At 58.4% G+C, this 57,671-nt stretch carries 46 protein-coding genes, 1 tRNA gene and 1 pseudogene (2 of these 48 running past the window's edge); 21 read left to right on the top strand and 27 right to left on the bottom strand.

Annotated features, from left to right (window positions below):
- The 3 genes in view from AC1EJZ_RS01005 to AC1EJZ_RS00995 are tightly spaced (at most 11 nt apart) and all read left to right on the top strand, a layout consistent with a single transcriptional unit that may run on beyond the window.
- Nucleotides 1-286, top strand: the 3' portion of a protein-coding gene (locus tag AC1EJZ_RS01005; RefSeq protein ID WP_070725521.1) for a 6-phosphofructokinase. The gene continues 845 nt to the left of window position 1, outside the view; 286 of the gene's 1,131 nt are visible here — the last part of the coding sequence; its start codon lies beyond the left edge, outside the window; the stop codon is at nt 284-286.
- Nucleotides 287-297: 11 nt separating this feature from the next.
- Nucleotides 298-882: a phosphoribosyltransferase gene (locus tag AC1EJZ_RS01000; protein WP_058237520.1), complete on the top strand. Its 585-nt coding sequence runs from the start codon at nt 298-300 to the stop codon at nt 880-882.
- Complete coding sequence (locus AC1EJZ_RS00995) at nt 863-1,492, top strand: nucleoside/nucleotide kinase family protein (protein WP_480293794.1); 630 nt, start codon at nt 863-865, stop codon at nt 1,490-1,492. The genes AC1EJZ_RS01000 and AC1EJZ_RS00995 overlap by 20 nt, the downstream gene beginning before the upstream one ends.
- Here AC1EJZ_RS00995 and AC1EJZ_RS00990 read toward each other — a convergent pair.
- Nucleotides 1,476-2,618 (bottom strand): ROK family protein, encoded by a 1,143-nt coding sequence (locus tag AC1EJZ_RS00990; RefSeq protein ID WP_480293793.1) that lies wholly within the window; start codon nt 2,616-2,618, stop codon nt 1,476-1,478. The two genes, AC1EJZ_RS00995 and AC1EJZ_RS00990, sit on opposite strands and share 17 nt — an antisense overlap.
- A 129-nt stretch (nt 2,619-2,747) precedes the next feature.
- Between AC1EJZ_RS00990 and AC1EJZ_RS00985 the strand changes: the two genes are divergently transcribed.
- From AC1EJZ_RS00985 to AC1EJZ_RS00970, 4 genes are all read left to right on the top strand, one after another.
- On the top strand, nt 2,748-4,883 hold the full coding sequence (locus AC1EJZ_RS00985) for an alpha-galactosidase (protein ID WP_480293792.1): 2,136 nt from the start codon (nt 2,748-2,750) through the stop codon (nt 4,881-4,883).
- Nucleotides 4,884-5,257: 374 nt separating this feature from the next.
- Nucleotides 5,258-6,544, top strand: coding sequence for an ABC transporter substrate-binding protein (locus AC1EJZ_RS00980; protein WP_074026222.1), 1,287 nt, complete (start codon nt 5,258-5,260; stop codon nt 6,542-6,544).
- 85 nt (nt 6,545-6,629) lie between these two features.
- Complete coding sequence (locus AC1EJZ_RS00975) at nt 6,630-7,535, top strand: carbohydrate ABC transporter permease (RefSeq protein ID WP_285015941.1); 906 nt, start codon at nt 6,630-6,632, stop codon at nt 7,533-7,535.
- Entirely contained in the window at nt 7,532-8,353 is an 822-nt protein-coding gene (locus AC1EJZ_RS00970) for a carbohydrate ABC transporter permease (protein ID WP_058237525.1), read from the top strand. Before AC1EJZ_RS00975 ends, AC1EJZ_RS00970 begins: the two co-directional genes overlap by 4 nt.
- A 42-nt stretch (nt 8,354-8,395) precedes the next feature.
- On the opposite strand, the gene AC1EJZ_RS00965 is transcribed toward AC1EJZ_RS00970, so the two are convergent.
- The 4 genes from AC1EJZ_RS00965 to AC1EJZ_RS00950 form a co-directional block, all read right to left on the bottom strand.
- On the bottom strand, nt 8,396-8,521 hold the full coding sequence (locus AC1EJZ_RS00965; RefSeq protein ID WP_480293791.1) for a hypothetical protein: 126 nt from the start codon (nt 8,519-8,521) through the stop codon (nt 8,396-8,398).
- 18 nt (nt 8,522-8,539) lie between these two features.
- Nucleotides 8,540-9,385, bottom strand: coding sequence for a carbohydrate ABC transporter permease (locus tag AC1EJZ_RS00960; RefSeq protein ID WP_092648950.1), 846 nt, complete (start codon nt 9,383-9,385; stop codon nt 8,540-8,542).
- On the bottom strand, nt 9,382-10,344 hold the full coding sequence (locus AC1EJZ_RS00955) for a carbohydrate ABC transporter permease (protein ID WP_092648951.1): 963 nt from the start codon (nt 10,342-10,344) through the stop codon (nt 9,382-9,384). Before AC1EJZ_RS00955 ends, AC1EJZ_RS00960 begins: the two co-directional genes overlap by 4 nt.
- 100 nt (nt 10,345-10,444) lie before the next feature.
- Nucleotides 10,445-11,752, bottom strand: a complete 1,308-nt coding sequence (locus AC1EJZ_RS00950; protein WP_092648952.1) for an ABC transporter substrate-binding protein — start codon at nt 11,750-11,752, stop codon at nt 10,445-10,447.
- Between the two features lie 289 nt (nt 11,753-12,041).
- On the opposite strand from AC1EJZ_RS00950, the gene AC1EJZ_RS00945 reads away from it, so the two are divergent.
- A complete protein-coding gene (locus tag AC1EJZ_RS00945) occupies nt 12,042-13,238 on the top strand; it encodes a glycoside hydrolase 5 family protein (RefSeq protein WP_058237528.1) in 1,197 nt (398 codons plus the stop codon).
- On the opposite strand, the gene AC1EJZ_RS00940 is transcribed toward AC1EJZ_RS00945, so the two are convergent.
- From AC1EJZ_RS00940 to mtnN, 3 genes are read right to left on the bottom strand one after another with little or no spacing between them, the layout of a single operon-like run.
- Nucleotides 13,214-14,113 (bottom strand): hemagglutinin, encoded by a 900-nt coding sequence (locus AC1EJZ_RS00940; RefSeq protein ID WP_480293790.1) that lies wholly within the window; start codon nt 14,111-14,113, stop codon nt 13,214-13,216. The genes AC1EJZ_RS00945 and AC1EJZ_RS00940 overlap by 25 nt on opposite strands.
- Nucleotides 14,097-14,573, bottom strand: coding sequence for a low molecular weight protein-tyrosine-phosphatase (locus AC1EJZ_RS00935; protein ID WP_480293789.1), 477 nt, complete (start codon nt 14,571-14,573; stop codon nt 14,097-14,099). The genes AC1EJZ_RS00940 and AC1EJZ_RS00935 overlap by 17 nt, the downstream gene beginning before the upstream one ends.
- A gap of 4 nt (nt 14,574-14,577) precedes the next feature.
- The gene (gene mtnN / locus AC1EJZ_RS00930; RefSeq protein WP_480293941.1) at nt 14,578-15,300 is read right to left on the bottom strand and encodes a 5'-methylthioadenosine/S-adenosylhomocysteine nucleosidase; all 723 of its coding nucleotides are present in this window, start codon (nt 15,298-15,300) and stop codon (nt 14,578-14,580) included.
- A gap of 121 nt (nt 15,301-15,421) precedes the next feature.
- Here mtnN and AC1EJZ_RS00925 point away from each other — a divergent pair, with 121 nt between their 5' ends.
- Entirely contained in the window at nt 15,422-16,894 is a 1,473-nt protein-coding gene (locus AC1EJZ_RS00925; RefSeq protein ID WP_480293788.1) for a mannitol dehydrogenase family protein, read from the top strand.
- Between the two features lie 3 nt (nt 16,895-16,897).
- On the opposite strand, the gene ppgK is transcribed toward AC1EJZ_RS00925, so the two are convergent.
- The 7 genes from ppgK to AC1EJZ_RS00890 all read right to left on the bottom strand — a co-directional run bounded on the left by ppgK (nt 16,898) and on the right by AC1EJZ_RS00890 (nt 24,836).
- Nucleotides 16,898-17,650, bottom strand: coding sequence for a polyphosphate--glucose phosphotransferase (gene ppgK / locus AC1EJZ_RS00920; RefSeq protein ID WP_058237923.1), 753 nt, complete (start codon nt 17,648-17,650; stop codon nt 16,898-16,900).
- 150 nt (nt 17,651-17,800) lie between these two features.
- Nucleotides 17,801-19,078: a CehA/McbA family metallohydrolase gene (locus tag AC1EJZ_RS00915; protein ID WP_083314350.1), complete on the bottom strand. Its 1,278-nt coding sequence runs from the start codon at nt 19,076-19,078 to the stop codon at nt 17,801-17,803.
- Nucleotides 19,078-20,187 (bottom strand): ABC transporter ATP-binding protein, encoded by a 1,110-nt coding sequence (locus AC1EJZ_RS00910; protein WP_285015950.1) that lies wholly within the window; start codon nt 20,185-20,187, stop codon nt 19,078-19,080. Before AC1EJZ_RS00910 ends, AC1EJZ_RS00915 begins: the two co-directional genes overlap by 1 nt.
- Entirely contained in the window at nt 20,184-21,026 is an 843-nt protein-coding gene (locus tag AC1EJZ_RS00905; RefSeq protein WP_092648957.1) for a carbohydrate ABC transporter permease, read from the bottom strand. The genes AC1EJZ_RS00910 and AC1EJZ_RS00905 overlap by 4 nt, the downstream gene beginning before the upstream one ends.
- Nucleotides 21,023-21,919: a carbohydrate ABC transporter permease gene (locus AC1EJZ_RS00900; RefSeq protein WP_480293787.1), complete on the bottom strand. Its 897-nt coding sequence runs from the start codon at nt 21,917-21,919 to the stop codon at nt 21,023-21,025. Before AC1EJZ_RS00900 ends, AC1EJZ_RS00905 begins: the two co-directional genes overlap by 4 nt.
- 4 nt (nt 21,920-21,923) lie before the next feature.
- Nucleotides 21,924-23,360 (bottom strand): extracellular solute-binding protein, encoded by a 1,437-nt coding sequence (locus AC1EJZ_RS00895; protein ID WP_480293786.1) that lies wholly within the window; start codon nt 23,358-23,360, stop codon nt 21,924-21,926.
- A gap of 237 nt (nt 23,361-23,597) precedes the next feature.
- Entirely contained in the window at nt 23,598-24,836 is a 1,239-nt protein-coding gene (locus AC1EJZ_RS00890; RefSeq protein ID WP_480293785.1) for an ROK family transcriptional regulator, read from the bottom strand.
- 110 nt (nt 24,837-24,946) lie between these two features.
- Between AC1EJZ_RS00890 and AC1EJZ_RS00885 the strand changes: the two genes are divergently transcribed.
- Genes AC1EJZ_RS00885 through gluQRS form a run of 3 tightly spaced genes read left to right on the top strand, consistent with a single transcriptional unit; the run spans nt 24,947 to nt 28,473 of the window.
- On the top strand, nt 24,947-26,593 hold the full coding sequence (locus AC1EJZ_RS00885; protein ID WP_480293784.1) for an L-serine ammonia-lyase: 1,647 nt from the start codon (nt 24,947-24,949) through the stop codon (nt 26,591-26,593).
- Between the two features lie 16 nt (nt 26,594-26,609).
- Nucleotides 26,610-27,434, top strand: a complete 825-nt coding sequence (locus AC1EJZ_RS00880) for a hypothetical protein (protein ID WP_480293783.1) — start codon at nt 26,610-26,612, stop codon at nt 27,432-27,434.
- A 28-nt stretch (nt 27,435-27,462) separates the two neighbouring features.
- The gene (gluQRS, locus tag AC1EJZ_RS00875; protein ID WP_480293782.1) at nt 27,463-28,473 is read left to right on the top strand and encodes a tRNA glutamyl-Q(34) synthetase GluQRS; all 1,011 of its coding nucleotides are present in this window, start codon (nt 27,463-27,465) and stop codon (nt 28,471-28,473) included.
- Here the strand turns inward: gluQRS and AC1EJZ_RS00870 are convergent.
- Nucleotides 28,439-28,511 (bottom strand) — tRNA-Arg (locus AC1EJZ_RS00870). The genes gluQRS and AC1EJZ_RS00870 overlap by 35 nt on opposite strands.
- Nucleotides 28,512-28,644: 133 nt before the next feature.
- Between AC1EJZ_RS00870 and AC1EJZ_RS00865 the strand changes: the two genes are divergently transcribed.
- Nucleotides 28,645-29,634, top strand: coding sequence for a diaminopimelate dehydrogenase (locus AC1EJZ_RS00865; protein ID WP_480293781.1), 990 nt, complete (start codon nt 28,645-28,647; stop codon nt 29,632-29,634).
- Between the two features lie 29 nt (nt 29,635-29,663).
- Here AC1EJZ_RS00865 and AC1EJZ_RS00860 read toward each other — a convergent pair whose 3' ends face one another.
- Together AC1EJZ_RS00860 and mgrA are read right to left on the bottom strand one after the other, a co-directional pair.
- Entirely contained in the window at nt 29,664-30,647 is a 984-nt protein-coding gene (locus AC1EJZ_RS00860) for a PfkB family carbohydrate kinase (RefSeq protein WP_480293780.1), read from the bottom strand.
- 13 nt (nt 30,648-30,660) lie between these two features.
- Complete coding sequence (gene mgrA / locus AC1EJZ_RS00855) at nt 30,661-31,731, bottom strand: L-glyceraldehyde 3-phosphate reductase (protein ID WP_083314349.1); 1,071 nt, start codon at nt 31,729-31,731, stop codon at nt 30,661-30,663.
- A gap of 230 nt (nt 31,732-31,961) precedes the next feature.
- Here mgrA and AC1EJZ_RS00850 point away from each other — a divergent pair, with 230 nt between their 5' ends.
- Both AC1EJZ_RS00850 and AC1EJZ_RS00845 read left to right on the top strand, forming a co-directional pair.
- On the top strand, nt 31,962-33,623 hold the full coding sequence (locus AC1EJZ_RS00850) for a xylulokinase (protein ID WP_480289080.1): 1,662 nt from the start codon (nt 31,962-31,964) through the stop codon (nt 33,621-33,623).
- On the top strand, nt 33,616-35,088 hold the full coding sequence (locus tag AC1EJZ_RS00845; protein ID WP_058237536.1) for an arylsulfatase: 1,473 nt from the start codon (nt 33,616-33,618) through the stop codon (nt 35,086-35,088). Before AC1EJZ_RS00850 ends, AC1EJZ_RS00845 begins: the two co-directional genes overlap by 8 nt.
- 93 nt (nt 35,089-35,181) lie before the next feature.
- On the opposite strand, the pseudogene AC1EJZ_RS00840 reads toward AC1EJZ_RS00845, so the two are convergent.
- The 5 genes and pseudogenes from AC1EJZ_RS00840 to AC1EJZ_RS00820 all read right to left on the bottom strand — a co-directional run.
- Nucleotides 35,182-35,499 (bottom strand): annotated as a pseudogene (locus tag AC1EJZ_RS00840) (acetylxylan esterase); the annotation flags it as partial.
- A gap of 139 nt (nt 35,500-35,638) precedes the next feature.
- Complete coding sequence (locus AC1EJZ_RS00835) at nt 35,639-37,372, bottom strand: dipeptide ABC transporter ATP-binding protein (RefSeq protein WP_058237928.1); 1,734 nt, start codon at nt 37,370-37,372, stop codon at nt 35,639-35,641.
- Nucleotides 37,373-37,563: 191 nt separating this feature from the next.
- Nucleotides 37,564-38,538 (bottom strand): ABC transporter permease, encoded by a 975-nt coding sequence (locus tag AC1EJZ_RS00830; protein ID WP_058237537.1) that lies wholly within the window; start codon nt 38,536-38,538, stop codon nt 37,564-37,566.
- Nucleotides 38,531-39,457: an ABC transporter permease gene (locus AC1EJZ_RS00825; protein WP_058237538.1), complete on the bottom strand. Its 927-nt coding sequence runs from the start codon at nt 39,455-39,457 to the stop codon at nt 38,531-38,533. The genes AC1EJZ_RS00830 and AC1EJZ_RS00825 overlap by 8 nt, the downstream gene beginning before the upstream one ends.
- A 394-nt stretch (nt 39,458-39,851) precedes the next feature.
- Complete coding sequence (locus tag AC1EJZ_RS00820) at nt 39,852-41,468, bottom strand: peptide ABC transporter substrate-binding protein (protein ID WP_058237539.1); 1,617 nt, start codon at nt 41,466-41,468, stop codon at nt 39,852-39,854.
- 334 nt (nt 41,469-41,802) lie between these two features.
- Here AC1EJZ_RS00820 and coaE point away from each other — a divergent pair, with 334 nt between their 5' ends.
- Nucleotides 41,803-42,495 (top strand): dephospho-CoA kinase, encoded by a 693-nt coding sequence (gene coaE, locus AC1EJZ_RS00815; RefSeq protein WP_082628622.1) that lies wholly within the window; start codon nt 41,803-41,805, stop codon nt 42,493-42,495.
- 57 nt (nt 42,496-42,552) lie between these two features.
- On the opposite strand, the gene AC1EJZ_RS00810 is transcribed toward coaE, so the two are convergent.
- The 3 genes from AC1EJZ_RS00810 to AC1EJZ_RS00800 form a co-directional block, all read right to left on the bottom strand.
- Nucleotides 42,553-47,001, bottom strand: a complete 4,449-nt coding sequence (locus AC1EJZ_RS00810; RefSeq protein ID WP_480293779.1) for a lamin tail domain-containing protein — start codon at nt 46,999-47,001, stop codon at nt 42,553-42,555.
- 122 nt (nt 47,002-47,123) lie between these two features.
- Nucleotides 47,124-48,518: a family 4 glycosyl hydrolase gene (locus tag AC1EJZ_RS00805; protein ID WP_480293778.1), complete on the bottom strand. Its 1,395-nt coding sequence runs from the start codon at nt 48,516-48,518 to the stop codon at nt 47,124-47,126.
- Nucleotides 48,515-49,309, bottom strand: a complete 795-nt coding sequence (locus tag AC1EJZ_RS00800) for a DeoR/GlpR family DNA-binding transcription regulator (RefSeq protein ID WP_058237542.1) — start codon at nt 49,307-49,309, stop codon at nt 48,515-48,517. Before AC1EJZ_RS00800 ends, AC1EJZ_RS00805 begins: the two co-directional genes overlap by 4 nt.
- Before the next feature lie 131 nt (nt 49,310-49,440).
- Between AC1EJZ_RS00800 and AC1EJZ_RS00795 the strand changes: the two genes are divergently transcribed.
- The 5 genes from AC1EJZ_RS00795 to AC1EJZ_RS00775 all read left to right on the top strand — a co-directional run bounded on the left by AC1EJZ_RS00795 (nt 49,441) and on the right by AC1EJZ_RS00775 (nt 56,936).
- Nucleotides 49,441-50,418 carry a carbohydrate kinase family protein gene (locus AC1EJZ_RS00795; RefSeq protein WP_480293777.1) on the top strand — a complete coding sequence of 326 codons (978 nt, stop codon included), beginning with the start codon at nt 49,441-49,443 and terminating at the stop codon, nt 50,416-50,418.
- A gap of 27 nt (nt 50,419-50,445) precedes the next feature.
- Complete coding sequence (locus tag AC1EJZ_RS00790; protein WP_193599957.1) at nt 50,446-51,825, top strand: ABC transporter substrate-binding protein; 1,380 nt, start codon at nt 50,446-50,448, stop codon at nt 51,823-51,825.
- 92 nt (nt 51,826-51,917) lie between these two features.
- A complete protein-coding gene (locus AC1EJZ_RS00785; protein ID WP_058237930.1) occupies nt 51,918-52,859 on the top strand; it encodes a carbohydrate ABC transporter permease in 942 nt (313 codons plus the stop codon).
- Entirely contained in the window at nt 52,856-53,665 is an 810-nt protein-coding gene (locus AC1EJZ_RS00780) for a carbohydrate ABC transporter permease (protein ID WP_070725436.1), read from the top strand. The genes AC1EJZ_RS00785 and AC1EJZ_RS00780 overlap by 4 nt, the downstream gene beginning before the upstream one ends.
- A gap of 40 nt (nt 53,666-53,705) precedes the next feature.
- A complete protein-coding gene (locus AC1EJZ_RS00775) occupies nt 53,706-56,936 on the top strand; it encodes a PIG-L family deacetylase (protein ID WP_480293776.1) in 3,231 nt (1,076 codons plus the stop codon).
- Here the strand turns inward: AC1EJZ_RS00775 and AC1EJZ_RS00770 are convergent.
- Nucleotides 56,933-57,671, bottom strand: the final stretch of a protein-coding gene (locus AC1EJZ_RS00770) for a phosphatase domain-containing protein (RefSeq protein WP_480293775.1). Its footprint extends 773 nt past the window's final position; 739 of the gene's 1,512 nt are visible here — the last part of the coding sequence; the start codon falls outside the window, past its right edge; it ends in the stop codon at nt 56,933-56,935. The two genes, AC1EJZ_RS00775 and AC1EJZ_RS00770, sit on opposite strands and share 4 nt — an antisense overlap.

Genomic DNA, 57,671 nt, shown 5'->3' with positions numbered 1-57,671 from the left:
CGAAGAACTTGAAGCGGCCACCGGCCTGGAGTCCCGCGTGACGGTGCTGGGTTACGTGCAGCGCGGCGGCACGCCGAATGCTGAAGACCGCATGCTTGGCACGTTGCTCGGCGGGGCTGGCGCAGATCTCGTGGCCAAGAAAAAATACGGCATCACCGTGGCAGCACAGGGACAGGCGGCTGTGCCGGTGCCGTTGAAGGACGTGGCCGGCACGCTCAAGACTGTTCCTCTGGATCACCCGTGGATCACTGCTGCACGCCACGTCGGAACCGGAATGGGCGACTAGAAGGATTATTCGTGACACTTCCTTTCGATGACGGAGCCACCACTACCGACGGACGACCAGCTGACCTGCAGCCAGATCGCGAAACCCTCACGTGGCAGGGGTTCGGTGACGCCTCGCGCGCACTCACCCAGAGCATTGTGGATTCAGGCTGGATGCCGGAGCTGATTGTCGCGATTGCACGCGGAGGACTGCTGCCCGCCGGTGCGATTTCCTACGCCATCGGCGTCAAGGCGATGGGCACGATGAATGTCGAGTTCTACACCGGGGTGGGTCAGACTCTGACTGAACCGCAATTGTTGCCCCCCTTGATGGATGTTTCGGCGATGGACGGCAAACGCGTCCTGGTGGTCGACGATGTTGCCGATTCCGGCAGCACCCTGAAGATGGTGATGGACATGATCAACGCTCACGGTCTGTCACTGGATGGTCATACCACTGTCAAGGCAGAGGCCCGCAGCGCGGTGATCTATAAGAAGCCTCGCTCCGTGATCGAACCGGACTACATGTGGCGTGAGACTGATAAGTGGATCAATTTCCCCTGGTCAACATTGCCGGTGATCCAGCGCAGTCAGGACAATGACACCAAGCGCGTCTGAATCAGTTGCTCGCCAGATCGTTGACCGCATCGCCGCTCACCCCCACCTGCGCCTGCTGGGAATAACCGGCCCGCCCGGCACTGGTAAGTCCACGGTGTGTGCCCTGGTGGCACGAGGGTTGGATGAGCGCGGCATCGAGGTCGCGGGAATTGTTCCGATGGATGGTTTCCACCTGTCGAATGCAGTGCTGCACGCGTTGGGCCGGGCTGACCGCAAGGGCGCTCCCGACACTTTTGATGTTGATGGGTATTGTGAAATCCTGCGCCGCGTTCGGCGTGCCGAAGGAACCGTTTTCGCCCCCGAGTACCGCCGCGACATGCATGAGCCGATTGCTGCGAGCGCCGCAATCGCACCTCGGGGAATCGTGTTGACGGAGGGGAACTATCTGGGCGTGGATCTGCCGGGATGGCGTGACGTGCGAGGCCTGCTCGATCAGCTTATTTTCATTGACACTGATCGCACCGAGCTGGTGCGACGCCTGGTGGCGCGGCATAAGCAGCACGGACGCCGTACCGACGAGGCGGCCCACTGGGTGCGAACGGTGGACAGCGACAATATTGACCTGGTGCGTGCGGCTGCGGGCCGCGCAGATTTTACTGTGCGAGCGTAGAGTCAACCAGCCACTGCACGATCGCTGCGGTGGCAGCGCCCTGCGCCCAACGGTCAAAACTGCCGGAGCGCTGATGGACGCGGATGTGCGGGTCATCGGGCCGGGAAAATGACGTCAGTTCACGCTGGAAATTGTCCGCCCACGGCGTTTCCAGCAGACACACGCCTTCCCCATCCAAAACGACATCACGCACGAGGGCGGCTGATGCCACTGTCTGCACGTAGACCGCAAGGTTCGTGGCAAATTCCCTGATGGCACGCTGGCTGGCCTGGTCACCGTCTTGAGCCAAAGCGATGAGTTCGTCAGCCGAGGCGGGACGGCCGTCATCGTCGACAATGGTGCGACCCGAGCGCGCCCGCGATATCACTGCGGGAACCGTCAAGGCGCCGTTGGCGCACCCGATATGACCGTACTGACATACTCCATGCGCTCCGGCCAAGGGAATATGGGCTGTCATGCCCAGGCCGCGCAGCGGCGAGCGCACGGCTCGCAGACCGTGCACCATGCCGTGTCCGATTCCGGCGCCGACCGTGATGATGAGGAAGTCCTCGCAGTTCCGTCCCAGTCCGAACCACAGTTCCAGCATGGTCAGGCCTGAAACATCGTTGATGACTGTCAGTGGAATCGTCAGGTCGAGCTCACGGGCCAGGTCAATATTGTCCCATCCGAGGAATCGGCTGGACCGCACAACCGTTCCGTCCACTCGCCCACCCAGTGAAATCGCTGCTGCAGTTGCACCGGGGGCCACAGTGTTGATCAGGTGGCGAATTTCAGCAGCACACTCGGACACATCGGTCGAGGGAATCGGCTGAGTCAGAGCATCCAGGATCTCGGCATGGGTGTTGGTGTGCACAACGTGGATGTCGGAACCAGTCAGGTTGATTCCGACGAAGGAGTGTTCATCTGCGGGAACTTCAAGCAGTTGGGTGGGGCGACCCATACCGGTAGGTGACATGCCCGATGAGGTTTCGTGCACCAGTGAACGCGAGACGAGGGGGCGCACCAGCCGCGTCAGCGTTGCCGGCGACAGTTCAAGGCTGCGCGCAATATCGGCACGCGCAACAGGGCCTTTCGTCAGGATATGCGCAGCGGTTGCCAGCGATGAGTCGTCGAATAAACGAGCCACTGTGACAGCCTCCTCGAAATATATGCGTCATTGTCTTGTATTCACTGTACATTCACGCTACTATTTTTCACATCGAAAGTTAGTGGGCGATGCCGCCCAACTTCACACTAACTCGATGGAGGGATTCACGTGACGCACCTACCGTCAACACTTCACCTCATCAACGGGGGAACATCAGTCTTTATTCGCACATCAGACAAGGCACTTCCTCAAGTCCTTTACTGGGGAGCTACCCTACCCGCTCTCTCCAGCGAGAGCGCTGCCGACTTCTCTGACTCTCAGTACTCTGCTGTCGTGTCAGGAATGGCCGACACTCCACCACTCTTTTCTTTAATTCCACAACAAAGTGACGGCTGGCTCGGAACACCCGGCTTGGTTGGATCACGAAACGGGCTATCCCAATTTTCTTCTTTTGTGACCCACACGATTGACCAAACACCTTCGTCAATGATCGCCTATGCACACGATGACGAGGCAAACATCGATTTGAGTATCGAACTCGAAATTACCGATGAAGGCCTACTCCGAACGCGTGCGATTCTAACGAATGCTGGCGAGGACGGTTATAACCTAGACTCTCTCCTTCTTGCACTCCCCACTCCGGCTACGGAAACGTATGTTATCGATCAAAGTGGCCATCACTTGCGCGAGCGTGATACCGACATACACGAATTCACTATCGGTTCACATCAGCGCGAGATTCGTGTGGCACGAGCGCACACAGTTTCCAGCATTCACGGGACGTGCCAGAAAGCCACTTCTTGGCAACGCGGACTCGTCCACTATATCCACGTCGCATGGTCCGGAAACACACGGACGATCGCTGAGCGCGATACGCAAGGTTATCAAGGACTCATGGGGGGCGAGTTACTTTACCCAGGCGAAGTTAGCTTGGCACATGGGGAAAGTTACACTACTCCTTGGCTCTTCGGCACCTGGGGTGAAGGCCTCGATCAAGCAGCATCTCGTTTCCATGAATTTGTCCGAGACCGCTCCGCACATCCGACTACGCCGCGCCCTGTTACGCTCAACGCGTGGGAAGCCGTGTACTTCAATCAAAACTTGCCACACCTACTTGAATTGGTCGCAGAAGCAGCAAAAGTTGGAGCTGAACGTTTCGTCCTCGACGACGGGTGGTTTTCTGGCAGGCGCGATGACACGACCAGCCTCGGTGACTGGACCGTTTCCGAGGAGGTGTGGCCTGACGGTTTGGCACCGCTGGCAGACGCGGTCCACGATGCTGGCATGCAATTCGGACTGTGGTTCGAGCCTGAAATGATCAGCCCTGACTCCGACGTAGCACGTGCTCATCCGGACTGGATCCTTTCGCCGCGCACTCACCAGCCAAGAGAAGCCCGCCAGCAGCAGGTCATCGATCTGACAAATCCGGAAGCTTACGAATATGTAAAGTCACAGATACTTGCCGTACTCGATTCAACAACGATCGACTACATTAAGTGGGACTTTAACCGTGACGTCTACGAGGCTGTTTCACCTCGCACCGGCAAACCCGCTTACCATGAACGGACACTGGCTACCTACCGCTTGATGGACGAGTTGACCAAGATCCATCCCACGCTCGAAATTGAATCCTGTGCAGGAGGCGGCGGACGTATAGATCTAGGTGTATTGGAACACACCGTTCGGATTTGGGGATCAGACTGCACGGATCCAATCGAACGCTTGCAAATCGAGGCCGGCACTTCCTTACTATTGCCGCCAGAATTGGTTGGCTCACATGTTGCATCGACCGTTTCGCACCAAACCGGTCGAACGCTCAACCTGCCTCTGCGCGCATCGAACGCCATGTTCTCTCACATGGGAATTGAATGGGATCTACCGAACGCCGACCCGACCGAACTTGAGGAGCTGGCAAAGTGGGTGACGTTGCACAAGCAGCTTCGACCATTACTGCATTCGGGTCGGGTTGTCCATGCCGATCATCCTGACTCAGGCTACTGGGTTCACGGCGTAGTTGCTCAGGACGGCGCTGACGCAGTCTTTGCTTTAACCCGAGTACGGACTTCAGCGCAGCGGCCCACACCTCCGCTGCGCTTGCCTGGCCTTGTCGAAGACGTGACCTACGCATTGCGAGAACTCCTGCCTGAAGGCATCGGCTCAGCTATTGGAGATGGCCACGGGTCAGTGCCGTGGTGGGAACGAGGATTAATGTTACCCGGCGCGGTTCTTACTCACGCTGGCATTCGCTTCCCCGATTTGAACCCTATGCAGACGGTTCTACTCAGAGTTCAGAGCGCTCAGTAGAAGCCACTTTAAATGCGTACCAAAACCGAATGTCTCGATTACGATTCCTTGCGGCTTTCGATTCGTGATTGGAATGAAGAAGCAAGCATCTTAGACCTGCCTGGAAATTCTCTACGATGCAGCAGATCAAAATACCATTCTCGTACGTTCTGCCAACTAATCTCTCGAGGCGTTTCCTAACCAAGAAAGGATGAACATAAAGGAATCGAAACTTCTTAAACCTTGGATCAATATTCTTCCCTGAAGAATTAAAGGCGTCTAACTCAAAGAGTGGGAATCTCTGCACCTAACGTCCTCAGGGTACGGTCGATCTACCGAAAAAATCACCATGTTCTTGGATTGATAATTCGAGAATGCTTAACAAAGGAAATACAATGAGACATCGAAGTCTACTATTAGCTTCTACATTAGGCACTTGCCTTGCGCTTACAGCGTGTACCGGTGGAGGAAATGGCGGTGGAGGGCAAAGCTCCGAAAGTGGTTCAACAGGCGCAACGCCTGAGGGGACAATTGAATTCCAAACGAATCTCGGCCTGAACGTTCCCATTCTCGAAGTCTTACAGGAGATCACCGACGAGTACGAGGCTTCTCACGAAGGCGTATCAATTGAGCTCGTGCCAACGACGAGTAGCTATGAGGCTGACCTTAAGGTACGGCTAGCGAGCAATGATCCACCAGACATCTGGTCGACCCACGGCTGGTCTCTGCAGAGATATAGCGATTTCCTCGTACCACTTGACGATCAGCCTTGGGCAGCCAATTTCAATCCAGCACTTGATGACGCCATGCGCGATTCAGAGGGACATTTCTATGCGCTGCCGGCAAATACCGACGTTGCGGGCATTGTCTACAATAAGGATGTCCTGGATAAGGCAGGAATTGATCCTAAGTCAATCGAAACATGGGAGCAGTTCGACGCGGCTCTCGCTGCAATTAAGGATCTGGGTGTAATCCCGATTTCAGCATCCGGAAAAGATGACTACTTCGCAGGCAATATTGCAGACTTCATGGCGTCTGGATTTTACAGTGAAGAAAACCGCGAAGCACTCAAGAGCGGGGAATTCCCCTCAGAGCCCTATACAGTGCTGCTCGAGCACATAAAGAAGTGGGCTGACGCTGGCTATTTCAATCCAGACTATTCATCAGCACCGATGGACGACATTGCTCGAGCTCTCGGACAAGGTGAGACAGCGTTCGTGTTCGTTCAGAACAACGTTGTTGGAACTGCACTTACATACAATCCTGAGGCCCATCTCGGATATATGCCGGTGCCAAATGACAACGGTTCAAAGTACCTCCTCGGTGGTGAAGCCTACGCATATGGCGTTTCCAAGACATCGCCGCACAAGGATCAGGCACTTGACTACCTCGCTTTCATCGCAGAACCGGAGAATGCTGCAAAGCTCGCATCGGCGATTGGCGGCATTCCTGGTCTGACGAACGCCAAGTCAGATCTCGGCCCGCTACAGGAAAGCTACGAGACCTTCGTAGAGCCGAACAAGATCCCTCTCGAACCGTATTTCGATCGTGTTTATCTGCCGAACGGCATGTGGGACACCATGGTTTCGACTGCTGATTCCATCATCTCTCTCCAAGGTGATGTACCGTCAGCTGTCAAACAAATGGAGTCGCAATTCAAGACGCTCTACGGTCAGAACTAAGTTCCGATTGCCGGTGTATTAGTCACTTCGACTAATACACCGGCCAATTCTTTCATTACTTATCGATCTCAAAGAGGAGGATGAGTTGAAACATAAGAAACAGACTTCAAATGTTCCGAGCGTCTTCTCGAAACGTCGAGTCAACCTTCTTTACGTTCCAGCGGTTCTTTTGTTTCTCGTATTCACTATTTACCCCTTAATCAACGGTTTTGCTTTATCTTTCACCGACTGGAATGGGTACAGTGCTGGATATAACAATGTTGGGGCAAAGAACTACCTTAGGCTCTTTACAGACGAGATCTTTCTAAGTGCACTGGTCAATACACTGATCTACGGTTTCGGATCGACGCTGATACAACAGATTTTGGGACTATCACTAGCACTTGCTCTCGACAGGAAATTCCGTGGCCGAACTGTAATGCGGGCTATCGTCTACCTACCAGTCTTAATCTCACCTGTAGTGATGGGCACAATGTACTATCTGCTGTTCGCCTATAACTACGGCGGTCTCAATGACATCATGATCGCTTTCGGACTCGATAGAGTTGCATGGCTGTCGAACCCTCACTTAGCGATTGTCATCATTGTTCTTGTTAACTCAATTCAATTCGTTGGCATATCAATGGTCATCTATCTGGCCGGTCTACAGTCGATCCCTCAGATGTATCTTGAGGCTGCGGCAGTCGACGGCGCTGTGGGTTGGACTCGTTTCCGCTCAATCACCATGCCTCTTCTTCAGCCTGCTTTTGCTACTTCGATCGTCCTTAACCTAATTGGTGGTCTCAAGTTGTTTGACGTTATTCAAGTTCTGACCGGCGGTGGTCCTGGATACTCGACGCATTCAATCTCGACGCTTATTTCTAAGACTTACTTTGACAGTCAGACTGCAGGCTACGCCTCTGCTATGGGAATTGTGCTCTTCATAACGATCGCAGCATTCACTTTCGTTCTTAATTCTTGGTTCAACAACCATCAAGTGGAAGGTGCATGATGAAGAAACGGTGGTCTAACGTTCTCGCGTTCCTAGCGCTTTGCCTGATGTGCATCATCCAGATGGTGCCGCTCTATATTGCTTTCACCACGGCATTCAAGCCTAAGACAGATATGTCTTCTCAATGGATGCCTCCTTCGATGCTATACTTCGAGAATTTTCGTGTAGCTATCGAGCGAGGCCGCATATTAGAGGCTATTTTTTCGAGCTTTATTGTCACATTCGTTTCGACAGTACTGATTTGCCTAATTGGAGCTCTAGCAGCGTATCCACTTGCTAGACGACAGACTACGTTCAACAAGCTGATCTTGAGTGCAATTATCGGCCTAATTATGATCCCGCCACTATCGATTCTTGTTCCTCTGTACTCATTCTTGACTCAAATTGGAGGGACAAATACCTATTGGGGCGCGATTCTCGTCATGGTGACAACACAGATGCCTCTCGCAATCTTCCTATACTCATCTTTCATCCGTGGCCTTCCGATCTCAATTGAAGAAGCGGCGATGATGGACGGTGCAGGACTCATCTCTACTCTAGTTCGAGTTGTTTTCCCCATGCTGAAGCCAGTCACTGCAACTGTCATAATCTTGGTGTCGGTTAATGTGTGGAACGAGTACGCTTTAAGCGTTTACCTCTTGCGCGATCCGTCTGTCCGAACAATTGCTCCCGCAATCTCTGCGTTCTTCGCAAGTTCTGGAGCAGATTTGGGGCCGGCTGCCGCAGCAGCTCTCATTTCAGTTATTCCTGTTGTCATCGCTTACGCGGTACTACAACAGTATTTCATCAAGGGAATGGTGGCCGGTGCAGTGAAGTGAATTCCAATCGTTTCTTCGGCTTATCAGATAACTTCACGACCTTCAAAGATAGCTCTCGGTCAACACGCTGATGAGTTCGAACAGAGACGACGAATAACACGATTCGCCGTCACGCAAGTCGCCCTCGTTCATGATGAGCGAGGGCGACTTGCTGTCTGGGCCACTCATCACGCTATGAGCGTGTTCCTAACCTTTCACTCCGCCAACTTCCACTCCGCGGAAGAAGAACTTCTGAGTCGCTGCAAACAGGACGATAATTGGCAAGAGGGCGATAATCGTTCCGGCAGCCACGACCCTCGGATCAGATCCCAGCGTCTGGTTCGAGGCCAGGTACTGCATTCCAACTGTGAGGGTGTACTTTTCCGGGTCTGACAACACCACGAGTGGCCACAGAAAATCATCCCAGGCGCCAATAAAGCTCATCAGGGCAACGACCGCTGTCATGCCTCGGGCATTGGGCCACACAATGTGGCGTATGCGCTGGACTGTTGTAGCACCGTCGATGGCAGCAGCATCCAGAATATCCTGTGGAATAGCTCGACAGGCCGTGGCCATCAACAAAACGTTGATCGCACCGATCGCTCCGGGCAGGATTACTCCAACAAGTGAATTGGCCGCCCCCAGCGCTTTCACCGTCAAATACTGACTGGTAAATGTTACTTCGCCAGGCAGCAGCAAGGTGGACAAAATGATTGCCATGACAACCGCCTTGCCTTTGAACTTCATGCACGCCAACGCATACCCTGCGAGCAACGAGAAAAAGCAGTTCAGGACAACGACCGACACCGCAACGATCAAAGAGTGCCACGCGTATGAAAACACGGGAATGGTGCGCATGACTTCTCCGTAGTTGCTCAGAGTGAAGTCATGCGGAATCAGACTGGGAGGGAACGAATACAGATCTTCATTCTTCCCCTTGAGAGACGTCGTAAGCTGCCACAGAAACGGGAAAACAGAAATGACGAAGATGACGATCAGGAGGATATAGCGAATCGTCAGTCCTGAGATCTGGCGCGTTTTCTTTGATGTCATTGTGACACCTTCTCTTTTTCGGACCTCTTATCGCCGCGTTCAATGGAACGGCGCACTTTTCGCGAGAGCCTGTGGATTCTGATCGCTTCGCGGATCTCCTGTCCCTGATTCATCCACCCAACCATTACCAACGGCACAATGGTGAGCAGGAACAAGATCACAGACAATGCCGATGCATAGCCGAGGTTCCCTGCCAGCCCCGAACCGGTCTGTTTGATATGTCCCACCATGGTTTGTGCTTCACCGCCGGGGCCGCCTCCGGAGCCAACAATCGTATAAATCTCCGTGAAAACTCGCATCGCCGACACTGTAATAAGGGCGGATATCAGGAGCATTGCGCCGCGAACACCGGGCACCGTGACAGACCAGAATTTGCGCCACGCTCCTGCACCATCGATCTCTGCAGCTTCGTATAGATCCGGATTGACATTCGACAGTGCAACCAGATAGATCACCATGTAATATCCCAGCCCCTTCCACACCGTCAGAGTGATGGCGACGAAGATGATCCACCATCGGTGAATCAAGAAGTCGACGGTACTGAGCCCGAGAGCATCAAGTGTGGCGTTCACGATTCCGCGAGATTCGAAGAGCCATGCCCAGATAATTGCCACCACAACAGCAGACGCAATGACGGGGAAATAGAAGGTTGTGCGAAAAAAGCCTATTCCCGGAATGTTCCTGTGAACCAACATGGCCAGAAGCAAAGGCAGGAATGTCAGCAGCGGAACGCAGACCAAGGCATAGACAAGGACGTTACCGATGGCGAAGTGAAAGATCTCATCGTTCAGGAGGCGCCTGTATTGATCGAATGCCACGAACGTTGCTGGCTGTAGGGGCTTGGCGTTCGTAAAAGACAGGATGACAGTATTGAGGAAGGGCAACAGTGAGAAGACCAGAACCCAGATAACAGCTGGGGCCAAAAGAATGTACGGCGTGTACCACTTATGCATGCGCATAGAGAGCCACCTTTTTGATTAACGTGATTAGCAGACCGAAGTTCCGGCCCAAAAGCGCGGCGGGCTTTCTGGCCGGAACATTCGGAAAAGATCTCATCGATCAGTTGTTGAGCTCAGCGTTGGCGTTATCCTCTGCTTTCTTCAGTGCTTCCTCAGCAGATATGTCACCACGAACAGCCAGAGCGATCTGCTGGTTGTAGTAGTTACTGATCTTCTCAGTGAGCTGGAATTGCTCAGGTTGGGTCTTGCCGGAAATAGATACAGTCGCCATCTCGGTGGCTTCCTTTTGCAGCGGGTTCTCAATCACAGAGGTAAAGGACTCCGGATTCTCGTTGCCTTCTTTCGTGCCAGGGAAGAAGCCTTGGGCGATCTTCAAGAACTCAACCTGGTTCTCATTGCTGGTCACGTATTGCGCGAATTTCAGTGCCAGCGGCTTGGCCTTCGAGTTGGCTGACACGGACAGTGCCTGGCTGAACAGAGGTGGAATACCGAAACGTGGCGTTGTCTTCGTAGCTTCAAGGATGGAGGGAGCTTCTTTTTCCAGCTCCGACGCAAATCCTCCTGAACCGGTTGTCCAGGCGACTTTGCCTTCCTTGTAGGAAGCAGAGTTGCCTACCCACTCACCGGACAGCGCTTCAGCCGGCATGGCTCCCGCCTTAAATGCTTCGGCGTATTTTTCGACAATCTCCCTCGCCCGATCAGTGGCAAACGTGAACTTCCCATCTTTCATAATCTCAACACCCTCCGAGGCGAGCGTCGCCAAGGCAGGCAGATCGGAAACTACTTTCACTTCACCGTTGGTCTTCTTCGCCGCGTCGATCGCCATGTCAAGCATGTCATCGAGTGTTTCAGGCAACGTGCTGACATCAACACCTGCTTTTTCAAGCATGGCGGTATTCCACCAGTTCACGTCGGTTCCCAGGTACCACCCATATCCGTATGAGCCGCCTCCTGCATCGTCAAATGTGTACGCTTTCGTCACGCCGTCGACATAAGCGTTGAGGGCTTCAGGATCCGCCTTCGCTAAATCTTCCAACTGTCCAGCCTTGGCCAACTGATAGGCATACTGGGGTGGAAGGTTAATGACGTCGGGTAACTCACCGGAGTTTGCCTGTTGAAGAACCTTGTCTTCGTAGCCGTCACCGGGCTGATCCATCCACTTGATCTTCGTTCCTGGGTTCTCTTTTTCGAAGTCTGCAATGAGCTTTTCGAAATACGGTGTGAATCGGTCATTCTTCAGCGACCATGTCTGAAAAGTGATCTCCCCTTCGACTGGTCCACTCTGAAGCGCATCGTCTCCGGATTCGTTCGTCGTAGTGACCGGACCACCACCAGTGCAGGACGTCAGCCCCATCAGCATTGCCGTACCTGCCAGCATGGCAAGACCGGCTTTATTCCAAGCCTTCATCTGTGTTTTCTCCCTCGAAAATATGATGACATGTGCATTGCGCACAGCAACCAGTATGACATTAGTAGCACGTATCAGGTACATCAGATTAGATCTTCCGTACATTCCGTCAGGCTCACTGATTTCTATATAATTTCTCTAGAGCACAAGGGCTTCGGTACCTGGCGCTGGCCGTTCCTGCTGCACAACAGCAATTGAAGTGAGAGCTAGGATGGTTCGTTCTCCTGTTCTTCAGGTGAGCACACCGCCATTCCCGCATTGTCATACTCCACGCGAGAAAGAGGCTGTCATGAGCAGTATTCGACAGATTGCCTTCGGCGTAAATTACACGCCCCGGGCAGGCTGGTTTCATTCATGGCTCGACTTCGATGCCGATCAGACAGCACGCGACCTCGATGCGATCGCCGCTTTAGGAATGGATCACATCCGCATCTTCCCGCTGTGGCCATTGCTCCAACCCAATCGCACACTGATTCGCCAATCAGCAATCGACGACGTGCGCCGCCTCGTGCAGTTGGCACACGAACGTGGAATGAGCACATGGGTCGATGTCCTGCAGGGACACCTGTCATCTTTTGATTTTCTTCCTTCGTGGACGGTGACCTGGCATCATGATGATCTCTTCACGTCCGAGCGTATTCGCAGCGGACAGGCCGCCCTCGTCAATGAGTTGAGCACACAGTTGGCTGACGAGCCCGGCACGGCCGGCATATGCATTGGAAACGAATTTCCTCAGTTTGCCGCAGCACGCCATCCCGATCACAGCAGGGTCGATACAGACGGAGCGCGTCGCTGGCTCACTGAAATATTCGGGGCAGTTGATCGACGCTGTGCATGCGTGCACTGCTTTGATGATGACCTCTGGTTCGATGCCACTCATCCGTTCATTCCACCATTTGCAACGCAGTTCGGCGATCTGACTACCGTTCATTCGTGGGTTTTTGCCCACGTCGGGCCGCGTTACGGCAAGCGGCATCCGGCACTGGAGGTATTCGCGCGCTACCTGGTCGAGCTGGCCTGCGCATGGAACAGATACTGCAACGTGCCTGACCGCGGCGTATGGCTTCAGGAGGTGGGCGCTCCGATCACATGTGTCACGGCTGAGGACGCTGCAGACTTTGCTACCGCAACAATCCGCGGAGTGATCGACGTGCCGGAGTTGACTGGCATCACCTGGTGGTGTTCCCATGATGTGTCCCGCAAACTGGCTGACTTCCCCGAACTGGAGTATTCACTCGGCCTGATCGACAGCGACGGTAAAGTCAAGCCCGTCGGGCGGGCAGTAGCCGAATTTGCTCACGCTGTGCGTTCCGGTGACAATATCGGCACGGCTGGCGCTGACTCAGCTGAGCGTCCCGTACTAGACGTGCCAGCAGACCCCGCATTGCGTCACGAGGCAGGCCCCCAGGGCGACGTCTTCGACACTTTCCAACGCATCTGGACCCGGGATCACGTGTGGCCTCAGCTGCGTGTAAACCACGCGTGATAGTACGCGTAGAAGTTCGCGTTGCCCCAGCTTGAACACTGGTCGCCGGGATGACCGGTGAGTGCGGCATCGTTGGGCTGGTAAGGCGTGTAGTTATACAGATTCGCTGTGGCCTGATTCTCCACCATCACATCGCTGCCACCGCACGCCTCGTCGGGGTGGAATCGGATGGTGTTGACCTGCCCAGGAATCACGTCGTACATGCCGGGGGTGCCCTCGTAAATTCTGAACTGCCTGGCAGCGTGGAAAACCTGCGTGGCAAAACCTGCATACTGCGGGTCGCACGTCTGCCGGTCGGGGCATGCGTATCCCATCGCGGAAGCGTAACGACTCGGGACCAACTTCGCGCCCGAAGCAGTGATCAATCCCTGTTCCTTTTGAAGCATCACCAGCAGCACTTCCGGGTTAATACCGCAGCTGAGAGCAGTTTTGGAGACAATCGATGCCGGGGTATCGCCCGCCTGGCCCGCAAAACCATCGCAGTACTCGTCGGCGGGGATGTCGGCCGTGTCTTCACGGTAGGAACTCAGACACGGCGTGCCATCGGGGCTGGGTCTGCAGCCATCGTTCCACTGGGTGATGAACGCTTCGATCTGATCCTGCGTCAGTGCGCGGTCATTGAAGAATTCCTCGTCAGAGATGATGTTCGACGGGTCGAAGCCCGAAAAATCCAGCGGCGGTGTCACAGGCCCCGAAGGTGGCGCAGCGTGCGCGGGCGGTTCAAACGTGTCCTTCTTACCGCGGCTAGACAGCGTCGTCGTCACAAGAACGACCAGCGCGATCACCACGGCGACTGCGAGCACGATGATTCCGATCGACGTCAACGCTGCCCGAGGCGACTGGCTGTCGGAGTGGTGACTATTGCCTGTGCTCACGGATATAGTCAACCACGCCCGGGATAGAGCGTTCGAGAACCTCGAGGGTGTCGACGAAATCCTGATGCCCGCCATACCACGGGTCAGGAAGATCCAGGTCCGAATCTGCCTGCGGATCGAATTCGCGCATCAGGTGGACATCCGGATCCGTTCCAGTGCGTGCAGCCATGCGCTCGATTGCCCGTTCATGGCCGCGAGTCATCGCAATGATCAGGTCCCACTGGCTCAGTTCACTGGGCAGCAGCTGGCGCGCCCGATGGGTGGGGATGCCGTATCCTGCTTCGCGCAGCACACGCTCGGCACGATAATCGATCGGGTTACCCTCCTCCTCATCGGAGATCCCTGCCGAATCCACTCGCACATCAAGGTCCGCGTGCTCAACAGCTTCACGAAGGAGCTGTTCGGCCATTGTGGATCGACAAATGTTTCCGGTACATACCATGACTACTGAAAACGACATGCGACTATTGTGCCTGATACACCTGAGTGCCGCCGATCAGGTCGAGCAGCTCACATACCGCTGCGGCAGAGATGCGCGCGGCCTTGTCGCCGTCCATGTGGAAGTCCTGGCCGGCCTGCGGGCCACACAGGTCGGATACCGCCCGCATGCTGATCCAGGGGGTGCGTGTGCCGAAGCAGACCTGAGCTACACCGGCTGTTTCCATGTCGGTCGCCAGCGCTGCAGGGAAACGAGTGCGAACAGTGTGGACAGTGCGCGCGGTGACAAATGAATCGGCGGAGATGACCTGGCCGGCGCGCACACCCTCGACACTGGCGGCGCATGCCGCAGCGTGCTGCCCTGCAGTGTATTCCGGAGGCATCTGCGGAATCTGGCCGGGTGCGTACCCGAATTCTGTGGCATCGGCACTGGAATACACGGTGCTGGTACCGACAATGACGTCACCCACCTGGGCTTCCTCATCCAGGCCACCGCATGTTCCGGCAACAACGACTAACGCAGTCGCCGGGTCCTCGACGAATGTGAGTGCGCGGGCTGTGGCGCTCGCAGCATTCGCCAGGCCGATACCGGATTCGACCACCACGACGTCGTGGCCGCGCAGTGTCCCTCGCGTAAAGACCTGCTGGTGAGTGTCAGCATGGCCGATAATGTGGCGGGTGGCGCCTGGCTCAAGCTGGTCGACAAACGGTGCTGCTTCCATCGCCATGGCGCACTGGATAAAGATCATCACGCACGTATTATCGCCGGCCTGCAATCCTGCCGCCACCTTTGGATATACGTGTGTCCTACACTGGAAATGTCAGGGACAACGGAAAAATCTCCAAGTTTAAGATCAGAGGGAGCCACAGATGACGTTACCCGCGCACAGCGATCTTGCACCCACATACTCACGCTCACCGAAATCCGAGCCACGCAATGTGATCGTGCATTTCGGAATGGGAAACTTTCATCGAGCTCACCAGGCCGCCTACCTTGATGAACTGTTGCGTCAGCATGATGATGACGTGCCGGAGTGGGGCATCTGCGGTGTAGGCGTGCTGGAGCGAGACCGACGTATGCACGATGCTCTGCATGCGCAGGACTGCATGTACACTCTGGTCCTCAAAGCACCCGATGGCTCGTACGATGCGCGCGTGATCGGCTCGATCATGGATCATATGCTGGCGGTAGACGATACTCAGGCAGTGCTCGACGTGCTTGCAGCTCCCTCAACTCGCATTGTGTCGCTGACGATCACCGAGGGAGGCTACCCGATCGATGATGCGACCGGTGAATTCGCCCCGGATGACGCTGCGCGTGAGGACGGTCAATCACCTCAGTCGCCTCACACGCCATTCGGATTGATCGTCGAGGCACTCAGGCTGCGCCGCGAGCGCGGAATTGAACCGTTCACCGTACTGTCGTGCGACAACCTGCCGGGCAACGGTCACATTGCGCACGATTCAGCCTGTGGGCAGGCAGCACTGTCGGATCAGGAGCTGGCGCAGTGGATCGACGACAATGTTGCGTTCCCGAACTGCATGGTCGACCGGATCACGCCCGTGACCACTGACGAAGATCGCGAACTGGTCGAACAGCAGTGGGGGATCGAAGATGCGTGGCCGGTTGGCGCTGAACCGTTCATTCAGTGGGTTATTGAAGACAAGTTCCCGGCAGGCCGCCCGCAGTGGGAAGAAGTCGGCGCCCAGATGGTCACGGATGTGGTGCCCTACGAGCTGATGAAGCTCCGCCTGCTCAACGCCGCCCACCAGATGCTCGCACACTGGGGCCGCCTGTTGGGAATGACCTACGCACATGAGGCCGCTGAAGATCCGGACATTGAAGCTGTGACGCGCGCCTACCTGGAGCGTGAAGCACTGCCGACCCTGCGTCCCGTGCCGGGCATCGACCTCGACCAGTATGTCGATACGCTTTTCGAGCGTTTCACCAATCACGCCATTGCTGACACGCTGAATCGTCTGGCCGAAGACGCATCGGACCGCGTGCCCAAATTCGTTCTGCCGGCTCTGCGCGGATGCATCGAGCAGGGTCGCCCGGTTGATCTGGGTGCGGCGATGTGTGCGGCGTGGGCGCTCACACTGGAAGGCAACGACGAGGACGGCGCGCCGATCACCATCAACGACCAGTATCGGGATCGCCTGATCTCGCTGGCGCAGCAGCAAAAGGCCGGAAATGCGCGCGCTTTGCTGAGCGATGCCCGCCTGTTCGGCGAGCTGGAATCAACCAGTGAGTTTGCGGATCGCTTCGAACACTGGCTGCACGCAATTCGGCGCGACGGTGCCCGCGCCGTCATGCGTGAGCTGATTGCTCAGGCGAACTGACGCTTAGCGGGCTGCCTCACCGGCAGCACACGCAACTCCGATGATTCCGGCGAGGTTACCCAGCTTCGCCGGAATGATCGGTGTCTTCAGGTCCAGCAACGGCAGGAACTTGTCGTGATTTTCCGACACGCCGCCCCCTACGACAAACAGGTCAGGTGAAAAGAGCATTTCGACATGCGAGTAGTAGCGCTGGAGACGCTCTGCCCACTGCTCCCACGTCAGGTTGTACACCGTCTTCTGGCGGGCTGACGCGTGTGACTCGGCGTCACGCCCGTCAATTTCAAGGTGTCCCAGCTCGGTGTTGGGAACCAGTGTGCCGTCAATGAACATGCCGGATCCGATGCCCGTTCCCTGCGTGGTGACAATGACAACGCCTCCTACGCCGGCGCCTGCACCAAAGCGAACCTCTGCCAGGCCGGCTGCGTCGGCATCGTTAATGACGACGGTGGGCCGTCCCAGCTGAGTGGAGAATCGTTCCTCGGCGTTGATGCCAACCCATTCCTGGTCAAGGTTCGCCATGAAGGGGATCACGCCGTGTTTGATCGGTGCGGGGAAAGAAATGCCGACGGGCACGTCGTCTGCAACGTCAAACTGGTCGATCAGTTGTTGGCATGCGGCGATGACGTGGTCCGGGGTGGCCGGAGCAGGTGTGGGGATTGTGATGGGGTCGCGCAGGACGCGCCCGATCTTCAGGTCAACGAGTGACCCCTTGACGCCTGATCCACCAATGTCGATTCCAAATGCCTGGGTAGCCATGGGACCTGCTCCGCTCTTCATGCCACGATTGTTTACTTACCGATCTTACTATTCCACCACGTCGCCCTCAGTGCGAACATCTTCAAACGCGTTATGCCTCATTCGTGCAGAACTCGGCAGCCACGTGGTGCGGTTTTATGCGCAGCACACTCACCCGCACAGAGCCAGTACGCGGCGGTCTGCTCCTTCCAGACGGAACGGTCCAAAGCGGCGCGGCGCGGCGATGCGTTGATTCTGGTCGGTGACACAGATGCGCTCCCCCAAACGGTCGACCATAACGGTACCGATCGCATCGACAGCGATAATCCCGTCTTCATCCAGTCGAATCATTGTCGGAATATCGAACAGGATCGGACGTGCTTCATTTTCGCTGACCATCCGTGCCGCCGCTGTGATGGTAGTACGTCCCGCTTTCATCGCGTCGATCAGTGCCTCGGGCGTACATTCTTCAGCTGCCAGCCATGTGGTCGGCATACCGGGGCGCAGCGGTGTGGAGTAATGATGGAAGTCTCCTCCGCCCATCACCACCACATCGTGTTTCCAGCGGGCATGCCACGCCAGGATCGAGGTGTCAGTCGGGCGCAGGTACCAGCTTCCGTGATACAGCTCCGCGCCTGGTGGTTCCGTCTCCAGTGGATGCAGCCACGAGCAGTCATCGGACACCGGGTGATTAATGGACATGAATGCGTCACGCTCAGCAGCTTCGTCCACCCACCGTTGCGCCGGCTGACGAAAATCGATAAAGCCGACCTGGCCCCACGCGTTGGCGTGCCCGCGGTGCGTTGTCATCTCCTGACCGGGAATCAGCGTAATTCCGTGGCGAGCACTGACAGCCGCCAGGTGGGGATGGTGGCTCACTGTGTTGTGATCCGTGCAGCCGAGGTAGTCAAGGCCGGAGGCGACGCCCTCGTTCGCGAGTTGCCACAGCGACAATTGCCCGTCGGAATGCAGGCAGTGATTATGCGGGTCACCTGCGTACCACGTCAGTCCGGGCGGGGCAGGCAGTCCGCGTTCACTGCCGCGCACCTCACGGTGGATCGGCTCATCGGCCGGTCCGTGGTCAATGGATCCGCTGGCGGGTGTGCGCACGCACACCGTCACGTCGCACCCGTGCGAAGGGACAGTATGAAGTCCGAGGACGACTGCCCACGTGCCCGACTCCAGGTCACCGGGAATGTAGCCCGGCGTGGCGTCGCTACGGGCAATGATGAAGCTGGTGCGCGCACCCCCGGACCATCCGCGCCAGCCTTGCGGCGATTCGCAGCCCATGTCGATACCAGCGCCGCCTTCGCGCGAAAAACTCAGTGTCGCTTCGATGGAGTCGAACCCATCAACCTCGAACTCGACTCGCGGGTAACGGTTGGCGGCCTGATCCGCCAGGGTCACGTGGAAGGTGCGTTCAACAAGTGTGCGTTGAGCAGGTGCCATCACTGATCGCCTCCGCCAATTCGATGACCTGTTTGAGGATCGAAGACAAGCACCTTTGAGACTGGGAATGCGAACCAGCATTCCTGGTCGACATGGGGAAGCGGACTCTCGGGCACAACTGCCTGGAATCGGTCATCTCCGCAGCGTGCGGTCAGGAGGGCCGAGGCGCCTAGATTCTCCACAGTCGCAATCCTGGCGCGCAGCGCTCCGGGCGTTTCCGTTTGCGACCACGTAACGTATTCGGGACGGATTCCCCATATGACGGGTCGCGGGTCGCTGCCGGGCACGTCAATGCTGATAACCGATGCGGCCAGCGGAATATGGATCCCGAATGCATCCAGCATCGTTACTCCGTTCTCAACCTTGAGCGTCCCAGCATTCAGGTTCATCGGATGCGATCCAATAAAGGACGCCACAAAAGCATTCTCTGGCGAGTGAAACACCTCGCGGGGCGTTCCTACCTGTTGGATCTTCCCGTCCTTCATCACTGCAATACGATCTGCCAAAGCGAGCGCTTCTGCCTGATCATGCGTAACGAACACCGAAGTCAGACCAAGCTCACGCTGAAGCTCCTTCAGGAAGGATCGCGCCTCAAGACGTAACCGAGCGTCGAGGTTTGACAGCGGTTCGTCCAGCAGCAGGACGTCAGGACGGGTGGCGATCGCACGGGCCAGAGCGACACGCTGCTGCTGTCCGCCTGATAGCTGGGCGGGTCTGCGTTCAAGCAAATGCTCCAGTGAAAGTCGTTTACCAGTGGTTTCGGCCGCTTCGCGGCGAACCTCTCGTGAGGCCCGGCGGACCTTAAGCGGGTAGGAGATATTGTCGGAAATATTCATATGCGGGAACAGTGCGTAGTCCTGGAAGACCATCGCTACGCCTCGATCACCCGGCTCCACCTCCGTCATGTCGTCGCCGTTGATTTCAAGTGAGCCCCCGGTAAGTTGCTCGAGACCTGCTATGAGGCGAAGTAAAGTGGTCTTGCCGCAACCCGACGGGCCAAGCAGCGCGAAAAATTCACCCTCATGAATGTTCATGGAAACTGAGTCCACGGCACGCACCCCGTTCGGGAATTCTTTAACCAGCTGGCGCATTGAAACGGTCTCAGTCATGATTTGATTCCTCCGTAGAAGCGAAAACCGAAACGACGGTTCACAAAGAAATAGATCAGCAACACCGGCAACGCGAAAACCAGTGCGAATACGGACAGGAGCCGTAGATCCACCTGCCCCGCCTCCGTGTAGAAGGTGTACATCACTACTGCTGCTGGCTGCTTGCTGGGATCACGCAACAGGATGAACGGAACAAGGAAGTTACCCCACACCTGCACAACCGTCCAGATTGCCACGAATGCTATACCGGGCCGGGCAATGGGGATCACAACGTCCCACAGGATACGTGCAGGACCTGCGCCGGCCAATCGCGCGGATTCTTCATAAGACTTAGGGACAGAGTCCATGAAGTCTTTCAGAATGAAAATGACGGTAGGCAGCATGCCTCCGGTGAGAACCAGGATGACACCTGTGTGTGTATCGATCAGCCCAATGGCATTCATCAGTTGAAAGGTGGGAACCATGGCGGCAGTGCCCGTCACGATGGATGAAAGCAGAAGCATGCCGTAGAGCAATCCGTCTCGCATGGGAATGCGCACCCGTGAAAGTGCGTATGACGCAAGGGTGCCTCCAACGACTGTCAGCAGCATCGTCCCACCGGCAATGATCAGGGAATTGACGATTGACGCAAACGCATACGGATTGTCAGCCAGACGATGAAAGTTGGCCAAAGACCATTCGGGCATCTTCAACGCCATCGTCGGGTTCTCATCGAAAGGTGCGATGAAAAGCCACGTCAGTGGAAGTGCAAAGAACACTCCAATGAACCCAAGCAGAATTGAAAAAACGATTCTGTGCAGGACATGTCGACCATGTGCGCCTATGGACGTCGTGCTCATGGAGTCTTCTTTCCGCGTCCCACCCGCATATAGATCAGGGCAATGATGAGGTTGATCACCAGCATGAGTACTGACAGTGCTGCTCCCAAGCCCAGCTTTCCGCCCGGAATTGCTGTTTTGTAGATATATACCGAAAGGATTTCCGTCTTGCGACCCGGGCCTCCGGCGGTCAGGAGGAAGGGCGTAAATGTATTGAATGTCCACAACGTGATCATCAGGGTATTCGTGAGAATATGGCCACGGATGGTAGGAATCACCACGTCATTGAGCTGACGGAGGGGTGACGCACCAGCCATCCTGGCACTTTCCAGCAGCGAGGGAGCCACCGATGACAGAGCGGACGAGAAAAGCTGCATCGAGAACGCCGTTCCACACCAGATGTTGAAAATGATGATGACGGTGAGCGGATGGTCAATGAGCCAAGCGGTGTTCGGGGTGTGCACAAGCGCATTCAGTGTTCCGCCACGCCGGTCAAGCAGAGCGAGCCACACGAATGCGCCGACTGACCCTGGGATAACCCACGCGGCAAGGACGACGGATTCCAAGAGTGTGCGGGCCCACCCTGCAATGCGCCGCGTACTCCACGCGAGGAAGAAACCGGTTACCGTTTGCCCCACCACGCCCGAAAGAGCGACAAAAACAACACTGAGACGCACCGAGTTCCAAAATGAGGGATCTTTCAGTGCGTGAAAATAGTTATCCAGCGCAACGAACTGTGTGTTCGCTGCGGCGCTGCCTGTCAGCCTGAAGTTCGTCATGCCTAGCACAATCGTCCAGACAGCCGGAAACAGGAGGAACAACGCGATAAGCACGAGCGCCGGAATGACGAATGCGCTAGCTCGGGCTTTCCCGAGCCCCGCAACGTCATCGGCGCGTACGCGGCGACGTTTCATGGTGTCAGTTCGCACTCGCGACCGCTTCGGCTCCGACGATTCCTTCAAGCGTGGACACATACGTGGCAAGGGCATCGTCAATGGACACGCCTGCGACAACGTCCTCAGTGAGCTGCTGGATGGCGACAGAAACCTCCGGGTACTCAGCTACGCCTGGACGATAGGACGTAATCGGCAGAACGTTTTCCGAAACATAGGTGAGCATGGGTTCGTTGGGCAGGAGCTTTTCATTAACATCGAGCCGCGGAGAGATTGACAACGTGCCTTTTGCCCGCACCTCGAAAGCCTCCGGTGAGCTCATAAACGTCAATAATTCCCATGCTTCTTCAGGGTGCGCACTGGCAGGATTGAGAACCCTGGCGACACCACCTGACATTGAAACGAAGTCCTGCGAGCGCACGCCCTTTCCTGGCTGCATCGCCGGAATCAGCGTGTATCCGACAACTTCCTCACGGTTCTCAATCGGAGCTGTTCCCACGCCTTCAGCCGGGTTGATCACTGACCGCCACAGGTAATCGCCTTCAAGAAGAATACCGATCTTACCGGCCGCAAATTCAGCGAAGGAATTATCACGCCCAGCGCTCTCCTGCTGCAGGATCGGGTCACCAAGTTCTTCATCAACATAGATGGTCTTGTAAAGGTTCACAACTGCGCGCATCCCAGGGGTATCGCCGCGCCATTTGCCATTTTCCCACAGCTGCTCCCCGGTTCCCACCAGCATTGGGAGGAAGCCCTGCATTGTGGTCGCTTCACCCATTGCCGTACCGGCATTGAGCTGGATCGGTGTGATTCCATCCAGTTTTTTCAGTTGGCGTGCCGCATCGAGAACGTCATCCCACGACTTCGGTTCCCACGGTTCAGGAAGCCCAGCCTTAGCGAAGAGCTCCCTGTTGTAGTAAAGGACGCGGCCATCAGCGCCCACCGGAACACCATACAGCTCATCGTTGAAGGACGCGGCATTTTGAACAGCTTCAGGGATCTGCTCCCAGCCATCCCACTGGCTAACCGCATCTCCTACAACCTCTTTCAGCGGCTTAATGTAGCCTGCCTCCGCGAATTCCCCGATCCAGATTCCGTCCAGTCCGACCACGTCAGCGCTCTTGCCTGATTCAAAGTCGAGCGCAATCTTGGTTTTGTAGTCTTCATCGCCAACCCCCTGCGGGATGAACGTCACCGTCACATCTTTACCCGCCTGAGCCTGAGCTTTTTCGAATTCGGGAATAACCCAGTCCTGAATCCATTCGGCTTCAGCCGCTCCCTTGCCTCCGGCAATCGAGTTGGCAGTGATCGACAGCGAAATGGCTCCCCCATCTTCGCCCGAGGATTGCCCCGCATCCGGCTGATCGCTTTCGCCGCCTGAACCCGATGAACATGCGGTGATGAAAGTACACGTTGCTGCAGTTAACAAAGCTGTGTGAACAAGACGATTGTGACGCTTCATGATGTGAAAACCTCTTTTACGCGTGAGCTGTATTGGTACAAATTCTGATTGTCAGATTGTCAGATTGTCAGATGGTGTTCACTGTCTGATCCGAAGGGGCCGCCGCGTCAAAAGAACAGGCACGCGGCGAGCTGTTCTTCGAGTCACACCCAGTCTTATTCGCACTCACCTACTTGTCAACCAGGATGCGACATTCATCCGAAACATCTCGTCGCGTGCCGTCAGCACATGGTGTGCTCAGTCTCTGTTCGGCATATCCTCCATGCGCGTGCGTCGCGAACGTGGCGTGTACCTGCGGTCCAGAACGACGGCTGCTGCGCCGATGGCGCCGGCATCCTCGTCCATAATCGACTCCATGATCTGCACGTCACGGTGACGCTGAGTTGCGGACTCCGCCAGCAGATCCTCCACAGCTTTCTGGTAGTAGGGCTGCAGTTCCTTGAAATACGGACCGCCCAGCACGATCAGGTCAGCATCAATGAGTTCTACTGCCCCCACCGTCAGGGTTGCGATACGCTGCGCAGCTGCCTGGAGGATGTCGCGTGCTTCCTGGTTGCCATTTTCGGCCTTGTCACACACCTGGTGCAGAGCTTCGCGCACAGCGTGGTGGTCGGCGCGCGGCGGAAGATCACCGTCGATGGCACCCTTTCCGTGAGCCCGCTCTACAAGCAGAGCAGGATCGTTGTCGAGGCCACCGTCGCTATCCTCTTCGAACATGCCCAGCGTCTTCAGGATTGTGCCCACTTCACCGGAGTTACCGGACGCTCCGGCAAGCGGCTCACCATCGACCGCCAGGCCAAGTCCGATTCCGGCACCCAAGTATACGAAGACCATCGTTGAATCCAGGATGCCGCCACCGCGCACCCAGCATTCACCGATCGATGCCGAAATCGTGTCTTTGACAACCGGAATGGGCTTTTCAGCTCCCAGCCCTTCCGCCAGCAGTGCACCCAGCGGTGCGTCCTGCCATTCAGGAAGCCAGACGGATTCCCTAAGCGATCCGTTCGCCACGTCAACAACTCCAGGCACTGCCATGCACACGCCGACAATTCTGTCTTCCGGAACACCGGTTCGTTCCGCCAGCTCCCGGATCCTTCCGGCAGTCTGCTTCATCGCCTCAACCGGATCAGCCAAGGTTGGCTCATCGGAATCGCTGGAAGCAACGACACGGCCTTTCATATCGAGCATAACCAGGCTGGTCACCGCCGGATCGACGTGAACGCCGATCGAGTAGGCAGCTTCCGGGACCAGATCAACGATGACGTGGGGACGCCCTCGTCCACGAAAGTCCGTACCGATTTCCCTGAGGACGTCGATGGACAGAAGGTGGCGAACGATTGCCGACACAGTTTGAACCGATAGCTGGGTGCTTGCGGCAATATCACGCTGGCTCGCAGGCCCCAGACGTCTTAAAGCATTTAGGACAACTTTTTCGTTATATTGACCAACTTCTACCAGACTGGTCCCGATTCTCATCTTCCCCTCCGTTAGATTATTGAGCGACCATCCGCAACGGTGGCAGCAACAAACATAATCACCTACTACTTTACGCAACTTGAAGTCCAATTAGGCGGCACAATAGGCCTATGCACAGGATTAACGACCATTATTTCAACCGGGGGCAGGCAGTTGTTGCTCAGGGAGGGGCTGAAGAGCCTACCCCTGCGTCACTCCTGGCCGGCGCCGTCAGTGCAGCGGACGCGCCGCACCCCCTGTCGGTCTTCGATCTATTTCGCATTGGGATTGGGCCTTCCTCGTCCCACACGGTTGGCCCGATGCGCGCGGGGCTGGCCTTTGCCACCGAGCTGGAGTACACCGACACTGCACCCGAACGAATCACAGTGGACCTGTACGGGTCGCTGGCAGCAACTGGACGAGGCCACAACACCGACCGAGCCACGTTGTTGGGACTGGCCGGCTACGACCCGGAAACCGTGAACATCACCACCGTCGAATCGCTCTTCCCCACGGTCAGCCGCACAGGAATTTTGCCCGTGGGTGCCCACCGCTCCGTGTTCTTCGACATCGCGCGCGATATTCGTTTCGAACCTGAAACGATCCTGCCGTACCACGTCAACGCGCTGACCATCACGGCGTGGGCAGACCAGATGTATCGGCGCATTGCGCGCAGGCGCACCTTCTACTCCATCGGCGGCGGTTTCGTCATGATGCAAACCAACGATGACACCGCCCATCCGGAGGTGACATCCCTCGTAGCTCCCGATGCTGCCGACATTCACGGCTGCCAGGCTCCCTATCCCTTTGCATCAGCCCGCGAGCTGCTGGATCAGTGCGCATCCCGGCAGCTGTCCATCGCAGATCTCGTCTACGCCAATGAGCGGTCGATGCGTCCAACCGAAATGGTCGACGGGTACATTGACCGCATCGCCGCGACGATGTTCAGCTGCATCGAAGCGGGAATCAGCGCGACCGGGATCCTGCCGGGCGGACTCGATGTGCGTCGACGCGCCCACACATTGTTCACTCAACTGTGCGCCCAAGGTAACCGCCCTCAGCATGGCAATTCTGCAGCACCATCGTGGGCCGAGCGACCTGACGATCCGATGCGCGCAATCGACTGGGTCAACCTGTTTGCACTGGCTGTCAATGAGGAAAATGCGTCAGGTCACCAGATCGTCACTGCTCCGACGAACGGAGCAGCCGGCGTCATCCCCGCCGTGCTCGGATACCTTGTGTCGTATTGCCCTGAGGCGGGGGCCACCACGTTTACGCCCAGCGTCGACTCATCTCTGTTCGCCAGTGATGACGAGGGCGGCTCGGGTATGCGTCGCACCCGAGCCATACGCCAATTCCTGCTCGCAGCCACGGCCATCGGCGCGCTGATCAAGACGAATGCGTCAATCGCTGGTGCCGAAGTGGGATGCCAGGGTGAAGTGGGATCAGCATCTGCGATGGCTGCAGCCGGACTGGCTCAGGCTCTGGGTGGTTCACCACTCCAGGTGGAAAATGCAGCGGAGATCGCCATGGAGCATTCTTTAGGGTTGACGTGCGATCCTGTGGGAGGTTTGGTGCAGGTTCCATGCATTGAACGCAACGCGATTGCCGCCGTCAAAGCGATCAACGCAGCCCGTATGGCACTATGGGGCGACGGGAGGCACACAGTGAGCCTCGATGCCGTGATCGAAACGATGCGCCAAACCGGTAACGACATGTTGTCGAAATACAAAGAGACGTCAGCTGGCGGATTAGCCGTCAACGTCGTGGAATGCTGAATGAGAAGGTGACGAAATGGCTCCACCACCGAAGCGATACTGGGGCGTGGCGAAAGGCGCGACCCTGATCCTCGGCATCGTCATCATTGCGTTGTCACTTCTTGGCGAGGGAACATGGCGCCTGCGCATGGCACCCACCATATTTGAAAGCCGGCACCTGTTCATCGCCGTCGCCGTCTTCTTCGTGGCGACCTGTGCGCACGGCATTTCCCTGTCATATGTACGGGGTCTGTGGCAGCACATGGTGGCGTGGTCTGTCGGCGCCATCGCCGCAATCGGCATGATCATCGCACTGGCTCACATCGTGGATCAGCGCGTGCCCGATGAACTCAGCGTCCTGGTTCCGCGTCTCGGTATCCTCGCCGTCGGCGTCATCATCGTATGCATCGGGTTGTGGCGCGAGACTGACGCCCTCCACGAGCACAATGATCACAGACAAAACAACTGGTACGTCCGCACCTCGCGGGTTCTGCGAGCCGCCCACTTCTGGACCCCGGAGGAAGCCGAGGCGCAGGTGCGTCTGGCACGTGCCGACCTGCAACACGCCCAGTCGCACCTGACTGAACCGGGTGAGGCCGACGACCTGGATCCGTGGGAGTATTTCGGCACGCCTGAGGAGTATGCCGCGCGTTTGGCGTCACGCCCGGAAGTGACATCGAATCCCCTGCGCACTGCCCGCTGGTACTACCTGATGACGGCTCTCGTTCTGGACGGCTGGGCCACGTATCGCACATTCGTCCATCCGATGAACTGGCTCACCGTGGTGTTACACCTGCTGGCCCTGGTCGCGGTCTTCCTGTTCGTATGGGCATCCATCACGTTGCATCAAAGTGGCCGCTAGGCGCCCTCGACAATGAAAGGAGGGACGCATGAGTGAGGTGAAAGCCCTAGGAGCCGGACGTTTCGCGCCTTCTCCGTCGGGGGATCTGCATGTGGGTAATCTGCGCACCGCGGTGCTGGCGTGGCTGTGGGCGAAGGCAACGGGCCGGCGTTTCAAGTTACGCATCGAGGATCTGGACCGGGTGCGCTCAGGAGCAGCTGACTCGCAGATCGCTGACCTGACGGCGCTGGGTCTGATGTGGGATGCGCCAGTCATGTATCAGTCAACCCGCCTGGATGTGCACCGCCGCGCGATCGACTACCTGGTGGAGCAGGGACTGGTTTTCGAGTGCTACTGTTCGCGCCGCGATATTCGTGAGGCTGCGTCGGCTCCCCACCGCCCGCCGGGCCACTATCCCGGCACGTGTCTGAACCTCAGTGATGCGGAACGAGGGCGACGCCGAGCGGCCCTGGCTGAATCTGGCAGGCGTCCGGCGCTGCGGCTGCGCGCCCCGATGGATGAGTGGACCATTCACGATGAGCTCTACGGTGAGGTGCGCGCTCCGGTCGATCATTTTGTCATTCAGCGCTCCGACGGTACGCCCGCCTATAACCTGGCGGTCGTACTGGACGATGCGGCGCAGGGTGTGGATCAGGTGACGCGTGGTGACGACCTGCTCAGTCAGGCGTCGGCGCAGGGAGCGCTGGCCGACATGCTTGGAATCGACCAGGTGAATTTTGTCCATGTCCCGTTGGCGCTCGCCGCAGGCACCGGTCAGCGCCTGGCGAAGCGCGATGGCGCGGTGACGCTGTCGGATCTGCGCAAGCTGGGGTGGACGGTTAGCGACGTCATTGAGTGGATCGGTGAATCACTGGGAGTTCGCGGTGCGCGTTCGATCAATGATCTTTCTGACGCGTTGGATCTGTCGGCGCTTCGCGCCTTGCCGCGAGAGCCCTGGATGGTGACGCCGCCCTCGCAAATAAAGCAAAACCCCGACCGGTGGATCGCACCGAGCGGGGCCGCTGCGCGCTCGAAGGGACTCGAACCCCCAACCTTCTGATCCGTAGTCAGATGCTCTATCCATTGAGCTACGAGCGCAGTGCCGTTTGGCTGAACTTAACTTTAGACCGTCAGGCGCCTGATCTTCAAATCGAATTGGTGTCAACGTCGCCACATTCACAGTGTGGACACCACTGGTGCGGGGGCAGGTGGTGCGGGCTACCATCAACCCATGACACACGGGCATTCACCAATTCGCGTAGCAATTAACGGGTATGGCAACCTTGGCAAGGCCGTTGAGCAGGCAGTTCAGGCCGCTGAGGATATGGAGCTGGTCGCAGTGTTTACACGACGCGATCCCGCGACGATCAAGCCACAATTCTGCGAAGCTGTCGCTGTGAGTGATGCGCCTCAGTGGCGTGACAAAGTTGACGTGTGTGTGCTGTGTGGCGGATCCGCTACGGATCTGGCAGATCAGGGTCCAGAGTTTGCCGCACTGTTCAATACGGTTGATTCTTTCGACACTCATGCGAAGATTCCCGAGTATTTTGCTGCCGTTGATGCTGCCGCTGACGCCGAGGGGCACCTCAGCGTGATTTCAACCGGCTGGGATCCCGGTTTGTTCTCACTGGCCCGCATTATCGCCCAGTCCGCTCTGCCGGATGGGAAGACCTACACATTCTGGGGTCGTGGCGTTTCGCAGGGCCATTCCGATGCTATCCGGCGGATCGAGGGTGTCGAAACCGCTATCCAGTACACGGTGCCGGTCGAAGAAAACAGCAAGCGGATTCGTGCCGGAGAGGAACTCGAGCTGACCACGCGTGAGCAGCACACCCGCGAGTGTTTCGTTGTAGCGGCCGATGGGGCTGACCGCGTACGCATCGAACGCGAGATCGTCACGATGCCGAACTACTTTGCTGACTACGACACCACGGTCCACTTCATCAGCCGTGAAGAGTTCGACCGTGATCACACTGGCATGCCGCACGGCGGAGAGGTGATTCGCAGCGGTCACACGGCCGGTGGTGCGCGCCAGGTTGTCTCCTTCGGCCTGACGCTTGAATCAAACCCGCAGTTCACGGGTGCTTTCGCGACGGCAACTGCCCGCGCGGTTGCCCGACTGGCCCGCGAGGGACGCACTGGTGCAATGACCGTCTTCGATATTGCGCCCGCCTACTATTCACCGCTGAGCGCCGAGGAGCTGCGTTCCCAGCTCCTGTAACCTAGCGTGGGCGTGGGTGAGCGATACCGTTAAGACGACAGTGCGGCGGTAAGTTCGGCCAGGCTCGGGCATGTTGCCGGGCCGCGCCGCGTCACTGACAGTGCCGCCGCCACGTTCGCGACGCGCACCGCTTCATTGAGTTCGCTTCCGCGTGCCAGCATCGCGCAGACCACGCCGCAATGCGTGTCCCCCGCACCGTTCGTGTCAATGGCATCAACCGCATGCGGCGCGATGGTCTCGACTCGGCCGCCCGCCGCAACGAACGCCCCCTTGCCGCCTTGACGCACAATGACGGGCGCGTCCACTGTTTCAGACAAAGACAGCGCAAGCTGTGAGGCATCGTCCGTTTCGTCAATCTCGACACCGAGCGTGCCCGCAACAATGCGTGATTCGCGGGCATTGAGTGACCAGATCGGATGCACAGATGCCACGGCTTCCAACGTGTCGCGGTCGATGTCAGCCACCATCGTGGAGGGGTCGAACACGATCGTGGGTTTCTCATCGGAATCAGCCGACTGCTTAACCGTGTGCGTGCGCAGCCGTTCAATCAGCCGCAGCAGCGCGGCCTTGGGAGCTTCATCAACCAGCGAATACCCCGTCATATAGACAACGTCCCCCACACCCAGTCGAATATCGTCGTAGACGTCCAGTGGAGTGTTGAGTTCAGCGCCGCGGGTCGAAACAAAGGTGCGTTCAGCGTTGCGATCCGTCATCGCCACACAGATTCCGGTGTCCATCGTCGTGTCGCGATACCCGCTGGCAACGATTTTTTCGCGTACCAAACGTTCGCGCGCAATATCGGCCAACGGCCCGACTCCCAGTCCGCCGGCGTATTCAGCGATGATGCCCATCTGACGCACGGCGTACATGACGTTGAAACCGCCGCCCACTTCAAGCCCGTATCCGTCAGCAAAGATCTCCGTGGACGGTTGTGGAATGTGGTCGATATTCATGGTCAGGTCGACGACGACCTGACCGGTGTGGATGACGCGACCCACCTGCTGCGTTGTCATGGCGATCCTGCTCCTAGTTGTCCAGCGATGCCTGGCGCGAGTGTTCGTCAATGAGTGCCAGTTCGTCCTCACTGAATGCCGCATTGTCGAGGGCGCTCACCGAATCAGCCAACTGAGCAGCCGATGAGGCACCGACCAGAACCGTGGTGATGCGCTCATCTTTGAGCAACCATGCGAGTGCCATCTGCGCCAGTGACTGTCCACGCTGGGAAGCCAGCTCATTCAAAGCCCGCAGATGGCTGACTCGATCCTCGGTCAGTACATCGGTGTGGAGGAAGCGTTGTTCACGCATACGCGATCCGACAGGGACACCCTCGTCACCCAAATACTTGTCGGTCAGGAGGCCCTGAGCAAGGGGCGAAAAGACGGCCATGCCGAGTCCCTTTTCACCGCAGGTGTCCATGAGGCCGGATTCGACCGAACGATCCAGCATGGAATAGCGGGGCTGATGGACGATCAGCGGCAGGTGTACCTCCGCTGCCAGGGCAACGGCGCGTTCGGTGTCGGCCGGGGAATACGACGAGATGCCGGCGTACAGAGCCTTACCCGAGCGCACAGCCTGATCAAGGGCGCCGATCGTTTCCTCCAGCGGCGTGGTCGGATCGAAGCAGTGTGAGTAGAAGATGTCCACGTAGTCCAGACGCATGCGGCGCAGTGACTGATCCAGGGAGGCGAGAACGTATTTGCGACCACCGCCGCCTTTCCCGTAGGGACCGTCCCACATGTCGTAGCCGGCCTTGGTGGAGATGACCAGTTCGTCGCGGTAGGGGCGCAGGTCGTGGTCCATGTGGTATCCGAAATTCTTTTCGGCAGAGCCATACGGTACGCCGTAGTTATTGGCGAGGTCGAAGTGGGTGATCCCCAGATCGAAGGCCGTGCGAATAATCTCCCGCTGCACACTGATGGGGTGGTCATCACCGAAGTTATGCCACAGACCCAGTGAGATGGCAGGCAAGTCCAGTCCAGATGCACCGCAGCGCCGGTAGTGCGCACCTGGCCCACTGTATCGGTCAGGGTCCGGTGCCCACGGGCGATCGATCTGCTGTGGTGCGATAGGAGTTTCTGATATGTGCGTGTTCACCATTGGACTGCCTTCATTCTTTTCCCGCTCTGAGCAGTTTGTTCGTCTTCAGTATGGCCCACTGCGTGTGCATCTGCGAACCACTGCCGCGATGATCACGTTAACACCAAGTGGTCAATCAGACTTTCAATGTTCGCGCAATAACGTACACTGGTGAGGAATTCGCACAGGGATGACCCTGACGACTAATGAAGATTCGACACGATGACGACTGTCGGAACTGGGAGTATGACGTGACTTTGACAGATCAGGAAGCACAATCTTCGCACGAACAACAACGCGCAGATATTGACGCTGCACACACGGCGCTGGGAATTGAACTGGGTTCCACCCGCATTAAAGCTGTTCTTATCGACTCACACTTCCAGGTGATTGCCCAGGGTGGATTCGAATGGGAAAACAAGCTGGTTGACGGATTGTGGTCCTATGGGCTGGCCGACGTGGAACGAGGCGTGCAGACCGCCTACCGCGCGCTAGCCGACACCGTGAAGAAGGAATTCGACGTCACGCTGACTCGCGTCGGCGCGATCGGCATTTCCGCCATGATGCATGGCTACCTGGCCTTCGATGCCGATGGCAAACAGCTGGTGCCGTTCCGGACGTGGCGCAACACAAACACGGGGCCTGCCAGCGAAAAGCTCACTGAACTGTTCGACTTCAACATTCCGCTGCGCTGGTCGATTGCTCATCTGTACCAGTCGATTCTCAACGAGGAACCGCACGTCACGGACGTAGCGAAGATTCAGACCCTCGCGTGCTACGTCCACGAACGTCTCACGGGTCGTCACGTGCTGGGCGTGGGCGACGCCTCGGGCATGTTCCCCATCGATTCCACCACCGTTGACTATGACCAGGAGCGACTGCAGCAGTTCCGCGACCTCGTCGCAGAAAAAGGCTTCCAGTGGGACGTTGCAGACCTGCTGCCCACAGTTCTGGCAGCGGGCGACGATGCAGGTGAACTTACCGCCGAGGGCGCACGCTTCCTCGACCCCAGCGGTAACCTCGAAGCAGGAATCGCGATGTGTCCTCCTGAAGGCGATGCAGGCACCGGCATGGTGGCAACGAACGCTGTCGCGCCGCGCACTGGTAACGTTTCGGCCGGCACGTCCATCTTCGCGATGGTCGTCCTTGAGAAAGCCCTGAAGAAGGTGCACATTGAGCTTGACCCTGTCACAACGCCCGACGGCTCCCCGGTTGCGATGGTGCACTCCAACAACGGTTCCAGTGAGCTGGATGCGTGGGTGAAGATCTTCCGCGAGTTCGCTGAAATTGCCGGCGTCGATATTCCCAAGCCACGCGTTTACGACCTGCTGTACGAGCATGGCCTGACCGGCGATCCCGACGGCGGCGGCCTGGTCGCCTTCAACTTCCTGTCCGGCGAACCGATCGTCGGCGTGGAAACCGGTCGACCCATGTTCGTCAACCCGCCTGCCTCCACATTCAACCTGGCAAACTTCATGCGCACACAGCTCATGACGCCGTTCGCCGTGCTGCGCCTGGGCATGAACATTCTGACTGAGGACGAGGGTGTCCAGGTGGACCGCTTGTTCGCTCACGGTGGCCTGTTCAAGACACCGATCGTCGCGCAGCAGTTGATGGCTGGCGCTTTGGGTGTGCCCGTTGCGGTTGGAAAGAGCGCCGCCGAAGGTGGAGCATGGGGCATCGCAATCCTGGCGAAGTTCCGCGCAGACCGTGCCAATGGGGATGCTCAGTCCCTGCCGGACTATCTTGCCGAACGCGTCTTTGCCGACACCGAATCCTCGGTCATTGATCCTGTCGCCCGCGATGAAGAAGGTTTCGAGCGCTTCCTGACCCGCTACCAGGCGGCCATCAGTGTTCAGCAGGAAGCCGGCCGGGCACTCTCCACTCACTCGCAGCACGAATCAAATGACTGATCAAAAGGATTCGCGTCCCAATATCGTCCTGATTTGTGTCGATCAGTGGCGGGGTGACTGCCTCTCCAGTCTGGGCCATCCGGATGTTCAGACCCCCTACCTGGACCGTTTGGCTGGGATGGGCGCGCAGATGTCGCGTACGTATTCCGCGGCTCCAACATGCGTGCCGGCGCGCATGTCACTCATGACGGGCATGAGTCCTCAGTCGCACCGACGCGTCGGCTACCAGGACGGCGTCACATTCGACGTGGCTCCCACCTTGCCGCAGTGTCTGAAAGAGGCCGGTTACCAGACGCAGGCGATCGGGAAAATGCACTACTGGCCCGAACGCACGCGAATCGGATTTGACGACGTCCAGTTGCACGACGGCTACCTTCATGTCTCACGCGATCGCACACGCGATGTAGCGTGGTACGACGACTATCTGCCGTGGCTGCGCGACCAGGAGGGCGCAAACGCTGTCGAGGATTACATTGATTCCGGCCTGGAATGCAATTCCATCGTTGCCCGTCCGTGGGACAAGGCAGAACGTCTCCATCCGACGAACTGGGTTGTCAGTGAGGCGATCCGCTGGATGTACCGGCGCGATCCTGACTGTCCATTCTTCCTGTACCTGTCCTTCCACCGCCCGCACGCGCCCCTCGACCCGCCTGCATGGGCGTTCGAGCAGTACGATTCGGCCGAGCTGACTGATCCTCCCGTGGGCGACTGGGCTGATGAGCTCATGGAAGATGAGCAGCGCGCCTGGGATCCGACAGCACTTGCAGCCGTCTATCATCCGCGGTCCGTGCATCGCGCGCGTGCCGGTTACTTCGGACATATGACCCATATCGACACTCAGGTGTCACGATTCCTGCAGGCTCTGTTTGAATTCGGCGTTGACTCCAACACGTATGTGGTCTTTATTTCCGATCACGGCGACATGATGGGCGACCACCATCTGTGGCGCAAGGGATACCCCTACGAAGGGTCCGCTCACGTGCCATTCCTCGTGAGAGGTCCCGGCATCCCTGCAGGAGCGCGCGTCGACCAGCTGACCGAACTTCGCGATCTGATGCCCACCTTGTTGGATCTGGCTGGCGTACCCGTGCCTGAGGGCGTGGATGGGCGGTCACTGGCACCGTTCCTGCGTGGACAGGATGCGTCGTGGCGCACCTACATCCACGGTGAGCACACGTTATTCGGCCAGTCACTGCAATGGATTGTCTACGAGCATTTCAAGTATGTGTGGTACTCATCGTGGGGCACCGAACAGCTTTTCGACCTGGCAGACGACCCGCACGAGCTTCACAACCTTGCTTCAGATCCGCACTACGAGTCAGCGTTGAAGAAAGCGCGCGGCTACCTCATTGCCGAACTCGAAGGTCGTGAGGAAGGTTTTGTTGACGAGGGAGACCTGGTGACTGGGCGACCTGTTCACGCCGTCCTGACTCAGCCCCATCCGCCGCTGGATGAGGGCCGGTAGGCGGCTAGCGTGGCGAGCTCGGTGACGATGACTCGTCGAGCAGTGCGCGCAGCCACGTGAGCTGCTTGCTCCCTTCACTATCTGGCCACCTTCGTGCTGATTGAAGGGGTAGACGACGATTTCGGGGGCGTCCCCGGTCTGCGATGCGTCAGTCCTGCCCCACCAGTTTCGCGCCGCAAACACGGTCGAAGGTGGGCAGGTCATATCCATCTCCCCTGTTGAAAACAGAGCCGGCGTGCCGACAGTGACTCTCTTCGCCAGGTTCACTGCGTCGAAGTTGGACAGCGTGGTGAACACCGTGGCCACCTTGTGGCGCATGATCGACAGGTAGCGGAAAATTTCCTCGTAGGGTTCCTGTCCCGTCATGCCAGCGGCGCGTTCGAAGTGGCACAGGAACGGTACGTCCGGCATGGCTGCGAAACCCGGTGGTTCAGTGCGGTCGCTGCAATTGTGAGGCCGCCGCCCTAGCTTCCTCCGGCAGTGATGATCCGGTCCAGGCGTCGCTATGCGGCCCTGGCACTTGCCGACAGAGTTTGTCGCTGAGGGGTTCCTACAGGTTGAGCTGGATGGCTCGTCCCGGCACTGCGTCGATCAGCTCGCGCGTGTAGTCCTGCTTGGGGTGATCGAACAGTTCGTCGGACGGTGCCGCCTCGACGAGCTTGCCGTGCTCCATCACCACCACGTCATCAGCGATCTGACGCACCACCGCCAGGTCGTGCGTGATGAACAAGTAGGACAGCGAGAACTGTGCCTGCAGGTCATTAAGCAGGTGCAGAATCTGGTTCTGCACCAGCACGTCGAGGGCAGAGACAGCCTCGTCCAGCACAATCACTTCGGGCTTCAGTGCCAGGGCGCGGGCCACGGCGACGCGCTGACGCTGCCCACCGGACAGTTCGTTCGGATAGCGCCGCATGACCGAGCGCGGCAGAGCGACCAGGTCAAGCAGTTCCTGGGCCCGTGCGATGCGCTCCTTCTTGTTTCCGATCTTATGAACCTTCAGTGGTTCCTCGATAATGCGGAAGATCGAGTACATCGGGTCCAGTGACCCATAGGGATTCTGGAAGACAACCTGGAGCTTGCGGCGCAACTCAAACAGCTCTTTGGATGAGAATTGCGACGTGTCCTGCCCTTTGAAGAACACCTTGCCTTCGGTGGGAGTGAGCAAGTTGAGCACCATGTTGGCCACAGTGGACTTACCGGAACCGGATTCACCCACCAATGCCAGGGTTGTGCCCTTGCGCAATCCGAACGTGACGTCGTCAACGGCGCGCAGTTCCTTGGCTTCGCCGCGCGCACCGCGCACGTCAAAGACTTTCGTCAGATGTTCGACGCGCACGATCTCCTCGGTGGAGGACGCACCTGCTCCTGTACCGGTGAGTTCTTCGTCCGTCACTTTCACGCCGCGGGCGTGGGCGGACTCGATACGTGCCGATGCGAGCGAGGGGGCCGCCGACACCAGTCGCTTCGTGTACGGATGCTGCGGATGCTGCAGGATCTCCAGCGCGGGCCCGGATTCCACGATACGTCCGCGGTGCATGACGACCAGCTGCTCGGCGCGTTCAGCCGCCAGGCCAAGGTCGTGAGTAATGAACAGGACGGCTGTGCCCAGCTCACGAGTCATTGTGCCCAGGTGGTCAAGGATGCGGCGCTGAACTGTCACATCCAACGCGGAGGTCGGTTCGTCGGCAATGAGCAGCTTCGGGCGGGCAGCCAGACCGATCGCGATCAGGACGCGCTGGCGCATACCGCCGGAAAATTCGTGTGGGAACTGCTTGGTCCTCTTGCCGCCACCGGCAAGTCCGGCCTCTTCAAGCAGGTCTGCCACGCGCTGACCCACCTGCGAGGTGGGGACCACGTTGTTGGCCCGCAGAGCCTCACCGACCTGCTTACCGATACGGGTCACAGGGTTGAGGTTCGTCATCGGGTCCTGTGGGACCAGACCAATACCGGATCCACGCAGCTTCACCCACTCTTTAGTGGACAGATGCGTGGTGTCCTTGCCGTCAAATTCAATGCTTCCGCCTGTGACTTCACCGGTGCCGGGCAGCAGGCCGATGATCGCAGAGGCAGTCGTTGACTTGCCGGAACCGGACTCACCCACAATTGCCACGGTCTGGCCGGGGTAGATCGTCAGGTTGACTCCGCGCACGGCGGGAACTTTGCCGGTGGACGTGGTGAACGTGACTTCAAGGTCTTTGAGCTTGAGCAGCGGTTCAGCGTCATCTGGGTGGATGTCGCCTTGGTCTCGTGAATGCTCATTGACCACTTCTGGCGCATCGGACATGACAGTGCGGGTAACCAGCTTTTCGAGGCGTTCGTCTGTCAGCTCAGCGTCGGTCGAGTCACCCTCGTCAACGTCGGGCATAAAGCGGTTGTCACCCGAGTCGGAACTGGCCGGGTTGGGTGTGACCGGTCGCGACGCGGCGAACGTGGGGTCGTCGGGGTCAGGTGTCAGATCTGGATTACGTGGAGTTGTCACTTCTTACGCGCCTTCGGATCGAGGGCGTCACGCACGGCGTCGCCCATCATGATGAAGCTCAAAACGGTCAGTGCCAGCGCGATAGCCGGGTAGAACAGAACCATGGGCTGAACGCGCAGGGATGCTTGTGCCATCGAAATGTCGCCACCCCAGGACACCACGGACGACGGCAGACCGATACCCATGAATGACAGGGAGGCTTCGGCAACGATGAATGTTCCCAGTGCCACGGTTGCGTAGACGATCACCGGTGCCATTGCGTTCGGCAGGATGTGGCTGACCACGATATGCCAGCTCGATGCGCCGGTCGCGCGCGCTGCCGTCACGAATTCCTCGTTCTTGGTGGACATGACGGCGCCGCGGGTGATGCGCGCAATCTGCGTCCACCCGAAGCATGCCAGCACCAGGACGACCATCCACACATTGCGGTTGTCGCGGAACATCTGCATGAACACGATTGCGGCAAGGAGCAGCGGAACCGCGAAGAAGATGTCGATAATGCGGGAGATCACAGCGTCAACCCAGCCACCGAGGTATCCGGCGAGGGCGCCCAGCGATCCGCCGATCAGGACGACGGCGATGGTCGTGAAGACACCGACCGTCACTGAGGCGCGAGCGCCGTAGATGACGCGCGCGTAGATATCGCAGCCCTGTCGTTCGAAGCCGAAGGGGTGCCCGGGACCGGCTGGTTCAAGTGAATTGCCCAGTTCGCAAAAACGCGGGTCCTGTGAGGTGAACAGCTGCGGCACGAAGGCCATGAGGAGCGCGATGAAGATGATGATGGCTGCCACCCAGAACATGGGGCGCTTGCGCAGCTGCTTCCACGCTTCACCCCACATGGATGAGGGTGCTGAATCGTCAGCTACGGCGTCGACGGCACCCAGGCCGGTCTCGTCAATTTCAGAGACGTAGTGCTGTTGTCCATGGCGAGTGCGCTCAATGGACGCGGAAGGAATCAGATTCTCACTCATAGCGGATCCTCGGGTCGAGCCAGGCGTACAGAAGGTCAACGATCAGGTTCGCGATGATGTAGACAAGCACGAGCACAGTCGTGAAGGACACCACCGTTGCCGGCTCGCCCTTGATGACTGCTTGCCACAGCGTGCCGCCTACACCGTTGATGTTGAAAATGCCTTCTGTGATGATGGCGCCACCCATGAGGGCGCCGAGGTCACCGCCGAGGAATGTCACGACGGGGATCAGTGAGTTGCGCAGAATGTGGCGGCGCATGACCTGTCCGTTCGACAGGCCTTTTGCCCGCGCAGTGCGCACGAAGTCGGCCGCGGTGTGCTCAGACACTGACTGGCGCGTCAGTCGCAAGACGTAAGCCAGCGATTGGGCGCCCAGTACTATCGCCGGCATCAAAAGATTGGTGATCGTAGTCTTACTGCCCACCGTCGGTGGCAGGATGCCCCATTTCACGCCGACCAGGAACTGGAGTACGAAGCCGATAACGAAGGTCGGTACTGAGATGACCACGAGGGACAGAACCAGAACCGTTGAGTCGAAGAAGCCGCCTCGGCGCATGCCGGCGATGACACCGAAACCCACACCGAGGATCGCTTCGAAAAGCAGCGCCATCACTGCAAGCTTGATGGTGATGGGGAAGGCTCCCGCCATTACTTCGGCAACTGGACGACCCGAGAAGGTGGTTCCGAAATCGAGAGTGAAGACGCCCTTGAGGTACAGCAGGTACTGCATGTACAAAGGCTTGTCGAGGTTGTATTCCGCACGGATACGCGCCTGTACTTCCGGGTTGAGGCCACGGTCGCCTCCCAGGGCGGCAACGGGATCACCAGGCATCAGGTACACCATTGCGAAAATCAGGAACGTGGCTCCGAAGAAGACCGGGATGATCTGGAGGAGCCGTCGTCCGATATATCGGGACATTGGGTATTTCCTTCGGGGTGGACAGGACATGCTCGCCCCTCTGATTGCTCAGAATCGCGTGCATGTGTGCTACAGGATCACGGAGCTGACGCCTCGCGATCGTTTCGGCCACTCACCTTTTGCCGTGAGACCTGCCAACGTCGAATGTTCAACATCGTGCAAACTTCACGCCAAAATATGCAAGCTTCGCTTGGTGAGCGTATCACTAATTCTTTTAGTCTTGGGAGCCGAGTCGACTCTTGAGCGGCATTCGCGTCACTTTTGCACTGTATGACCCATCACATCAGAGACATGTTTGTGCAGGTCACTCGGTTGGACGTGAACATAGTTCTGTGGCGAACAGGGCATTCCTGGTCGCCACAGAACTATGTAGTGCTGATCTATACGGAGCAGATCACTGCTTGGTGATCAGGTAGTACATCGGAACGCTGTGCCAGTCGAATTTCACGTTGTCCACGTTCTCCGACCAGCCGGCGACCACGTTCGAGTACCACAGCGGGATTGCCGGCAGATCCTGGAAGAGGATCTCCTGGGCCTGATCCAGCAGCTTGTTGGACTCTTCCAGCGAGCTTGCGCCCGAGGACTTGGTCAGCAGTTCATCGAATGCAGGGTTCGAATAATTGCCGTCGTTCGCACTTGCGCCGGTGGCGTAAATCGGTGCCAGGAAGTTGTACTTACCGGGGTAGTCAGCCTGCCATCCGGCTCGCATGGCTCCCTTGATGGCGCCGTTGGTGACGTCGTCACGCAGTGACTTGAAGTCCGGGTAGGGGTTGCCTTCCGCTTCGATTCCGAGGGTGTTCTTGATGGAGTTGACCGTTGCGTCAACCCAACCCTGGTGACCGCCGTCAGAGTTGTAGGCAATGGTGAACTTGCCTTCGAACGGAGCGATGGCCTCAGCCTGTGCCCACAGTTCCTTCGCCTTGTCGGCATCGTAGGTCAGAACCTCGCTGCCGGGGATCGAGTCGTTGAAGCCGTCAACGACTGGTGAGGTGAAGTCCTTGGCAGGGGTGCGGGTACCGGAGAAGATCTTCTCGGTGACTTCTTCACGGTTGATCGCGTAGGAGATCGCCTGGCGACGCAGCTTGCCTTCTTCACCGGTGAAGTGCTCAAGGTCGTTCGGAATGGTGAATGCCTGGAAGATAGCAGCAGGCTGGTTCACCGAGCGCCCGTTGAGCTCGCTTTCGTAGGTCTGGAATGCGTTTTCAGGGATGGCGTCCAGCACGTCGAGGTTGTTGCCCACGAGGTCCTGGTAGGCCGCGTCCTGCTTGGCGTAGAAGGTGAAGTGGAGTCCACCGTTCTGCGGAGTGCGCTCACCCTTGTACTCGGGGTTCGGGACCAGTGAGAAGCCTTCGTTGTGAACCCATGCGCCTTCGCCGTCAGCCATGTAGGGGCCGTTGCCGACCGGGTTCTCGCCGCCGGCTTTAGGATCAGCCAGAGTAGAGTCGGGCAGCGGGTAGAAAGCTGAGTAGCCCAGACGCTGTTCGAAGTCAGCTTCCGGCTGCTTGAGCTTGATGGTGAAGGTGGTGTCGTCCACGACCTCGAGGCCGGTCAGATCGCCGTTGCCTTCCTCATCGGCACCTTCGATGGGTGCGAAGAAGTAAGCGGAGAGCATGGCCTCTTTTGCACCGAGCTTCCATGCCTCAACGAAGTTCTTGGCCTTCAGATCGGAGCCGTCAGAGAACTTCAGGCCTTCCTTCAGTTTGACGGTGTAGGTCTGATGGTCGTCAGTTTCGATGGACTCGGCCATTTCCATGTGGCTTGCGCCTGTCTCATCGTAGTAAGTCAGTCCGGCGAACAGCACGTCAAGAAGACGGCCACCGCCCGTTTCGTTCGTGTTCGCAGGGATCAGCGGGTTCTGAGGTTCAGATCCGTTGACCTCGACAATGCCGCCTGATGCTGCGGCACCGCTTTCACCACCGTTTCCTGATTGGTCGCCGCTGCCGCCGCCGCATGCGGTCAGTGCAAGGGCGAGGGCGGCCGGAACCGCCAGCCATGTTCTCTTAATCCTCATGGGATGCCTCCTGATTTTTATGCAGGTGCTTCTGGGCCGCTGTGTCACATACACAGGACACGGATGCCAGATGTCACAGACACTATCGATCAATCTGCCTCAAAGCGTTGAGAGTTCACCATGTGGAAGCTACAATTTGGTCACGAATTATCACGAAATGATCAAGAACTCGTCTTCATCATTGGAAACAAGCCGAAAGCTCACGTGGTGTCGTCGCGTCACTTTGAGACAAACCCTCATCTTTGCCTCAACTAATTGTGTCTGACTTCACACACTTTGGTCAAGACTTCGCCATGGGACCGTCACCAATTGATTTGTGACTACCCTTGAGTGCATGAAACCCAGCGCTGCAGGTCACGTCATCACGTGCGGAGAGGCACACGCGACGGCACTCCGCACACCGGAGCGTCGCATCACGCAACCGCCTGACGCACTACGTATCGGCATCAGCGGCGGAATCGGTTCCGGTAAGTCGGCGGTGGCGGACGTTTTTGCCCGCCACCATGCCACCGTCGCAGATGCCGACCAGATTGCCAGGGAGATCGTCGCACCCGGTTCACCCGCGCTGCACAACATCGCGCAGGCGTTCGGCACGGACATTCTCAACGCCGACGGCTCGTTGAATCGTCCGGCGCTGGCACAGCTCGTTTTTTCTGATCCGGCGCGGCGCACCCGCCTGGAGGCATTCACTCATCCGCGTATTGCTCGCGAGTCGGCGCGCATACTCGCCAGCGCACCTCCCGGCACCTTCGCTGTCTACGACGTTCCTCTGTTGGTCGAGGGTGGCCTGGCATCCACCTTTGACGTCGTCATCATGGTGGGTGCTCCGGTGCAGATCCGAGTCGAACGCCTCGTGAGCCGTGGTCTGACAGCTGACGATGCCCGCGAGCGCATCGATTCTCAGGCCAGTGAAGCTGAGCGACGGGCGGTGAGCGATGTGTGGATCGCGAACACGGGCACGGTCGCTGACCTCAATCAGGTGGTCGACCGACTCATCGACGAGTGGCTGACACCGCTGCTGTCATAGGCAGGCTCCCCACACCACCAGATGGCAGTGCGGGGAGTCTGACCAGATCCCTATCTGTCAGTGCGTATGACGGCGACGTCGCGTCGCCACCATCACGGCGCCCGCCATGCCGATCACGCTGACCGCTGCGAGCAGACCGCCATCAGCGCCGGTGGCTGACAGGTGACGCCCTCCCGCAGATACGTTTGGCGATGCACCGGGTTGCGCTGATTGACCGTGGCCGCGGTTCTGATCGGTTCCCGGCTCGGTCGGCTGAGTGCCCGGCTCGGTCGGCTCACCGACAGGCACCGCTGTGAACGTCAATACCGGTGAGATCACTTCACCACCGTTGACATCGCTGACCACCACGTACCAGCTATGTGTCCCCACCGGCACATCTTTCCACGTCGCACTGGCAGTGCCAGGTGTGGCAACACCCTCGGCAGTCCCAATGAGTCGGGTGGACAGCACGTCCGCGGAGAAGGTGTCCGTGCTGAGCACGCGCTGTGAAGGTGTGATTCCCAGCTGCGCATATGAGACATCGAAATGCTGGTACTCATACGGATTGTCGGAGCTGCCCAACAGCCCCTGATCATCGGAATTGTAGCGCTGCAGGGAAGGTGAATACGTGCGTACCATCATGCGCTGGCCTTCGTTGTCGAAATGCAGCAAGCGCAGGTAGCCCTGGCCACCCTCGGGAAGTGCCTGGTAGTCGAAGAGCATCGATGTCACGGTGCGCTCCGCTACGCCGTCCCCATCGTCATCGAAGCTGTCCGTGCGGGTGAACGCATCGTGGTAGTGCCCCGACATCACCATCCGCACATTCGGGTTCGTGGCGACGACCTCATCAAGGATGCGCTGCGGGATCGGACCGAGCCCACCGGTCGTCAGCATGAATTCGTGCAGGTCGATGATTGCGATGCGGTCCGGGTGAGCGGCCAGCACCTGATTCATCCATTCAATTTCCGCGTCCCCTGGTCCCCAGCCCTGGTAGACGGCAATGAAGTCGATGCCTCCGGCGGAGAACAGATCGAAGTGTCCGCGGTTGTCCTCATATGAGCCGCCGTACCACGGGTTAGCAGCGAAGCGTGCCTCACCGAAGTTCTTCGAATACTCCGAGTAGTCGTTGGCAAGGTGGCCAACATCGTGATTTCCTGCCAGAACGCCATAAGGGAATCCCGCCTCATCGAGCGTACGATACGCCGGATTGGCACGGTCCCACTGATGCTGCTGGTCGAAGTCGTCGATAATGTCACCTGTGTGGAACAGGTACTGGATATTCATGTTGGCCCGCTGATCCAGCAGGTACTGGTGGATGGCGAGCTGATGTGGGTAGTAGTCGTCGCGCTCGTTGTAGTACTGCGTGTCCGATTCCCAGGCGAGCGTGAAATCGTACGTGGAGCGCGCCTCGTCGTCGGCGTGCGCGGGAGTGACGGTGGACTCACGCGTCGTCAGGTTCTTCCCGGCCCACCCGTCGGAATGCTGGATCAGCACGGTAATCACACCATCATGCGCATACGTATCTGTCTTGACGAGGGCGTCCAGGTCAAATTTTTCGTACGCACCATCTGCTGCAGACGCGGCGCGCGTGCTGGCCGAATCCGTGCCTGGGCCAGTGATGTGGCGGTCGACCTCATCCCAGGATCCGTCAGCGGCGCGCACGCGCATCGACACCTGAGCGTTCCGTTCAGCCTGTCCGGACCAGTGCACACGCACCGTGCTGCCAGCGTCGCTGTCGCTGACAGGAATCTCGAACAGTTCATACGGGAAGGCATCATCTGAGGTGACCTGTTTGACCACATCATCATCCTGGGCAAGCTGCTCGATCTCGTCACTGGTGAGCGGACGAGCTGACTCACGCTCAGCTTGGGCAGCGTCATTCACTGTTCCGGAGGCGGTGCGAATGGTGCTGTTGTCCACGCGTTCACCTTCGTAGAATTTTGCGGTGACCTGGTCGCCTGCTTCATCATCCACGTGGGCGCTCAGTACCACATCGCCGGCTTCCACACGGGCACCATCACCAGGAGTGAAGGTTGCAACCGTGGGGTCTTCCACGGGCGTCGTGAAGTGGGTGGTGACAGTTGCGGAGTTCCCCAGTTTGTCCACGGCAATGACGGTCAATTCATGGTTGCCGGCCGGCAGTGACGTCGACGAGGTGGTCAGCGGAAGGGTGATGTCCTTGCCGTCGAGTGTTGCGCTGAGTGAATCCAGTCCAATCCCACTGTCAGTGGCGGTGGGATTGACGGTGATGTCACCCTGGAGCAGGGCGCCCTCGTCAATGTGTGTCTCGATGACCGGAGCCGTGTTGTCGACCCGCAGGACACGTGTGACGTTGTGCTGGGTGCCGTCCACTGTTGCCTGCGCGGTGATGGTGTGCGTGCCGTCTATTGCTGTCGTGGTGTCCCACGCGTGGCGAGCGCCGGTGAACGCGTCGTCAGGAATGTCGAACGTCGCGTCAAAGAAATCGTGCTTGCCTGTGGAATCGCCCATGCGCAGCCATTGTGTGGCATCGGAGTATCCGCGTGGGGTGAGCGTGCGTCCGTCCGGCAGGATCAGTCGCAATGCACGCACATCGAAATCGTCGTTATTTTCGTTCTCGTCAATCCCGGGTTTGGCTTTGGTACCCGCGTAGATCGAGGCGGTTACGGCCTGTCCGTCCATGTAGACCAGGGGCACGGGCGTTGAAATGGTCTTGATCTCGCTGTAGGTACCCTCATCGAAAATCGTCAGGATGTCGCCATTGGGGGCCAGCACGCCGTTGCGGAAGAACGTGTCAGTCTGCGTGGCTTCGAAGGCGAAGACCGGCTCACCTTCCAGTGAGGCTTCCGTCTGCACGTTCGTGCCATCGATCGTCATCGTGATTGACGAGGGGGCATCGGTCGCCGCAATCAGGTCGGTGGTGCCGGACACCCAGTCATTGTCGGCGTGGTTGATACGCAAGGGGTCAGTGGTTGCTCCCTGGATGGCAACTCGTACGGGAGCGGTGGTTTTGGTGAAGGTTCCGTCCGTGTAGGTCAGCGTGTAGTCGAACCAGCGTTTGCCGGTCATGTCAGCGGCAGGCACCTCGAAGGTGAAGTGCGTGACGTCTTCGCTGTCATGTGTCAAGTTGATCGCGCGCGAATCTTGATCGGCGCTTGACTTCATGTTCAGTGTCACCGTCTTGACGCTGGTGTTGTCCGTGATGGTGAAGTCGAATGTCAGTGGCTGGTCGGCGCGAACTGTGGATGGGGTGGCATCTGTCAGCGCCGGTTCCTGCGTGTCTGCGGCCAGCGCGACCAGGGGCCTGGGGAGCTGGGCAGCCATCAGTGTGCCCGGCGATGCCGGGTGAGTGCCAATGCGGCCCTGTGTGGTGAGGTCGTCCGTGTTCACGCAGAAATGGAATCCCTTGTTGTATTCGACCTCTTTGCCGTTCATGTTGTAGTAGGCCCGGTTAATGACCGTGCCGGTATTCGTCTGGATCTGCATGCCGCGAGCGCCACCATTGGCCATGCCACCTGAGTAGATTTCCACCAGGTCCTGGCCCATAGTCAGCGACGTACCCCACTGCTTGTTGAAATCGGCTGCGCCCAGATCATTGTTGTTGCCGTTCCTGATCCAGAACACCAGGGTTTTTCCGGGTTGGATCACGACGTTGTCAGGGGTGGAGGGCCACAGTGCCGAGCTCTTCGAATCGGGGTACAGGTAGCTGAGCGTGTAGTTGGAGAAATCGATGGGCTGGTCGGTGGTGTTGGCAATCTCAATGAACTCATAGCCATCTGAGCCGGACACGTTATCTGTGTCGGGTACGAGTTCGGTGATCATCAGAGGTGCTGCCGTGTCAGGTGCGTCCTGTGCCGACGTGGGGTCATCGGGGTCTGGCTGACCTGACTGGTCGCCCGGATCTGGCTGAGAGGTGCGGACGAACTGTTCGTCGCGGACAGTGCCAGGTGTTGCAGTGGCCTGCGACGCCAGCAACGTCATCGACTGGGTGTCTGATACGGCGAATTCTGCGACTTTGTTGGCTCCAACGGATCCGGCCGGGTAGTACGACCACGATTCGATTTGCCCGTCTTTGAGGACCCGGATTCCGCGCTCACCTTTATTGGCCATACCTGCCTGGCCGGTGATGCGCACAATCCTGGCGGTGTTGCTCATGGACCAGTTGGTGCGAAAATCTGCGTCCGTGCGAGCAAAGGAATCGAGGTTCTTCGCCGTGTAGGACAGCCACATGATGATTGTTTCGCCTGGGCTGAGGGTCAGGTTGGCGTCGTCAACCGTCAGTTGTTTGTCCTGGGATCGGTCATCGGAATCGGCGTAAGTGTAAGCGAAAGAGTACTTCTGTTCAGCAAGGTTGATCGCCGCATCCGTCGTGTTATGGATTTCGAAGTATTCGTATTCGTCAGAGCCGGTATTGTCGGGCGCAATCTCCGTGATCATGAGCGGCGGAGCGGTGGTCTCAGCCTGTGCCGGGCCACCGCTCCACACGCTCGTCATCATCAGAGCTGCCGCCACTCCCATAATGAGGGCACGAGGTCGAACTGAAAACATGTGTATGTACTCCATCAGTCAGCAAAAATCACTATGACTTCACTGACGCTAATGACGCAGTTCAACCACCCGGTAAACACTGCCTAACGTGTAGGTCTACCGGTGTGTGAGCCTTCTTTCCTTTATTCGAAAACCTTCGCGATCTGGGGACTTTGGTCGATGTAACCCTCCAGCACGCGGCGTGCCACGGCAACGGAATCGACCAATGGGTGGTTGGCCATTGCGCGCCATGCAAGGGTGCTGTCCCCCTGCGTTGCCGCTTCGATCACGAGTTCCTCACACCCCTTGACGGTGGTGATGAGTCCGAGTTCGGGACCGGTCACAGGCCGCACGTGCTGCGGATGAACTCCGTCAGCGTCGACGCGACAGGGCACTTCAATCACCGCGTCTTCGCGCAATTGCGGCACGATCAGATCACCGTCCGCATCCGAGTTGCCCACACCCAGGATCATGCGTGCGCGTGTGCCGGTGGTCAGCGAGTTCATCAAATCGAAGGCGACCTGCTGGTAGCCACCTGCGGCGATGTCTTCGTCACGACGGTTGGCGCGGTCTTCCTCATCACGGGATTCGGCCATGTAGGTCGCTTCGCGCTCGTCATGGACCCTGGTCCATGCGGCTGCGGCATCGTGGTCGCTCGCTCCGGCGGCTTCGTCATAGAAAGCGCTTTGCTGCTTGTCGAGGAATTCGCCGCGTGTAGCCTTTTCCTGCCTGATCCGGGCGACTGATTCGCGGTTGAGGTAGTAGTAGAAGAGGTATTCGTTGGGCAACATTCCCAGTTCGCGCACCCACTCAAAACCGATTGTGCGTGCCTCTTCGATGTGATCCAACGCGGCATCGTCGGCCAACAGGTCAGGCAGACGATCTGTGCCGTCCAGTTCCAGCGACCGCAGCCACCCCAGGTGGTTCAGGCCCACGTAGTCGAATGTGAGACGAGGATCGTCCTGGTCAACCCAGTGATGATCGATGCCTGCCGCCGCGCTGACACGGCGCACCAGTCCGATCGGCGTATCGCAAATACCAATCACACGGGAGCCCAGTTCGCGCCGCATCGCCTGAGTAATGATTCCGGCAGGATTCGTAAAGTTGATGACCCACGCATCGGGAGCCACCTCGCGCACTGCACGAGCCAGTTCCATCGCGATGGGCAGTGTACGGAACGCATAGGCATAGCCACCCACCCCGACCGTTTCCTGTCCGAGGATTCCTTCGGCCAGCGCAACACGCTCGTCAGTGACACGTCCGGCTGTGCCGCCCACTCGTATGGCTGAGAAGACGAAGTTGGCTCCCGTGAGGGCCTGGCGCAGGTCGGTGGAGGCGGTCAGTGTCGGTGGATGGGCGAAATCCATTCCGCGGATGACCGCCATCATGACGTCGAGCCTGCGCTGATCGATGTCATAGAGGGCCACTTCGTCGACGTTCAGGCCGCTATGAGGCCCCTTGCCCTCGCGTGCTGCTGAAAGAACTTCGATGATCTGCGGGACGCGGAATCCGCCTCCGCCTGCAATTACAAGTTTCATGCGCTGATCACTTTCGTGTTTGTTCCCTCAAGCTCTGCCAGTGAGGGGGTGGTGGATATTTCGGCGGTCGTCACAACACCCGTCAAGTCACTGAGATGGCACACGGTCAGCAGGCCTGATCCCGGAAACTTGTCCGATGACGCGACGGCGAAGGTTTGTTCAGAATGCGCGATGATTGATTTCTTGATGGGCACTTCCATTCCGGTCGAATCCATCAAAGCGCCGGAATGGCGGACACCCGAGGTGCCAACGAATGCGATGTCAGCTCTGATTGCCTCCAGTGCATGTTCAGTGAGGCTGCCGACCAGTGACAGGTAGTTTGTTCGCAACACACCACCCAGTACGACAAGCGTTGCTTCACATTCGCCTCGCAGTTCGTCTGCGACAGCCAGGGAGGCAGTGACAACGGTCACGTCGCGATGCCTGAGATGGCGGGCCACCATCACGCCGGTGGTGCCGATGTCGATGAGGACGACCGACTGATCGGGTACGAGGGCTGCAGCTGACCTGCCGATACGATCCTTCTCTTCGGCTGATCGCATAGCAACCGTGGCAAAAGGCAGGTCCTGTGTATCGTGAGGGGATTCGCTCAGGGCTCTAAAGCTGGGTACACCGCCGTGAATTCCGCCGCCGCGCACGCGCGTCAGTGCGCCTTGCTCATCCAGACGGTTCAGGTCGCGCCGAATCGTTGACTCGGAGGTGCCGAAGTGCTGTGCCAGATCGGATACTGACATACTGCCGCGGTCATGTACCAAGTCAAGGATTCTGGCACGACGCTGATAAGCCAACATAGTGCCAATTATAACGAAATTCTTTCAATTGTGAGCAATATTGGTCATTTGCAAGCACAATGCGCCGAAATATCGCTACAGTGTGATGAGAACAAGATCACGTTCAGTTCCACATTGGCAAGGAGGCATCCGTGGGCACTGTGTCGTCAGATGGATCAACCTGCGTCATTGGCCCTGTCTTCCTTGACGTTGTCATGTCGGGACTTGCAGGCCCCCCGCGCCCAGGTGAAGAACAATGGGTATCAGGATGCGCCATCACTGCAGGTGGAGCAGCAAACCAGGCCATCGCTATTGCGCGTTTACTTCAGGCGCCTGACACAGACGATTCCTCCCGTCCACGCCTGGTCGCCACTATCGGCCAGGATCGAGCAGGTCATCTGGTGGCCGACATCCTGACCAGTGAAGGTATTGACCTGAGGTGGGCGAGCAGATGTGACCGCCAGAATGTCACGACGTCGCTGGCATTCAACGGTGACCGGGCAATGGTGACCTATGGCTCGGAGAGCGTCTCACTGTTGGCAGATGTCATCCAGGGGGATCACCCGGCCGCCCTCGTCGCTGACATGAATGCGATTAACGCCAACCACGACAGCATTGCTCAGTGGGGTGATGTGTGGGTGCTGGGCGATGTTGGTTGGGACCCAAGCGGGCAGTGGGATATCAACAATCTGCGCGGCCTTGACGTCACCGATGTGTTCACTCCCAACGAGACTGAAGCGATGCGGTACACACGCACCGACAGCGTCGAGGAGGCAGCCCGGGCACTGTCGAAGAAGGTGCCGCTGGTGGTTGTCACCTGCGGGCCGAGGGGAGCTGTCGCCTGCGATGGAACGGACCTGTTCACGGTCCCGGCCCTGGATATCCCTGTTGTTGACCCGACGGGAGCCGGAGACGTGTTCTCAGCGGGCCTGACCTTCGCTCACCATGCGGGGCTCCAACCGCGCGCCGCAGTTTCCCTGGCAATCGCTGCCAGTAACTACACGGTTCGCTTCCCCGGCGGCTCATCCAGCGCGCCGACCGGCTCCGACCTGCACCACTGGGTCGCGAGCCTTTCGCGAGACCTCACCAAGGGACTTGACCTGACTTTTCTTGATGTACTCAACGTTTAAATGACACGACCGAAAGGATGTAACACGATGAAGTATTCTTCTCACGGCTCGGCAATGGTTGCCGGACTGGCGTGCCTGGCACTGATGGCGGGGTGTGCTCCCAGCGGCGGAAACGGAGGCCAGACCAGTGGCGACTCCGGCTCCCAGTCGACGGCAGCATCCGAAGTATCAACCGATATTTCGAACGCCCCCGAACAGACACTTGTGGTGTGGGACCAGGAAGTGCGCGGCGGCCAGAATGAACAGATCGAGCGCCTCAACAAAGCGTTCATGGAGAAGTACCCGAACATCACCATCGAGCGCAACTCCCAGTCCTTTGACGATCTGCAGACCACACTGCGACTGGCTCTGACCGGCGCGGATGCGCCTGACGTTGTGCAGGCCAACAACTCGCGTTCCATGATGGGCCAGTTCGTCCAAGCTGGACAGATCCAGTGCCTCGACCCGTATGTGGAGGCCTACAAGTGGAACGAAACCTTCGCTGAAGGCATCCTGGCGAACTCTTCGTACTCCTCTGATGCCACCAAGTTCGGTGAAGGCTGCGTCTACGGCCTGCCGCAGGTCGGCGAATCAGTGGGGATCTACTACTCGAAGGCCAAGCTCGCTGACCTCGGCCTGAAGGAGCCCACAACCTGGCAGGAACTGGCCGACCAGCTGCCGACCATCAAGGAAGCCGGTGAAACACCGCTGATGCTCGGTAACGTCGAGAAGTGGCCGGGACTGCACGTCTTCGGCGTCGTGCAGGGCGCACATGTGGACGCAGATACCGTGCGTTCGCTCGGCTTCGGTAACGCAGGTGCTTCGTGGAAGACACCGGAAAACGTTGCTGCCGCCACGCAGATCCAGGAATGGGCCAAGAACGGCTTCTTCAACGACGGCTTCAACGGCGCTGACTACGACAGCACTTGGCAGGATTTCGCCGGCGGCAAGGGCGTGTACCTGATTGCCGGTTCATGGCTCGCACCTGACCTGCTCGAAGCGATGGGTGAAGATGTCGGCTTCATGCTGCCGCCAATGGCCGAAGGAATGGATGCGCCGCAGACCACCGGCGGCACCGGATTGCCGTTCGCCATCACGTCAGCCGCGAAGGATGTCAACGTCGCTGCGGCCTACATCGACTTCCTGACGAACGCCGATGCGATGAAGGTTCTGGCTGAAACCGGAAACGTGCCCGTCAACGATACGGCTACCTACGCCGCCAACGAGAAGGGCGTCGTGGCCGATGTCATGAACGCCTTCGACACGTTGACGAACTCCGGCAACGTTCTGCCGTACCTCGACTACGCCACCCCGACCTTCGATCAGGTTCTTGGTGACGCACTGCAGGGACTGCTTGATTCGCAGATCACCCCTGACCAGTTCGTCGACACTCTGGAGACGGCGTACACCGAATTCACCAACCAATAATGCAGCCGGTCGCCCTCGTTCGTCTTTCATGATCAACGAGGGCGACCCGTCCGCTTTTTATATCCGTTCGCGTGTACATTGAGGAGGCTTCGATGACCAACCACACCGGCGGTGCACAGACAGCGACCGCCACCAGTTCACGCCCCGCACGTGGACGCAACAGGTCACGCGCACAGTCACGGTGGGCCATGTCGATTGCTCTGCTGGCACTGCCAGTGCTGGTGTACGGCGCATTCATGCTGTACCCCATCGGTCGCGTCATCACCCTGTCGTTCTACAAGTGGGATGGCCTGGGCGTAGGAACATGGGCAGGGTTCAACAACTACGTCACAACATTCACCGACCCCAGGCTGTTGGACGCCTTTTGGCATGCTCTTGTCCTCATCATTTTCTACGCGGTGTTCCCACTGATCATCGGCCTCGTCCTGGCGACACTGCTGACACGCTCAAGCGTGCGCGGGCTCGGATTTTTCCGAACCGTCGTCTTCCTGCCACAGGTCATCGCCATGGTGGTGCTGGCCATTTCGTGGCGTGAAATTTACGCGCCCGACGGGCTGCTCAACCGTGTGCTCCGGGCGATCGGTCTGGGCGGACTTGCCAGGCCGTGGCTCGGTGACTACTCGACGGCGCTGATCGCCGTGGGCCTGATCGGCACATGGGTGTCCACCGGCCTGGTCACCGTCCTGCTCATGTCCGGAATTGCGCGCATCCCGCGCGAATACTACGAGGCAGCCATGCTTGACGGCGCTGGGTGGTTTCGCCGCTTCTGGTCCGTCACTATTCCAAGCGTGCGTGGTGAAATCCTCGTCTCACTGACCCTGACGGTGATCGCAGCGCTGAAGACATTCGATCTGGTCTACATGACGACATCGGGCGGCCCCGGCACATCCACAACCGTGCCGTCCTACGAGGTCTACAACCAGGCGTTCCGACTCGGACAGGTGGGAACGGCCTCGTCACTGGCGGTCGTACTAACACTGGTGATCTTCCTGATCAATCTGACCATCAACCTGTGGGGGGAAAAGGACCAATGAAAACCTCTCCCGCTGAAAAAGTCGTCAGCTACATCGTGTTGATCTTCTTTGCGCTGCAGTCCCTGATCCCCATTCTGTATGTCCTGTTCCTGTCGTTGAGTTCAGAGAAAATCAACGACTCGTCGTGGGGACACATCGAGAACTTTGCAAAAGCGTGGAGCCAGGGTAAGTTCTCGCTGTACATGAAGAACTCGGCGATGATCGCCGTGGTTGTCGTGACGTCGGCACTGGTGCTCTCACTGATGAGCGGCTACGTGCTCGGCATTTTGCGCCCGCCTGGCTCCAACGTTCTGTTCTACGTGTTCCTCCTGGGCATCATGGTGCCGTCCGAAGCGATCATCCTGCCGTTGTTCTACGATCTTCGCACCCTCGGACTCACCGACACGCTCTGGGCGGTGGCGCTGCCGCAGATTGCGCAGTCACTGGCATTCGGCACATTCTGGATGCGCGCGTTTTTCCGCTCAGTTAACCCATCCATCCTGGAGGCTGCCCGGCTTGACGGCGCCGGTGACATCCGAATCCTGTGGTCGATCCTGCTTCCACTGGCACGTCCCGCAATCGTGACTCAGATTGTGCTGACGTTCATGTGGACGTGGAACGACTTCCTGATCCCGCTGGTCATGTCACCGACCGGCAGGGTGCGCACCGCCCCGTTGAGTCTGGCATTCTTCCAGGGCCAGTACACCACCGGATCCACGCTCCTGGCAGCCGGAGCGGTTCTTGTTGCGTTGCCTATGGTGATCCTCTTCCTCGCCCTGCAGCGCAGCTTCATTTCCGGAATGACCGAAGGAGCAGTTAAAGGCTGATATTTGACCGTGATTGTTGAAAAGAACTGGAGAATTTGCAATGAAGCACCTACTCAGATCGGTCGCGCTCGCAGGGGCGTGTGCGCTTCTGGTCCCAGGAATGATGTATGCGACGCCGTCCCTCGCGGCACCCTCGTCTGAGGCACCTGAATGGGCATTCGGCCACGCCCAAACCTCGTCAACCAGTGATCCAACAAAACTCGATGTCCTGGGCGTGTGGGCGCACCCCGATGATGACGCGTCCTTCAGTGCACCGTGTGGCGTGTGGGGTGATCTTGCCGATGTACGCTGCGGCATTATGCTGACCACGCGCGGCGAGGGCGGCTCCAATTCAGTCGGCTCCGAAGCCGGGCCGGACCTGGGCCTGCGACGTGAAAACGAAGACCGTGCGGCGCACGTACGTGACGGCACAGTTGATGTGTACTTCCTTGACCGGGTGGACTTCTTCTACAACACGTCCGCGCCACTGACTCACCAGCTGTGGGACCATGACGAAACGTTACGCCGGGCCACACAGGTTGTGCGTGAGACCCGACCCGAAATCCTGGTGACATGGCCCGCCTCCTTCGACGCAGGTCACGGCAACCACCAGGCCGCCTCGATGTTGGCATGGGAGGTGGCGCAGGCAGCTGCTGATCCCAACCGTTTCCCTGAACAGCTCAGCGGACCCAACGCGGTTCAGCCCTGGCAGGTCAAGAAGGTCACCGAATACGTCTTTGACTTTGGCAACACCACCAAGCTGCCTGATCAGGCCAACTGTCTGGCTGGCTACGCCGGAATCGAGGGACGTCCCTACACCGTGGCCGGAACGTGGACAGGATACGAATCTGAGTACACGTGGGTGGAAGGCAACGTGCAGGGACAGCCTGCCGGAACACCCAAGACCTGGGCACAGGTTGGCAGTGAAAACGCCAAGGCTCACGCCACTCAGGCCCGCCTGATGGAAAAGACCGTTGTCGACAATCGATGCACACGCTTCCTGGTGGGTAGGTCGTGGGTACCGATGCAGGAAAACGGCACCGAAGGTGGCGGCGATGATCGTTCCATCCTCTTCGGCGCATCCCTGCCTGACCCCAGCGGCATGCCACTGGGCACACTGATGTATGGATCACCGGAAGCCCAGATGGTAGCTCCCGGTGAATCGGTCGACGTCACTGTCACGCTCGTGGCTGGCGAGCAGGCAATTCCGGCCGGCGCCTTGTCGATTGACGCCCCCGCGGGGTGGACCGTCAGCGACAAACAGGCAACAGGTGAACTGGCGTCCGGTGACTCAACCGATGTCACGTTCACTGTGACCGCCCCTGACTCCAGTGCCCTCGGCACGATGCGTCTTCCGATCCGTTTCGCCTCAGATTCTGCCGAAATGACGGGCTACAACGAAACCCATGTTGACGTGGTGGCCCCGGTCAACGGCCGCTTCACGCGTGCCGGCAACGCCGCCTACTACGATCAGTGGACCGCGGAATACAACGTCTTTGTCTACGGCCAGTCACCGGCGCGGCGCGCCATCGGTGCAGGTGAATCGATCACGGTTCCCGTGACCGTCACAAACCGTTCCAGTGAAGCGCAAAGTGGCACGGTGGAGCTGACGGTTCCGGAAGGATATGCGCTCAACCAGCCGTCACAATCATTCGATGCGGTCGCACCGGGTAAGACGGCGACGGTGGAGTTCATTCTCACTCACACTGATCCTGCTGCCGTCGGCAACACGATTGACGAGGTCACAGCCACCACAACCGCTGGAACATCGGTTTCGACCGAGAAGCTCGAACTGAATGTCGTGCCGACGACGGTGATCCCCAAGTTGGCGAAGGCCCCTGCTCTGAATGGTGACGCGTCAGCCTACGGCAGCACGCCGATCAGCGTTGCCACACGGTGGGAAGGCGAGGAGTGCTCCTCCGAGGCTGACTGCGGCGGCACGTCACAGGCATGGCTGGGATGGTACGACGATGCGCTGTACGCTCTGGTCGATGTGGTCGACGAGCAGGCCTCAGCGGCGGCAACACCTGACCGCTGCTTCGGTCACTGGCTGGTTGACTCCGTCGAATTCCTGCTCGACCCGCTCGCACCGTCCAACGATACGTCCACCACGTTCAAGCTCGGTGTTTTCCCATTCACTGACGACCCTGACGGCCGGAACGGCAACGGCGCGAACGGCCCATGCTGGTCGCGTGACGCTGACCATCATCAGGGATTCTCCACAGGACCTTTGGCGGAAACTATCGAGGGTGGCCTGAACGCTCCCGGCGTTGAAGTCAAGGCATTTGCCCCTCGTGACGATTCGGGTGCCTACACGGATGGACACTACAAGCTGGAAGTCAAACTGCCGTTGGCAAACCTGCCGGCAGCAATTGGCCCCACGTCCACTGCACCGACCGGAGATCAGGCCAGCAATGCTGTCAACCCGACCTACCTGGGCTTCAACATCACGCCGTACGATTCCGATACGCCTGACTTCGTTGGCCAGACCCGTCTGGCCTGGTCGGCTTTCGGATCTCAGCAGTCTGAGCCGTACCGGTGGGGTCACGCCTACCTGGACGGGTACGAGCCTCCGACGGACCGTTCCCATGAAGCTGGCGATCCCATCATTCCTGACAGCGCGCTGGACAGTATTGACTCACCTCAAACGGTGTTCCAGTCCGCTACACGAGGCGTGCCGATTGCAGGTCTGATGCCCGCCGCCGATGTCACCGTGGCTCCGAGTATCGATGCCGAGGCCATCCGCGTTCCGCTGTCGGGAACTCAGGCCGGCACGGCGCGCGCCTTCCTGTGGAAAGGGGATCCGTCCTTCATTCCGGTGTGGACGTCCAGCTGTGCGAACTCCGCGCACAACTTCGACGCATGTTCACCTGATGACGGGGCAGCGATGCCGTGGCAGCCGGATATGGGTGGCAGGCTCCTGGCCAGCGCTCAGGCCGACGTGGGGAGCACCGACATGACGATCGAGCTGACCGATGAGATTCGCGCAGCACTGGGTACCGACGTTCACCTGCTGGTGTCCTACCGCAGCGGTGACACTGTCAACGCGTGGGCCTACCCGATAGTGGCGAAGAACGCCGGTGAAACACCCACGCCCAAGCCGGATACCGACAAGAAGCCCGGCGATCAGGATGGGCAGCGTGGCGGCGACGCCGATCAGGGCGATCCGAACGCAGCCGGCCGACCAGGTGGCGTCGCACGAACCGGCGCGTCAGGTAGCGCACTCATCATGCTCGCAGCGTTCGGCGTGGCCGGAGCTGCAGGGCTGGCAGCATCGCGGCGGCGACACTAACGCTGATCGCGACGCATTTGAGCAAGGAGGTTGAAGCCGTTCGGCCCGTACCACACGTCGATATCTTCCGGGATGTCATGGAGTGCTTCGGGCCGAAGCGGCGTCAACGTGCCGTGCGAAAGCATTTGCTCAAACTGAGTCAGTGATCGGATGGCGATCCCGGCAACACGATCCCGATATTTGCGGGCAAAGTCCGCATAGATTTCCGGGTCGTGTTGCCCGTCGTCTCCCACCAGGAACCATCGAACGTTCGGAAGTTCAGTGACCAGGCGCTGCAGTTCGCGCCGTTTGTGTTCACGGCCCGAACGGAACCATGTATTGGCGGACGGCCCCCAGTCAGTCATCAGAAATGCTCCCTCAGGGAAGCCCATCCGCCCCAGGAAATCCCGCATTGCGGGCAACACGTTCCACGCACCGGTCGACAGGTAGATGACGGGAGCGTGCGGCCGGTTAATCGCCTCAGCGTGCTGGTCACCTTCAGCCAGTTCGTTGAGCAGGCGCATCATTCCCGGCACCGACTGACGTGACGAAAAACGATCGACGAGGGCGTGCCGCAGCGCTATTGCCATACGTGGCAGCATCGACACCAGCACCGTGTCATCCAGGTCAGAGACGACCCCGACCCGCTCATTATCACCGATGATGCGGACTTTAACGGCGACGGGCTGGCCGGCACGAATTCTGCCCGAACGCTTCTCACGCTCAGGCGTGTCTTTCCTGTCGGGCTCACTTGCC

This window comes from Pauljensenia sp. C0170B5, from assembly GCF_056590195.1.
Note: the sequence above shows the minus strand (reverse complement) of the source record. Positions and strands in the feature narration are given on the sequence as shown.

Excerpts from the sequence above, each read along its gene's own strand:
- AC1EJZ_RS00955 (WP_092648951.1), bottom strand. The coding sequence starts at position 10,344 with ATGCGCATGCATAAGTGGTACACGCCGTACATTCTTTTGGCCCCAGCT.
- AC1EJZ_RS00865 (WP_480293781.1), top strand. The coding sequence starts at position 28,645 with ATGACACACGGGCATTCACCAATTCGCGTAGCAATTAACGGGTATGGC.
- AC1EJZ_RS00820 (WP_058237539.1), bottom strand. The coding sequence starts at position 41,468 with ATGAGGATTAAGAGAACATGGCTGGCGGTTCCGGCCGCCCTCGCCCTT.
- AC1EJZ_RS00980 (WP_074026222.1), top strand. The coding sequence starts at position 5,258 with ATGAGACATCGAAGTCTACTATTAGCTTCTACATTAGGCACTTGCCTT.
- AC1EJZ_RS00845 (WP_058237536.1), top strand. The coding sequence starts at position 33,616 with ATGACTGATCAAAAGGATTCGCGTCCCAATATCGTCCTGATTTGTGTC.
- AC1EJZ_RS00905 (WP_092648957.1), bottom strand. The coding sequence starts at position 21,026 with ATGAGCACGACGTCCATAGGCGCACATGGTCGACATGTCCTGCACAGA.
- gluQRS (WP_480293782.1), top strand. The coding sequence starts at position 27,463 with ATGAGTGAGGTGAAAGCCCTAGGAGCCGGACGTTTCGCGCCTTCTCCG.
- AC1EJZ_RS00860 (WP_480293780.1), bottom strand. The coding sequence starts at position 30,647 with ATGACAACGCAGCAGGTGGGTCGCGTCATCCACACCGGTCAGGTCGTC.
- AC1EJZ_RS00800 (WP_058237542.1), bottom strand. The coding sequence starts at position 49,309 with ATGTTGGCTTATCAGCGTCGTGCCAGAATCCTTGACTTGGTACATGAC.
- AC1EJZ_RS00890 (WP_480293785.1), bottom strand. The coding sequence starts at position 24,836 with ATGAGAATCGGGACCAGTCTGGTAGAAGTTGGTCAATATAACGAAAAA.
- AC1EJZ_RS00900 (WP_480293787.1), bottom strand. The coding sequence starts at position 21,919 with ATGAAACGTCGCCGCGTACGCGCCGATGACGTTGCGGGGCTCGGGAAA.
- AC1EJZ_RS00785 (WP_058237930.1), top strand. The coding sequence starts at position 51,918 with ATGACCAACCACACCGGCGGTGCACAGACAGCGACCGCCACCAGTTCA.
- mtnN (WP_480293941.1), bottom strand. The coding sequence starts at position 15,300 with ATGATCTTTATCCAGTGCGCCATGGCGATGGAAGCAGCACCGTTTGTC.
- AC1EJZ_RS00805 (WP_480293778.1), bottom strand. The coding sequence starts at position 48,518 with ATGAAACTTGTAATTGCAGGCGGAGGCGGATTCCGCGTCCCGCAGATC.
- AC1EJZ_RS00895 (WP_480293786.1), bottom strand. The coding sequence starts at position 23,360 with ATGAAGCGTCACAATCGTCTTGTTCACACAGCTTTGTTAACTGCAGCA.
- AC1EJZ_RS00950 (WP_092648952.1), bottom strand. The coding sequence starts at position 11,752 with ATGAAGGCTTGGAATAAAGCCGGTCTTGCCATGCTGGCAGGTACGGCA.
- AC1EJZ_RS00970 (WP_058237525.1), top strand. The coding sequence starts at position 7,532 with ATGATGAAGAAACGGTGGTCTAACGTTCTCGCGTTCCTAGCGCTTTGC.
- AC1EJZ_RS00810 (WP_480293779.1), bottom strand. The coding sequence starts at position 47,001 with ATGTTTTCAGTTCGACCTCGTGCCCTCATTATGGGAGTGGCGGCAGCT.
- ppgK (WP_058237923.1), bottom strand. The coding sequence starts at position 17,650 with ATGGCTACCCAGGCATTTGGAATCGACATTGGTGGATCAGGCGTCAAG.
- AC1EJZ_RS00790 (WP_193599957.1), top strand. The coding sequence starts at position 50,446 with ATGAAGTATTCTTCTCACGGCTCGGCAATGGTTGCCGGACTGGCGTGC.
- AC1EJZ_RS00830 (WP_058237537.1), bottom strand. The coding sequence starts at position 38,538 with ATGAGTGAGAATCTGATTCCTTCCGCGTCCATTGAGCGCACTCGCCAT.
- AC1EJZ_RS00965 (WP_480293791.1), bottom strand. The coding sequence starts at position 8,521 with ATGAGTGGCCCAGACAGCAAGTCGCCCTCGCTCATCATGAACGAGGGC.
- AC1EJZ_RS00775 (WP_480293776.1), top strand. The coding sequence starts at position 53,706 with ATGAAGCACCTACTCAGATCGGTCGCGCTCGCAGGGGCGTGTGCGCTT.
- AC1EJZ_RS00880 (WP_480293783.1), top strand. The coding sequence starts at position 26,610 with ATGGCTCCACCACCGAAGCGATACTGGGGCGTGGCGAAAGGCGCGACC.
- AC1EJZ_RS00780 (WP_070725436.1), top strand. The coding sequence starts at position 52,856 with ATGAAAACCTCTCCCGCTGAAAAAGTCGTCAGCTACATCGTGTTGATC.
- AC1EJZ_RS00885 (WP_480293784.1), top strand. The coding sequence starts at position 24,947 with ATGCACAGGATTAACGACCATTATTTCAACCGGGGGCAGGCAGTTGTT.
- AC1EJZ_RS00925 (WP_480293788.1), top strand. The coding sequence starts at position 15,422 with ATGACGTTACCCGCGCACAGCGATCTTGCACCCACATACTCACGCTCA.
- AC1EJZ_RS00945 (WP_058237528.1), top strand. The coding sequence starts at position 12,042 with ATGAGCAGTATTCGACAGATTGCCTTCGGCGTAAATTACACGCCCCGG.
- AC1EJZ_RS00835 (WP_058237928.1), bottom strand. The coding sequence starts at position 37,372 with ATGTCCGATGCGCCAGAAGTGGTCAATGAGCATTCACGAGACCAAGGC.
- AC1EJZ_RS00910 (WP_285015950.1), bottom strand. The coding sequence starts at position 20,187 with ATGACTGAGACCGTTTCAATGCGCCAGCTGGTTAAAGAATTCCCGAAC.
- mgrA (WP_083314349.1), bottom strand. The coding sequence starts at position 31,731 with ATGGTGAACACGCACATATCAGAAACTCCTATCGCACCACAGCAGATC.
- AC1EJZ_RS00960 (WP_092648950.1), bottom strand. The coding sequence starts at position 9,385 with ATGACATCAAAGAAAACGCGCCAGATCTCAGGACTGACGATTCGCTAT.
- AC1EJZ_RS00825 (WP_058237538.1), bottom strand. The coding sequence starts at position 39,457 with ATGTCCCGATATATCGGACGACGGCTCCTCCAGATCATCCCGGTCTTC.
- AC1EJZ_RS00995 (WP_480293794.1), top strand. The coding sequence starts at position 863 with ATGACACCAAGCGCGTCTGAATCAGTTGCTCGCCAGATCGTTGACCGC.
- coaE (WP_082628622.1), top strand. The coding sequence starts at position 41,803 with ATGAAACCCAGCGCTGCAGGTCACGTCATCACGTGCGGAGAGGCACAC.
- AC1EJZ_RS00935 (WP_480293789.1), bottom strand. The coding sequence starts at position 14,573 with ATGTCGTTTTCAGTAGTCATGGTATGTACCGGAAACATTTGTCGATCC.
- AC1EJZ_RS00915 (WP_083314350.1), bottom strand. The coding sequence starts at position 19,078 with ATGGCACCTGCTCAACGCACACTTGTTGAACGCACCTTCCACGTGACC.